The organism is Desulforamulus putei DSM 12395 (assembly GCF_900129195.1).
GTDB classification, from domain to species: domain Bacteria; phylum Bacillota; class Desulfotomaculia; order Desulfotomaculales; family Desulfotomaculaceae; genus Desulfotomaculum; species Desulfotomaculum putei.
The window spans coordinates 1-57,671 of the sequence record NZ_FQUY01000018.1; the positions used below are offsets into that span (position 1 = coordinate 1).

A 57,671-nucleotide genomic window follows, 5' to 3' on the forward strand; every position below is an offset into this window, starting at 1 on the left:
AGTACACCGCAATCTACGAATGTTCAACACGATAATATCACCGGATGGTTTGATCGATTTGCGTAGACGGCTTCCGATTACCCTTAACTCTCTGCCACAACAAGGGCAAGGGACTATTTCCGCACCCCTAACAGAAAACGCCATTTACAGGATTCTCAACCAGCGAAAAATCTGATACAATGATCATACTTGTTAGGTGGACATCTCTAGTGATACTGTTGGCGCAGTACCACGCACTACAGAGATGTCCTTTTCCTTTCTTTAAGTTATGGTCATTATATCCATCTATTTCTGGACAGGCAATACCGTCAGCTTCTGGGCTTTTTAACTCAGCCCCAACAGTAAGATTTTAGCCATATAATATCTTATAGGAAGCATAATAACTTTTTCCCGGAGGTGAAGAGAATGTTTACCAAACACTGGATGCTGCGTGAAGTAGCTCACTGCAAAGAAGGTTGTTCTAGATAGTCCTGGACAAGACGTTAAACTGTCCCCAGATGAGGAATGGTAAAGGGTCCGCCCCGGGTTCGGGAGCGGACCCTTTAAACTTATGCAGAATTAATTTAACAAAGGATTTTTCCAAAACAATGCTCTGCCCGGCGGAATTTACCTTCCCCCTTCGTGTTCCTTTTAATTTTGCCAGCTTCCCCGGAAATCTTCGCCATTTCGCCATTCCCAGAGTCTGTCGGCAGCAAACCCCGACCGGGGTTTCGATTACCGTCAACCAGCGGCGGTGCCGGGAGTACCACTGCAACAAGGGGTATTTTTATGCTTGTCGGGATAAGACAGATTCTGCTCAGGCTGTAATCCTAACAAGCGAATACCGTTGAGGGTGACCAGCAGTGTGGTACCCATATCCGCTAGGATGGCCAGCCAGAGGGTGAGCCAGCCGGGGAATACCAGGAGTACAGCCAGCATTTTGATGCCGATGGAAAAGAAAATATTTTGTTTAATCACCTGTCTGGCCGCTCTGCCCATACGAACAGCAAAGGGTAGCTTGCTTAAATCATCTCCCATCAAAACCACATCTGCGGTTTCCAGGGCGGTATCGTTGCCTGCGCCACCCATGGCAATGCCTGTATTTGCCGCTGCCAGGGCAGGGGCGTCGTTGATACCGTCGCCCACCATGCCAATGAAACCGGTTTTATCCCGCAATTCTTTGACAGCCAAAACTTTGTCCTGGGGCAGCAGGTTTGCCTGAAAGGAATCTATTCCTGTTTGATGAGCAATGGAACGGGCGGTTTCCTGATGATCCCCAGTTAACATAGCCAGTGGTGAAATACCAAGTTTCTTAAGGGCTGCCAGGGTACCGGCGGCTTGCGGACGGACACTGTCCGCCAGTGCAATGCAGCCAGCCACGGTTCCATCTATAGCAACCATAACAACCGTATGGCCTTCTCTTTGCAGGCAGGATAATTTTTCCTGCCAGGGGCCCATGGCAATGCCCTGTTGCTCAAGCAAACGGGGGCTGCCCAGAAAAATTTCATGTCCTTCTACCATTGCTCTGGCGCCAAGACCGGTAAAGGATTTGAAGTTTTCCGCCGGCGGCAGGTACCCGTTCTCTGAGGTGGCCCTGGCCTTGCGAAGTATGGCTTTGGCCAGGGGGTGCTCCGAATGATGCTCTACGGCGGCGGCCAGGGTCAATAACCTGTCTTTGGAGATGCCCGGGGAAGAAAAAATTTGCGTGACCTCCGGTGTCCCGGTGGTCAGGGTGCCGGTTTTATCGAAGGCCAGCGCTTTCAGTTGTCCCAGGGTTTCCAAATGAATGCCTCCCTTGATTAGCACACCGTGCCGGGCGCTGCCGCCGATGGCCGAGACGATGGCCACCGGTGTGGAAACCACCAGAGCGCAGGGGCAGGCTACCACCAGTAATGCCAGGCCCCTGTAGATCCAAGGTTCCCAAGGTTGTGCCAGTACCAAAGGAGGAACGGTGACAAGCAGTGCTGCCAGGACCATGACCACCGGCGTGTAAACCGCTGCAAAGCGGTCCACAAAGGTTTGGGAGGGCGCCCTTTGGGCCTGGGCTTCTTCTACCAGATGAATGATCCGGGACAGGGTGGTGTCCTTCACCGGCCTGGTCACCTTCACCTTCAGGCTGCCTTCGCCGTTCATTGTGCCGGCAAATACTTCATCGCCGGGTTGGCGGTCCACCGGCACCGACTCCCCGGTGATAGCCGACTGATTAATTGACGAAGTACCGGATAAAATGATGCCGTCCAGGGCAATTTTTTCACCGGGTCGGATCACCAAAATGTCACCTGCGGCAATTTCGCCCACGGGCAGTCTCATTTCCTGATTGTCCCGAATGACCACGGCCGATTCCGGCGCCAGCCTCATCAACCGGCGGATGGAGTTGCGGGCTTTATCCATGGTATAGGACTCCAGCGCTTCGCTTACCGAGAACAGGAAAGCCACCGTGGCCCCTTCACTCCATTCCCCGATGAGAATGGCCCCGGTAACCGCCACGCCCATGAGTACATTCATATCCAGGCGAAAGCGACTGAGGGACAAAAGCGCCTTGCGGCCCACCGCAAAACCGCCTGCGGCAATGCAGGCCAGGTACAAGGTCCTGGCCGCCGTTTCCGTTTCCAGGACATAATCCAGGCACCAGCCCAGAGCTAATAATAAACCTGCTATGGCGCTGGTTATGGCCCAGCGGTTTTTCGTCCAAAAGTTTGCTCCGGTCTGTTCTTTATACTCACCGGCCGGGATGGCCTTGACACCGTCCCGTCTGGCCTCGTTAATAACAGCGTCTGCCGACATATCACCGTGAACGGTCAGTTTGGCGGCGGTAAAATTTAATTTGGCTTCCTGTACGCCGGGCAGAGAAGCAATCTGACGCTCCAGTTTTGCCGCGCAGTCGGCGCAGGACAGGCCTTCCAGACGAAATTCCAGAACAGCGCCGTTACCCATTGTGTCTTTCCTCCTTCATATGATCAAAGGCAGCGTTGATGATTTGAGAAACATGGTGGTCATCAATGTTGTAGTAAATGAATTTTCCCTCTTTACGGCTCCTGGCCAGCCCCATAGTTCGCAAAATGCGCAGATGATGAGAAACCGCCGGCAAGGTGCAGCCGGTCAACTCCGCTATATCACATACACATAATTCCTGCCGGGCCAGGGCATAAATAATTTTTACCCTGGTCTCATCTGACAGGGCCTTAAACAACGGCGCCAGTTTAGCAGCTTCTTCCATAACTGGTTTGAGACCGGCAATTTTTTCGTTGTGCACACAATATTCCTGACAGCGTTCATTGTGCATGCCATTCACCACCCATAAACATTTAAGCAAGTGTTTAATTGTAGTATATAACACCGGGTTTCACCTGTCACTACATTTTTTCGAAAAGAAGTGGTCACAATAAGGTTAATGGTTTAATGATGGTCATTGTTTGTCAATTTATTTAAAGATTGACATACGAACAAACTCAGGAATATAATGGACTTAATTAAAAATGAGTAAGACCTTCAGGGATAGGTGTAATTCCTTACCGGCGGTATGGCCTTGGCCGAGCCCGCGAGCCCCTCGGGGCAGATCCGGTGAGAAGCCGGAGCCGACAGTGAAAGTCTGGATGGGAGAAGGTTCATGCAAGCCTGGCAAAAATGTCTTTTTGTTAGGTCTTTGTCCTTTTGCCCTTTTGCCCTTTTGCCCTGGAGTTTTCCGGGGTTTTACTTTTTCTGTTTGGGAGATGACGTTATTGAACCAGGACAGACATTACATGCGGATGGCCCTTGAGCTGGCAGCCAAAGCTAGGGGGCGCACCAGTCCCAACCCCATGGTGGGGGCGGTTGTGGTGAAGGATGGCGAGGTGGTTGGCAAGGGGTTTCATGCCAGGGCAGGCAGCGCCCATGCAGAAGTGGTGGCGCTGGCCGATGCCGGGGAAAAGGCCAGGGGCGCCACCGTCTATGTCACGTTGGAACCCTGCTGCCACCACGGCAGGACCGGTCCCTGCACCGAGGCATTGCTAAAGGCCGGGGTCAAAAGAGTTGTGGCGGCCATGACCGATCCCAATCCCCTGGTGGCCGGTAAGGGTCTGGCTGTTTTAAGAGAAGCAGGGGTGGAAGTTCAATCCGGCCTGCTGCAAGAAGAAGCCCTTCGCCTGAATGAAGTCTTTATTAAATATATCACCACCAAACGGCCCTTTGTGGTACTGAAGGCTGCCACCAGCCTGGATGGAAAAATTGCCACCGCGGCCGGGGAATCCAAATGGATTACCGGCCATGCAGCCAGGGAGTACGGACACCGTTTAAGGGACATTTATGATGCCATCCTGGTGGGCGTTAACACCATTTTGGCGGACGATCCTTCCCTGACGGCTCGGCTGCCGGAGGGCAGGGGAAAGGACCCCGTTCGGATTATCGTCGACAGCGCCGCCCGCACTCCCACCGCGGCGAAGGTACTCACCCAGTTATCCGCCGCCCATACCATCATCGCCACCACCGAAAGGGCGCCGGTGGAACGCAGGGCCAGTTTAATGGCTGCCGGGGCAGAAGTGATGGTGGTCCCCGGAGAAGGCTCCCGGGTCGATTTTGTCAAACTGATGGAAATGCTGGGTGAAAAAGAGATTACCAGCGTGTTAATTGAGGGCGGCGGCCAGGTGAACGGCGCTGCCCTGGCTGCCGGCATCGTGGATAAGGTGGCCTGGTTCCTGGCCCCCAAAATCATCGGCGGGGATGCGGCGCCCGGACCGGTGAGAGGAGAAGGAATTGCGTCTCTTCAGGACGCCATAAAACTATATGATGTGTCCGTGGAAAGGTTGGGAGAGGATATTTTGGTCACAGGATATACCTCGGAAAGGGGTGGCAGACTATCTTTACCGGAATAGTTGAGGAAATCGGCACCATCAAGGGCATCTCCAGGGGCCCGGATTCCGCCAAACTGCACATTCTCGGTTCTAAGGTGCTGGAGGATGTAAAGATTGGCGACAGCATCGCGGTAAACGGCGTCTGCCTCACCGTTACCGCCTTTGGGGACGGGGTCTTTACAGCGGATGTCATGGCGGAAACCCTGGCCAAGACCAATTTGAGGGATCTGCGGCCGGGCAGCAAAGTAAATTTGGAGCGGGCCCTGCGGCTGGGTGACCGGCTGGGCGGCCACCTGGTGTCCGGCCACGTGGACGGGGTCGGAACCATCGCCGGACTGGAGAAGCATGATATCGCCACGCTGGTTACCATTAAAGCGCCACCCCAGGTGATGAAATATATCATAAAAAAGGGGTCGGTGGCCATCGATGGCACCAGCCTGACAGTGGTAGATTTTCATCAGGAAAAGTTTCGGGTTTCCCTGATACCCCATACGGCCCAGGCCACTGTGCTGGGAAGTAAAAAAATCGGGGATACCGTCAATCTGGAAGCCGATATTTTAGGTAAATATATTGAACGCCTGCTGCAAGCCCGGGAGGAGCAGCCCGCCCAAAACAGCAAGCTAAGCCCGGAATTTTTATCCGCCCATGGATTTTTATAAGGAGGGACAGGCTATGACATTCAAGTTTAATACCATAGAAGAGGCCATTGAAGATATTCGGGCCGGCAAGATGATTGTGGTGGTGGACGACGAAGACAGGGAAAACGAGGGCGACCTGGTGATGGCCGCGGAAAAGGTCACCGCCGAAGCCATTAATTTTATGGCCACCTATGGCCGCGGATTAATCTGTATGCCCATTTACGGCGAACGGCTGGATGAATTAAACTTACCGGCCATGGTGACCAACAACACCGATCCCCACGGCACTGCCTTTACCGTCTCGGTGGATGCCAAAGAGTGCACCACCGGTATTTCCGCTGTTGAAAGGGCATTAACCATTCAGAAAATTTTAGATCCCCGTACCAAACCCGAAGATTTGCGCCGCCCGGGACACATCTTCCCCCTGCGGGCCAAAGAGGGCGGGGTCCTGGTAAGGTCCGGCCATACAGAGGCCGCGGTGGACCTGGCCAGACTGGCCGGCCTGAAATCCGCCGGTGTCATTTGTGAGATTATGAAGGACGACGGAACCATGGCCAGGGTGCCGGAGTTGATTGAGTTTTGCAAAACTCATAATTTGAAAATAGTCACCATTGCGGATCTCATTAAATATCGCCGGCATCATGAAAAGTTCGTAAGAAGAGTGGAATCTGCCAAAATGCCCACTAAGTATGGCGATTTTATTGCCATCGGTTATGAAAGCTTAATTGACGGCAAAGGGCATATTGCCCTGGTGAAAGGGGATCTTTCCAGCGTTGAAGCTCCCCTGGTAAGGGTACACTCCGAATGTCTGACAGGCGATGTCTTTGGTTCCTGCCGCTGTGACTGTGGGGATCAGCTGGCCCGGGCCTTGCAGGCCATTGAGAAGGAAGGTGTGGGTGTACTTCTGTACATGAGACAGGAGGGACGGGGCATTGGTCTCATGAACAAGATCAGAGCCTATAAACTGCAGGATATGGGGGCCGATACTGTAGAAGCCAACCTGGCTCTGGGTTTCCCGGCCGACCTCAGGGACTACGGCATCGGCGCTCAGATTTTGGCCGACCTGGGCCTGAAAAAAATCCGTTTACTGACCAATAACCCCCGCAAGATTGCAGGGTTGGAAGGGTACGGGCTGGAAGTGGTGGACCGGGTACCCATTGAAATCCCGGCCGGCAAGGCCAACAAAAAATACCTAAGCACCAAAAAATGCAAACTGGGGCACCTGCTCACCCTGGATGAAAGGGCCCAAAAACCGGTAAACGAATAAAGATGCAATTTAGTAAACATACAGGAGGACGAATTTATGCCGAGAGTTTTTGAAGGACATTTGCTGGGACAGGGGTTAAAATTTGGTATCGTGGTGGGACGTTTTAACGAATTTATCACCAACAAATTGCTAAGCGGTGCACTGGACGCTTTAAAACGCCACGGGGTAGAGGACCAGGATATTGACATCGCCTGGGTTCCCGGCGCCTTTGAAATCCCCCTGGTGGCTAAGAAAATGGCAACACTTGGCCGTTATGACGGGGTGATTTGCCTGGGAGCCATCATCCGGGGCGCCACACCGCACTTCGATTATGTGGCGGCGGAGGTCTCCAAAGGGGTTGCCAAGGTTGGGCTGGATGCCGGTTTACCCGTTATTTTCGGCGTTCTAACTGTGGATACCATTGAACAAGCCATTGAACGGGCCGGTACCAAAGCCGGTAACAAGGGCTGGGAAGCCGCCAACACCGCCATTGAAATGGCCAACCTGATGAAAACATTTCCAAAAGGGGTCTGACCCCTTTTGGAAATGTTTGTTAAAATAAAAAACGGCCCGAGGCCGTTTTAGGAACTGTTTTTTTAGAGAGGGTGCAACTAGATAGCCCGCTGAACTTTTCCGCTCCGGAGACAACGGGTGCAAACCATAATCCGCTTGGGGGAACCGTCTACGATGGCTTTTACCCTTTGTAAGTTGGGGCTCCAGGTCCGCTTGGTCCGGATATGGGAGTGGCTTAACTTAATGCCAACGGTAACACCTTTGTCACAAATCGCGCACTTGGCCATTGTTACACCTCCTTTAACGACAATAACCCTATGTCACAAAGTATACTCCAATAATCTCACTAGGTTAGTATACCACAAATAAAACCAAAATCAAACGAAAATTTATGAATTCTTGCTACCCATGGAAATTGTGCCCATGCTATAATGGAACATATGTTTTGAAACTGGTGATTGTGAATGGCAGACTTGAACAAACCGGTACAATTCCTTAAAGGGGTAGGACCCCGGAGGGCCAAACAACTGGAACGAATGGGCATCTTCACCCTTTGGGATCTGCTTTACCACTTCCCAAGGGAATACCAGGACAGAAGCATCATACGCCCGGTTCATACCTTTGCCCACGGAGATATTGCCACCGTAAAGGGAACGGTGCTAGCCAGTCAGGAAACTAAGCCCCGACGGGGTTTAATCATTACCAAACTGGTCCTTCAGGAAGGCGGCGGTACCTTTTATGCCGTGTGGTTCAATCAGCCCTACATTCGTAAACAGTACCCTCCGGGCAAAAAGCTACTCATTACTGGCAAAGTAGACAGGGGGTTCGGGGTGCCGCAGGTACACGTCACCGATCATGAAGTTCTCGAGGGAGATGAAGGGCTGCACAGCGGCAGGATCGTACCCATTTACCCCTTGTCCGAAAATATCAGTCAGCGTTTCCTGCGGACCCTCTTGAAAACAACCCTGGATCAAATCGGTTCCCAGGTACAAGAATTTTTGCCGGATGGCTTGCTGGACCGCTATAATCTGCCCTGCCTGCCGGAGGCCCTGCAGGAGATTCATTTTCCTCATAATACCTCTTCCTGTGAAAGGGCGAGAAAAAGATTTATTCTGGAAGAATTGTTCCTGTTCCAGTTGGGATTGGGCTTACAAAGGAACCGTAACATTAAAAAAGCCAAAAAACATAAATATATGAAGGAATCCTTAACCGGTATGCTGTTAAAAAACCTCCCGTTCCGCTTAACGCCTGCCCAGCAAAGGGTCTGGCAGGAAATTGAGTCGGACCTTGTCGGTCCCTACCCCATGAACCGCCTGCTGCAGGGGGATGTGGGAGCGGGTAAAACTGTGGTGGCGGCCCTGGCCCTTTGTAAAGCTGCCGGTTCCGGCCTGCAGAGCGCCCTGATGGCTCCTACCGAACTGCTGGCTGAACAACATGCCAAAAGCATCATGGGTCTTCTAACCCCCCTAGGCATTCGGGTGGCCCTGCTGACCGGAAGCACCCGGCGGGGCAGGAAACAACTTCTGGAGGGGGTGGCCGGCGGGGAAATACAGGTGGTGATCGGTACCCATGCCCTCATTCAAGGAGAAGTCGAATTTAAGAACCTGGCCCTGGTGGTGGTGGATGAGCAGCACCGCTTTGGTGTTCGCCAGCGGGCAGCCCTGCAGGACAAAGGAATTACACCGGATGTGCTGGTGATGACCGCCACACCCATTCCCCGGACCCTGGCCCTAACCCTGTACGGCGATCTGGATGTCTCCGTTATTGATCAGATGCCGCCTGGCAGGCAAAGCATCAAAACCCACCTGCTCAGCCTAGCCCAGGCGGGCAAGGCCGTGGGACTGATCAAACAACAGGCGGACCAGGGCCGTCAGGCCTATGTGGTGTGCCCTCTGGTGGAAGAATCGGAGAAAATTGATACCCAGGCTGCCATTGAATTGTATGAAAGGTTGAAAAAAGCGCTGTCGGGGTATACCGTGGGTCTGCTGCACGGCAGAATGAAGTCTACGGACAAGGAAACCGTCATGGATGGCTTTCGCCGGGGGGACATCGATGTGCTGGTTTCCACCACCGTCATTGAGGTGGGGGTGGATGTGCCCAATGCCACGGTCATGGTCATTTGGGACGCCCAGAGATTTGGGCTGGCCCAGTTGCACCAGTTAAGGGGCAGAGTGGGCCGGGGCAGCCACCAGTCTTACTGCATTATGGTAGGGGACCCCGTCACCAGGGAGGCCAAGGAGCGTCTGGCGGCCATGTGCCGTACCCAGGACGGTTTTGCGCTGGCGGAGGAAGACCTGAAACTCCGGGGCCCCGGTGAATTTTTCGGCACCCGCCAGTCCGGGCTGCCCGATTTCAAAATGGCCAATCTGGTGCGGGACAGCCGGGAAATTGAACAAGCCAAAAGGGAAGCGGAACGTTTGCTGAAGGAGGACCCCTATTTACTGCAACCGCAAAACAAGCTGCTTTTTGAGCAGTTTGCCCGGCGTTTCCCCGATTTCATAAAATACAGCGATGTAAGTTAAGGCGTGGCAGAAAAACCACGCCTTTTTTGTTAGAATTTGCTTGTTATGCCGGGAAGTCTTGGACAAACAATAAGTTCGAGGAGTGATGACCGTGCCAAAAAACAAAAATGAGAAGGATCTCCTGTTGAAGCAAAGGGCCAATGATGAAATCCGGTTTGAAGTGGGACAGGAAATCGGTTTTGTGGACGAGGGCAATAAAATTGGCTTGACCCAGCCCACCACCGGCGCGGATTCCCTGACCAAAACGGACCACGGCAATTATGCCGCAATTTAATCCTGGAATTTAGGTATCAGTGCAAATACTGACTGTATTCATCAGCGGCTATGGACGGGTGCAGGGCCAGGGAAATACCCCCGGCAATGATTTTTGCGGTATTCTCAATCAACGTATCAATTTCCTTGGGCGTCACCATCAACTGGGCGGATGTATAGGGCTGCAGGACGGCGTTGACGATGGGTTGAATGGCTTCGGAATTCATAAATTGATAAATTCCTTGTAAATTAGGATTGTTTTTGGTTTGTTCAGCCAGGCGGTCCAGCGTTTCACCGGCAATGATGGCGGCCGGCACAACGGTGGGAACCCCGATGGCAATGACGGGCACACCCATGGACTCTTTATTGATACCGGCCCGCTTGTTTCCCACCCCTGAGCCGGGTGCGATACCCGTATCGGCCAGTTGAATGGTGGTGCCGATCCGTTCCACCGACCGGGAAGCCAGGGCGTCAACTGCGATAATTAGTTCGGGCTTTATTCTGTCCACCACACCTTTAATGATCTCGGCCGTTTCAATGCCGGTCAAGCCTAAAACTCCCGGGGAGAGGGCGCTGACTGAACGCATGCCGCCTCTGATTTCTTCCGGGGCATAATTGTACATATGACGGGTCACCAGGGTCATGCCCACCACTTTGGGGCCCAAGGCATCAGGGGTGGCGTTCCAGTTGCCCAGGCCAACTACCAGCACATTGGCGTGTTCAGGTAGATTAAATAAGGAAGAGAGCTGACGTGCAAAGACTTCTACAATCTCCTGGTGGACATGGCGGTTGTTTTCACGAATTGCAGGGGCTTCAATGGTGATGTAGGTTCCCCGGGGTTTGCCCATTATTTGTTCTGCATACTCCTCTTCTATGTGAACAATGGTAACGGTTGCATTGGAGTATGTTTCTTTGTCCATCCGGCAGCCTGGGATTTCCTGGCCCGTTTGGCCCCGGATCACTTCCCTGGCCTCCACGGCCAGATCCAGACTGATATTGTTGCTTTTATAGAAGTTGAGATCCATACAAAACCTCCTTGACTTTTAAAAAGACATTGCCTATATCCTGTTCTTTCCATGAGCAATTTATGCAAAACCTGTCTCAAATGTAAAAAAATCGATTTTTTTCATACATTATGCTATAATAATGAAAGTTAGCAACCAAGACCAGTTAAGGAAGGGAATCTCAGGATTGCGAATCATTGCCGGTTCTGCCAGGGGAAGAAATTTAAAAAGCCCCAGAGGGATGTCCACCAGACCTACTGCTGACAGGGTCAGGGAGGCCCTTTTTAATATTCTGTCCCCTCTGGTACCGGGCAGCCGTTTTTTGGATTTATTCAGCGGCACCGGCGCTGTGGCCATCGAAGCCCTCAGCCGTGGTGCGGAAAAAGCTGTACTGGTGGAAAAGGACCGCAATACCGCCAGGATTATTTACCACAACCTGAGGCTGTGCGGTATGCTTGATAACGCAGAAATTCTTACTATGGATGTCGGTAAGGGTATCCAGGTTCTGGGCCAAAGAAAAGAAACTTTTGATTTAATTTTTATTGACCCTCCCTATAAAAAAGGGTTTGAGAGACCCACCATGGAAAAGGTTTTACAACAGGAACTCCTCGCCGCCGGTGGCATACTGGTGGTGGAAAGCGATAGGGCAGACCTGCCGCCGGATCAGGTAGAAGGTTTGAAGGCATACCGGCGGGAGCGGTATGGAGATACAGCACTGACATTTTATAGGTTTGACATCTAAGGGGGAAAAGGAATGCGAATTGGTATCTATCCCGGTAGTTTCGACCCTGTCACCAACGGGCATCTGGATATTATCGAGCGGTCTGCCGGGCTCTTTGACCGACTGATTGTAGCAGTGGCCAGGAACCCACAAAAGATTAAACCCCTTTTTACGGTGGACGAGCGGGTTCAAATATTAGAATCTGTGTTAGATAAATACCCCAATATTATTGTGGACTCCTACGACGGTTTGACGGTCAACTATGCTTTGAAACAGGGGGCCAATGCCATTGTACGGGGGCTGCGGGCCATCACTGATTTTGAGAGTGAATTTGTTTTTGCCCTCACCAACAAGAAATTGGCGCCGCAATTAGAAACGGTCTATCTGATGACCCGGGCGGAATACTCTTTCATCAGTTCATCCACAGTGAAGGAAGTGGCCTCTTATAACGGCTGTTTAAGCGCAATGGTGCCGGATCTGGTGGCTGTAAAACTAAAGGAAAAATATGGTTATGGTAAATAATTAAGGAGGGGTAGAATTGTGGAGCTCTTTAATATCCTGAATGAGCTGGAGGAACTCATTGAGGAGAGCCCCAAGGTGCCTATGACCAGGCGGGTCATGGTAGACGAGAATAGGGTTCTGGACTACCTGGACCGCATTCGCACCTCGCTTCCCGAAGAAGTTCGCCAGGCAAAGTGGCTGGTGAAAGAAAGGGATAAGGTACTCTCTGAATCCAAAAAAGAAGCCCAACGGATGTTGGAGGATGTGGCCCGTGAAATTGAACAGCGGGCCGAAGATCACGAAATAGTTAAGAAGGCCGAAAAAATAGCCCAGGAGACCATTAAAAAGGCGGAAGATGTATCTGCCCAGATTCGCCAGGGCGCCCGGGAATACGCAGATGAAATCCTGCAGTCCCTGGAAGAAAAACTAAGTAAAATGCTGCAAGAAATTCAACAGGGCAGAAATGAATTAAGAAAGTAGTTAATTAGTTAACCGGAGAAGCACTCCGGTTTTTGCTTTAAAGGGGTCAGACCCCTAAAGGAAATAAATTCCAAAAGGGGTCTGACCCCGGACTTTATTTCAGGCTGTTTAAAATACCTTGCCAGTCACAATAACGTTCCACATTTTCAACGGCTTTGTTAATGCTTTCTTTATTATTTGGGGTAATCCGGCCGGAAAGTTCACTGAGTTTTTCGATGGCGGTGTAAGTATCGTAATGAACCAGCAGCACCGGCACGCCCTTTTCCATGGCCCGGCTGATGACCTTTACGTCGGGATAAAGACCGCCCGTCAGGACAATGGCGGAAGTGCTGGTTTCCAGGGCTGCCAGGGCCATATCCGCCCGGTCGCCGCCGGTGATAAAGATTTTGTTGTTGGAGCGCCGTAGATAACCCAGTGCGCTTTCGATGGTCATGGCGCCCACCATTATGTCTTCCACCAGCAGGTCCAGGTTTCTCTCGCCGGTTAACAGCTCCCCGCCCAGCAGTTCATGTACCTGGGCAACCGAAGGGGAGGATAATTCCCTTACCCTGGGAACGATGCCCAGGGTGCGAAAACCAAGATTGTCCAGCAAAGGTTTATAGACCCCTTCAATTTTTGCTTGAATGGGCCTGGGAACATGGGTAAAAATGTTTCCCAGCACCGGTACGCCCTTGTATTGGAGGTACTGGTTGAAGAACACAGACTGGTCCAGGCTGTAGTCGTTTTTTACATTTATCAAATACAACACGCCGGCGCCAAGTTCCGACGCCAGGGAAGGTGCATCCAGGCCAATGGTGCCCATAATATGGGGGAAAATGGCACTGTCAATGATCACCAGGTCGGCATGGCGCGCAATTTCCTGGTAAGCCCTTTTGATGGTTGCCAGCATTTCAGCGGAACGGTTGCCCCGGGAGAGGTAAAAGGGACTGGCCATGGTCGGCGCAATGACCTCAAGAGGCGCTGCCATATCTAATAATTCTTTCATTAATACGGCGTCTTCATCGGCTTTGCCGGTTACAGTGGAAGTTCCTACAGGTTTAAAGTAAGACACCCTGAGTCCTTCCTGTTTAAACTTTAATGACAATCCTACTGCCATGGCTGTTTTACCACTGCCTGCGGAACCCATAATATACAGGTTTTTCACTGGTAACACCTCACCTATTGAAATATTTAAAGCGTGCCTACAGTTCGATGGTGATTTTGATATCCAAGGCCGAGTACCCGTCGGGATAAGCGAATACCGGGTTGATGTCCATTTCACTGATCTCTTCAAAGTCTAAAATCAACTTGGCCGCCCGGGCTACCATATCGATGAGGCTCATCATATCCGCCGGTTGTTCACCGCGGTAGCCGCGGAGCAAGGTAGAGGCTTTGGTTTCTGCAATCATGGCGGCGATTTCAGCGTGGGTAATTCCCTTGGCCAGGCGGAAGGATACATCCTTTAACAGGTTTACGTAAATGCCGCCCAAGCCGAAGGCGATCAAGGGGCCAAACTGCATGTCCCGGGTCATACCGACAATCAATTCCGTACCCTTTGGCATCATTTTGCTGACTTCAATGCCGTAGGGAACAACGTTAGGCAAATATCGCTGCACGTTTTCCAAAATCTCAATGAACCCGTTGCGGACATCTTCGGCGTTGTTCAAACCAATCTTAACGCCGCCCACATCGGTTTTGTGCATGATCTTGGGGGAAGCTACCTTCAGTACCACCGGATATCCTATGGATTCAGCCAGGGCAACCGCTTCCTCCGGCGATATAGCAAGCTTTACGGGAGCGGCAGAAATTCCATAGGCTTCCGCCACGGCGGCGGCTTCACTGCCCAGCAGGACACTGCGGCGGTCACGGATTACATCATAGAAAATGGCTTTCACTTTATCGGGGTTGATATCGTCATACCGGATTTCTTCTCCTTCAACCCGGCTTTCCATGCGGCGCACATAATTCACCATACCGGCAATGGAACGGATGGCCGGTTCCGGGAAGGTAAAGACCGGAATCTTAGCCCGGGTTAAAATTTTAACACCTTTGGCTAAAGTCATCCCACCCATATAAGCTGTTAAAAGTGGTTTTTCGGGGTATTTTCGGTGCAGCTCGATAATCCTTTGGGCAATATTTTCCGGGTCGGTGACGGCGGTGGGACAAACCAAAACAACCACACTGTCCACATGGGGGTCCTTTAAGACAGCTTCCAGGGCAAAGGCGTAACGATCGGCCCTGGCGTCCCCGATTACATCCACCGGGTTATATATATTGGCTTCCGCAGGCAGGTTGGCCCGCAGGGCGTCCAACGTTTCCTTGTCAAAGCGCGCCATGGTCAAACGGGCCTCTTCAATGGCATCCGAGGCCACAATGCCAGGTCCTCCGGCATTGGTGACAATGGCCACACGATCTCCCTTGGGCAGGGGCTGGTAAGAAAAGCAGGTGGCCAGGTCAAACAACTCTGTCATGCTACGGGCCCGCAAAATGCCAGCCTGGGTAAAGGCCGTTTCATAGGCCAGGTCGCTGCCGGCCAGGGCGCCGGTATGTGAAGAGGCGGCCAGGGCGCCGGCTTGACTGGTGCCGGACTTCAATACAATGACCGGTTTTTTTCTGGCGGCCCGGCTGGCTGCCTCCAGGAAATACTTGCCGTTATGTACATCTTCGATATAGCAGAGGATCACTTTGGTGAACGGGTCGTCCGCCATGGCATCGATAAAATCCGCTTCGTTCAGGTCTGCCTTGTTTCCCAGGCTGATGACCCGGCTAAAGCCAAGGCCGATGGACTTTGCCCAGTCCATAATGGAAACCAGCATGGCCCCGCTTTGGGAAATAAAGGCGATATCCCCTTGCACAGGAAAACCGGCAGCAAAGGAGGTGTTAATGGGGATATGGGTGTCCATAATTCCTACACAATTGGGACCCACCATGCGAATGCCGTATTTTTTACAAATAAACAGAAGTTTTTTCTCCAATTCCAGTCCTTCCGGACCCACTTCCTTAAAGCCCGCTGTGATTACCACGGCATACTTGATCCCCGTCTTGCCGCACTCTTCCATCACATCGGGGCAGAATTTGGCCGGCACGCAAACAACGGCCAGGTCAATCTTGTCCGGCGCCTGACTGACGCTGCTGTAGCAGGGTAACCCTTCTATTTCTGTTTCTTTGGGGTTAATGGGAAAAATCTTACCGGCAAAACCGCTTTCAATGATATTTTTAACAATCACATTGCCGATTTTACCCGGTTTGTTGGACGCCCCGATAATGGCCACGGACTTCACATTAAACAAGGGTGTTAAGTCTGCCATTGCTTTCACCTTCCCTACACATAAATCCCACATAAACTTCTTCCCAAACAGAACAGGCTGGTTATGTAAATATGATGTAGTTTTTTCCACGGCAGAGCCCCCAATACCTTTTTTCAATAAAAAATTAAATGACTAACGGCAAAAAATTTTACCCAGCCGCCACAAAATCTGCAGGGAAAAGCCAAACAGGGTTAATAACACAATAGAGACAACCATACCCAGGAAAGAAATGGCGACCATGGCAAGGAAAGGGTAAGAATAGAAATCAAACACCGGCGCCAATGCCGGTAAAACCGGCGTGGCACCCGATCCTTCGGGGTTATAAAATAAAAAGGTAAAAAAAGCAGCCAGGGCCCCATGGGCCATGCGTGTTACCACAAACAACCCCATGCGGATATCGGTTTTGGCGATCATGCTGGCCACCTGGGCGTGGATAGAAAGCCCGCTCCACCCCAGGATCATGGCCACCGCCATGAGGCGCTGCAATTCCGGAGCGGCTGCTTCGGAGGCCAGTTTGGTGCCGATGGTCATTTCAAACACCCCGCTGGCCAGGGCCGTTAAGATGTCCGGTGACAACCCCATAGGAATTAACACTGCACCCAGCCAAGAGGCCAGTAAATCAATGACCCCGGCATAACTGAGCAGCCTGATAATGACCGCAAATAAAATGATAAAACCACCGATATGCAAAAGCTTGGTCACCGAGGATGCCACCGCCTCACCCAGCAGTTGGCCGACGGGCTGCCTTTCCTGAGGATTTTGCTGCAGCAGCACCTGGAAAGCTTGCCTGAGGGACCAGGCAGCAGGGGGGAGGCTGTTGGCATGAGGTTCATGGCGCCGGTAAAAGCGTAATAATAAACCCAACAGGATATTAGCCAGGTAATGGGAGCCGGCAATTACCACCCCCAGGTCGGGCCGTCCGAACATGCCCACGGCCACGGCGGTCAGCATGAACAGCGGGCTGGAATTGTTGGTAAAGCTAATTAAACGTTCGGCCTCCACACGGCTACATAAACCCTGCTGCCTGAGTTTGGCGGTAACCATGCTGCCAATGGGAAAGCCGCTGGTAAAACCAATTACCATCACAAAGGCTCCCGCCCCCGGCACATTAAAAAGCGGTCGCATCACGGGTTCCAGCAAAGCACCCATAAATCGCACCAGGCCCAGCTTCATCAAAATTTCAGAGGCAATGAAAAAGGGCAGCAGGGAGGGGAAAACAATGTTCCACCAGGCCTGCAGCCCGTTGATGGAACCGTCGTAAACAATTTTCGGCTGGAGCACCATCCCCAGCACAAAACACAACGCCAGAGCCAACCAGACAAGAGAAAGGGCATCTTGTTTGCGCAGCCCCACGGTAAGCCGGTTTTTTTTCGGCAGCAAAACCATCACCCCATGCATAGGATTAGACAAGTCCCTAACAATATATATAAATGGAAAACCTTGACTTTAGACCAGGTCCGGGGAGTTGCGCGATATACAGGATTTTTCCTTGACAAATAAGGACCTGCTTTATATAATGAATTTTGTTAAATATTGAGGTGACTTTGAACCAGTGAAAATTAACATCCTGAACATGAAGAACGCACCCGGCGACAAACTTTCGTTTAGCTTCAGCAAGGAATTGGAGGCCTTGGAAGTAGGCGGTCAAATATTTACTTTTGTAACGCCGGTGGAAGCCGCCGGAGAGGTGGTTAATCGAAATCAACTTTTTCATGTCAAAGGAGTGACCCGGGCAACGGTCTCCACCAACTGTGCCAACTGCCTGGAACCCTTTGAGTTAAACCTGCGGGGTTCTCTGGAAGAAGTATACACCAGGATGGATGATGATTTTACCAATGATCCTGATTCGGAGATGATTGGGTTCAACGGGGATGTTATTGATGTTGAACCTGAAGTTATCAAATCACTCCTGTTAGAAATTCCCATGCGCTTGGTTTGTTCACCCGACTGCCGGGGTCTGTGTCAGCAGTGCGGCAGCAACTTGAATGTTCAACCATGTAATTGCCAAGTTGAGGACATTGACCCAAGGTTGGCGGTTCTTAAAAATTACAACAATAATAAGTTTTGACTTTTTGAAGGGGGTGTAAGAAAATGGGTGTACCGAAAAGGAAACTTGCAAAGCATCGGGGAAGACAACGCCGGGCTATGAACATGAAGTTGGAAGCCCCCAGCCTGGTAGCTTGTCCGCAGTGCCATGCCTTGATCCAACCGCACCATCTGTGCCCCGAGTGTGGTTATTACAAAAACCGCGAAGTCGTTGCGGCTGCCAATAAGTAATGATAAATACAAGCCCTTTCTCAGTTGACGAGAAAGGGTTTTTACTTTTTTTGGAAAATTCATTTAAAATGGTTTGCATTACAAGGAAATTCCGGGTATAATTAGTACCAGGTACTAATTATTGACGGTGGTAACAAAAATGGCTAGAGGTGGGAAAGCCAAAAATCTGAGACAAAGGGAGCTAATCAGGTACCTTGCCAATAACCCCCTGCTGAAAGATGAGGAACTGGCAGGTTTGTTTGGGGTTAGTATTCAGACCATTCGTTTGGACCGTTCTGAATTACAGATTCCTGAACTTCGGGAGCGTATGAAAACAGCCCTGCAGGCCCGCCATCCGGTGCGTTCCCTGGGCAGTGATGAACTGGTGGGGGAACTGCTGGATATTGAGGTGGGTCAATATGGTGTTTCTATGTTAAAGATAACTCCTGAAATGATCTTTCGCAAAAATTTAGTTGCCAGGGGCCACCACCTGTTTGCACAGGCTAATTCCCTGGCCGTGGCTGTTATTGATGCCGAAGTTGCTTTAACCGGTTCAGCAAGGGTGCTGTTTAAACTTCCCGTTAAAGCTGGTGATCTGGTGCTTGCCAGGGCGGAAATAAGCAGCCGGAAGGGTCATAAAACCATCGTTAAGGTGGTTTCCAGGGTGAAAGAAACCATTGTATTTGAAGGGATCTTCACGGTATTTGCCTTGCAAGAGGAGGAAAATCAATGACCAGAATTGCGTTAGATGCCATGGGGGGCGATTACGCGCCCATAGAGATTGTCCGTGGCGCTAGGGATGCTGCTCATGAATTAGGTGTTCAAATCATTTTGGTTGGTGACCGGGATAAAATACAAAGGGAATTGGACGGAGATGATGTCGGGGGACTGATATCCATTGTTCATGCTTCGGAAGTAGTGGGAATGGACGAACACCCGGTCAGCGCCATCCGCAAAAAGAAAGACTCTTCCATTGTTGTGGCCACTCAATTGGTCAAGGAAGGGGCTGCCGATGCGGTGGTTTCTGCGGGCAGCACCGGGGCTCAAATGGCTTCTTCTTTATTAATCCTGGGTCGCATTGCAGGTGTTGACCGTCCTGCCATCAGCACCCTGCTACCCACAGCCGGTGGCGTGGTGGCTCTTTTGGATGTGGGGGCCAATGTAGATTGCCGTCCCCAGCACCTAAAACAATTTGCAGTGATGGGTTCCCTGTACGCAGAAAAAATTTTGGGACTTCCCAATCCCAAAGTGGGACTGCTGAACATAGGCGCTGAGGAAACCAAGGGTAACGAACTTACCTTGGCGGCCTATAACCTGCTTAAGGAAACCAACATTAATTTTATCGGCAATATCGAAGGAAGGGATCTTTTTCTGGGCACCGGTGATGTGGTGGTTTGCGATGGTTTTGTGGGAAACGTCGTTTTAAAGTCTGCCGAAGGTTTGGCCATGTCCATTTTGGGGATGTTTCAGCAGGAATTGGGCAGACTGGAAGATATCCTTGGACGTGAAAGAATTATGCACATCATGGGCGGCTTTAAACGGCGCATGGATTACGCAGAGTATGGCGGGGCGCCGCTGCTGGGAGTAGACGGGGTCTCCGTGATCAGCCATGGCAGTTCACGGGCTAGGGCCATTAAAAATGCCGTCCGGGTGGCCAAGGAGACAGTTGAACAGGGGTTGGTTCAGGCCATTAAGGTGAGCCTGGAGAAAGAGATTGTTAAGGGGGGAGACTGGTAAATGCCCAACCACCTAATTCAGGCCGGCATCCTAGGTGTGGGGAGTTATGTGCCTGAACGAATACTCACTAATAAAGAGTTGGAACAAATGGTGGATACCAGCGATGAGTGGATCACAACGCGGACCGGTATCCGGGAGCGAAGAATTGCAGATCCGGCCGTATCCACCTCCGATCTGGCTGTCCGGGCCTCTCGTAAAGCGTTGGAACACGCCGGTGTAAAGCCCGAAGAACTGGATTTAATCATTCTTACCACTTGTTCCAAGGACATGCCACTTCCGGCCGGCGCCTGTCTGGTACAAACAGAGTTGGGGGCGCCCCAGGCAGGGGCCTTTGACTTGGAAGCAGGCTGCAGCGGTTTTGTTTATGGGCTCACCATCGCATCCCAGTTTATTGCCACCGGGGCCATGAAACGAATCCTGGTCATTGGTGCGGAGGTATTATCCAGAATTATCAACTGGCAAGACCGCAATACCTGCGTGTTGTTTGGGGACGGAGCCGGCGCTGTGGTTGTCGGCCCGGTGGCTCCCGGGGAAGGCATCCTGGCCAGTAAATTAAGCGCCGAGGGCGCCGGCTGGGAGCATCTGTATATCCCGGCCGGGGGCGCCAAAATGCCGGCCGACCCGGTAACCGTCGAGAAAAAACTTCATTATGTTCATATGAACGGGAAAGAAGTATTCCGTTATGCCACCAGGGTCATGGAGGAGGAGTCCATTCATTTAATTAAGGCGGCCAATCTCCGACTGGAGGATATTGACTTGCTGATACCCCACCAGGCCAATATTCGAATTATTGAACACGCCGCCAGGAAGCTGAAGTTACCCATGGAGAAAGTGGTGGTAAATTTAGACCGTTACGGCAACACTTCGTCGGCTTCCATTCCATTGGCCCTGGATGAGGCAGTAAAATCCGGACGTGTTAAAGCCGGAGACAACATCGTCATGGTGGCCTTCGGAGCGGGCCTCACTTCCGGCGGTATTGTTCTAAAGTGGAGTAAAGGGGAGGGGGAGAGTAATGAAACTTAGAACCAAGTTGTGCGATTTGCTGGAAATTGAATACCCAATTTTACAAGGCGGTATGGCCTGGGTTTCCACAGCTGAACTGGCTGCGGCGGTCTCCGAGGCCGGTGGTCTGGGTATTATCGGTTCGGGGCATGCTCCCACGGAATGGTTGGAGGAACAGATCAAAAAGGCCAAAGTCCTTACCAATAAACCCTTTGGGGTTAACGTCATGCTGATGTCCCCCTTTGTAGAACAAAACATGGAGTTGATTGTTCGTGAGAGAGTACCGGTGGTCACCACCGGCGCCGGCAACCCCGGAAAATTCATTCCCCGGCTGAAGGAAGTGGGTACCAAAGTCATTCCCGTCATCCCATCGGTGGCGCTGGCCCAACGGATGGCCAGGGCTGGGGTGGATGCGGTGATCGCCGAGGGTGGCGAGTCCGGCGGCCACATTGGCGAACTGCATACCATGCCCCTGGTACCCCAGGTGGTGGATGCGGTGGACATCCCCGTCATCGCTGCAGGCGGATTTTTTGACGGCAGGGGGCTGGTGGCAGCCCTAGCCCTAGGGGCCCAGGGTATCCAGATGGGAACCCGCTTCATGTGCGCCACAGAATGTACCATTCATGATAATGTGAAGCAGCTGCTGGTGAAGGCCAAAGACCGTGATACCGTGGTAACTGGCCGTACCACCGGGCATCCTGTGCGCATTATACGTAATAAGTTAGCCAAGCAATTTGAAGAAAAAGAACGCCAGGGGGCGCCGGTGGAGGAGTTGGAAAAATTGGGCGTCGGCCGCCTGCGTATGGCCATGGTGGAAGGCGACATTCAGGAAGGTTCCGTCATGGCCGGCCAGGTCTGCGGCATGATTAAAAGAGTTGAACCGGCAGCGGAGATCATTAAAGACATTGTAACCGGCGCTGAACAAGTCTTGAGCCGACTGAGCAAAGGGGAGTTTTAGGAATTGTTAAAGACTGCCTTTATTTTCCCCGGACAGGGTTCCCAGTATGTGGGAATGGGCCGGGAACTGTATAACAATTTTAAAGTTTGTCGTGAAACCCTGGAAGAAGCAGATGATACTTTGGGGTTTGGCTTGACCAAATTGTGTTTTGAGGGACCGGCGGAGGAATTAAACCGTACCGTCAATACCCAACCGGCCATCCTGGCTGTCAGTATGGCTGCCCTCAGAGTTTTGCAGCAGGAGTGCGGACTAAAGCCTCAGGCGGTGGCCGGGCACAGCCTGGGGGAATATGCTGCTCTGGTGGCTGCCGGTTCCCTCAGGTACTCGGACGCCATCAAGGTGGTTCGCCAAAGGGGTCAATTTATGCAGGAGGCTGCACCGGTGGGATTGGGCGGTATGGCAGCCATCCTGGGACTGGACCGGCAAAAGGTGATTGCCAGTTGCCGCGAGGCAGCCGCCTACGGGGTGGTGGAACCGGTGAATTTTAACTGTCCCGGCCAGGTGGTGATTGCCGGTCAATGGGAGCCGCTGCAAAAAGCCATGGAACTCTGCCGTCAGGCAGGGGCAAAAAGAGCCGTCGAACTGGCGGTCAGCGGCCCCTTCCACTCCAGCTTAATGCGCTCGGCCAGCGAAAGACTGGCAGAGGTCTTGGCACAGATTGAGGTCCAAGATCCGGACATCCCGGTGATAGCCAACATCAGCGCCGACTATGTCCGCAATGCTTCTGAAATAAGAGATTTACTGGCCAGGCAGGTGTGCGGGGCGGTGCTCTGGGAAGACAGCGTGCAAAGGATGGCTGAGGAGGGAATCAGTGCCATGATAGAATTAGGGCCGGGGAAGGTTTTATGCGGCCTGGTAAAAAAAATAAACAAGGAAATAAGGACAAACAACGTAGAAGATTTGGCAAGCCTGGAAAAAGTCCTTGCAGAGTTCAAGGAGGTTGGCTAAAATGTTTCTGAGCGGCAAAGTTGCCATTGTCACCGGCGCTTCCAGGGGAATCGGCAAAGCCATTGCTCTGGCCATGGCCGGGGCCCAGGCCGATATCGTTATTAACTATGCCGGCAGAGCCGATGCTGCGGAAGAAACGGCTGAGGCCGTCCGCAAGATTGGCCGCCGGGCGCTGGTTTATCAAGCCGATGTGTCCGATACCCGCCAGGTGCAACAGATGGTGGATACCGTCATTGCAGAATTCGGCAAAGTGGATATCCTGGTGAATAATGCCGGGATTACCCGGGACAATTTAATCCTGAGAATGAAAGAAGAAGATTGGGACACGGTCATGGCAGTAAACCTTAAGTCCGCCTTTAATACCATTAAAGCGGTGGCCCGTCCCATGGTGAAGGCCCGTTACGGGCGCATTATCAATGTTTCTTCCGTGGTGGGTCTCTATGGTAACCCGGGGCAGGCCAACTATGCCGCTGCCAAAGCCGGTCTCATTGGGCTTACCAAGTCCATGGCCAAGGAACTGGGCCCCAGAAATATTACAGTGAACGCAGTGGCGCCCGGTTTTATCATGACCGATATGACCGAACACCTGACCCCTGAGGCTAAGGAGAGACTGACTTCCTCCATTGCTCTAAATCGCCTGGGTACTCCGGAAGATGTTGCCGGCGTGGTAGCCTTCCTGGCCAGTGATTTTTGCAGCTATATCACCGGGCAGGTCATTGGTGTGGACGGTGGCATTGTAATGTAAAGGTTCGGGGTACAAAACTCTACCTCGAAATTAAATACTTTGTATGAATAGATTGATGAGATCCCGGAAGGGGGTGAACAACTTGGCAACCTTTGACAGGATTAAAGCAATTATTGTAGATCAACTGGGTGTTGATGAAGCAGATGTAACCATGGACGCTTCCTTTGTGGATGATCTGGGCGCTGATTCTCTTGATATTGTTGAGCTGGTCATGGCTTTGGAAGAAGAGTTCGGCCTGGAAATCCCCGATGAAGAGGCCGAAAAAATTCGCACCGTTGGCGATGCCGTTAATTTTATTCAGGACCGCCTGTAATAATGGTAAAAGTCCCGGCATTTATAATCCGGGACTTTTTTCAAATGTAAGGAGGAAATGACTTTGTCAAAACGGGTTGTTATAACCGGCATGGGGGTGATTTCTCCCGTTGGTACCGGGCTGGATAATTTCTGGAACGCCCTTACAGCGGGGGTTTCCGGAATTGCCAGAATAACCAGGTTCGACCCGTCCGAATACAGCACGCAAATTGCGGGTGAGGTTAAGGATTTTGATTATTCCAAGTATATAGATAAAAAAGAAGGCCGCCGCATGGATAAGTTTTCCCAGTATGCAGTGGTGGCAGCGGCCATGGCCATTGAGGATGCCGGCATGGACCTGCAGTCCCTTGATAAAGACCGTACCGGTGTCATTGTGGGGTCGGGGATCGGTGGCATGGAAACCTTTGAGGAACAGTGCCGCGTCCTAGTAAACCGTGGTCCCAGCCGTATCAGTCCCTTCTTAATTCCGATGATGATTGCCAACATGGCGGCCGGCCAGATCGCCATTAAATTTGGATTGCGGGGCCCCAACATTACGGCTATTACCGCCTGTGCTTCCAGCGGTAATGCCATTGGGGATGCTTTTAAATTAATCCAGCGGGGCGGTGCAGAAGTGGTGATCACCGGAGGCACCGAAGCCCCCATAACTCCTCTGTCAGTAGCCGGTTTTTGTGCTATGAAAGCCATGTCCACCAGAAATGAAGAACCGGTACGGGCCAGCAGGCCCTTTGATGCTGACCGGGATGGCTTTGTCATGGGGGAAGGCGCTGCCATGATGGTTCTGGAGACGCTGGAGCACGCCCAAAAACGGGGGGCCAACATTTATGCGGAAATTGTAGGGTATGGCAGTTCCTGCGATGCTTATCATATTACCGCTCCCGACCCGGAAGGTTCCGGGGCTGCCGCAGCTATGAAGATGGCTTTGGCTGACGGGGACTTAAAACCCGAGGATGTGCAGTACATTAACGCCCATGGTACCTCCACCCCGGTGGGAGATGTCGCCGAAGTAGTCGCCATCAAGAAAGTGTTTGGCGATCATGCCTACAAACTGACCGTCAGTTCAACCAAATCCATGACGGGGCATATGCTGGGGGCTGCCGGAGCGGTGGAAGGGATTGCCACTGTACTTGCCATTCGGGATGATCTTGTACCCCCTACCATCAATTTGGAAAACCCCGACCCGGCCTGTGATTTGGATTTTGTTCCCAATCAGGCACGTAAAATGACTGTGCATGTGGCCCTTTCCAATTCCTTCGGATTTGGCGGGCATAACGTTACACTGGCATTTAAAAAGTTCAGACCTTAGATCCGGGTGATGCAATTGTCTAAACTGGACGAGCAAACCGGTCGCCTAAAACAAAGACTTGGTTTTCAATGGCACAATCCATCCCTGCTGCTCCAGGCGCTGACACACAGTTCCTGTGTCCATGAAAGCAGGGGACATGGTTTATACCACAATCAAAGGCTGGAATTTCTGGGCGATGCGGTTTTAGAGTTAATCATCAGTGAAGAACTGTACCGAATGTTTCCGGACCGAACTGAGGGTGAACTGACCAAAATGCGGGCAGCTTCGGTTTGCGAGCCTTCCCTGGCCAAAGCAGCCCGGGAACTGGACCTGGGCCGTTGCCTGCGCATGGGGCGTGGTGAAGAACGCTCCGGCGGCAGGGAGCGGCCATCCATCCTGGCGGATGCCTTTGAGGCATTGTTAGGCGCCGTTTATTTGGACCAGGGTTTGGAAGTGGCCAGGAATTTTGTGTTAAGCTGTTTAAGACCCATCATTGAAGATGTTGTGGCAGGAAGGCTGGACAGGGATTATAAAACAGAACTGCAGGAAACGCTGCAACAGACTTCACCGGAACCCTTAATCTACAGGATTATGGATGAATCGGGGCCGGATCACGATAAAACCTTTACTGCCGGGGTCTTTTACCGGGGCCGGGTGATTGGCCGGGGCAGCGGTCATTCCAAGAAAGAAGCGGAACAGCAAGCAGCCAAGGATGCCTTTAAGAATTTGGATTGGCTGAAAACGCCCGGGCCCAAACCAACCGGAGCCACCCAATAAAGCTTGACAACAGGGGGCAGGAAGCTTTGTGTCTGAAAAGAATCGATATTCAGGGATTTAAGTCCTTTGGCGACCGTGTCAGGTTAGAGCTGCATCCTGGTTTATCCGTCATCGTGGGTCCCAATGGCAGCGGCAAAAGTAATATTTCAGATGCCATCAGCTGGTGTCTGGGAGAACAGCGGGCTTCCCATCTCAGGGGTTCTCGCATGGAAGATGTTATTTTTGCCGGCAGCGACAAGAGAAAACCTGTTAGTTTGGCGGAAGTAACCTTAACCCTGGACAACGGGGCCAAAAACTTCCCCCTGCCCTATGAAGAAGTCGCCATAACGAGACGTCTATACCGTTCCGGAGAAAGTGAATTTTTGATCAACAAGGTGCCCTGCAGGCTAAAGGATATCCAGGCCCTCTTTATGGATACCGGGTTAGGCCGCGGGGCCTACTCTCTTATAGGGCAAGGTAAGGTGGATGAAATTTTAAACAGCAGGCCGGAAGAAAGACGGTCTGTCATTGAAGAAGCGGCGGGTATCGTTAAATACCGCCACCGGAAAGAAGAGGCGCTGCGAAAACTATCTTCTGCTCAGCAGGATTTAAATAGAATTTCCGATATCATCAACGAACTGGCAGGACGCATCGAACCGCTGGCCCGGCAAGCCGACAAGGCCAGACAGTATAAAGAACTGAAAAATAAAGCCTGGCAATTGGAGTTGGCGTTGTTTAAGCGGGACTGGCAGGACCTGACTGCCAAAGCAAAGGAAATTTCCGAGCAGTTGCAACAGGTCAAAAGGGAGTTTCAGGACGAAAGACCGGTTATTGAAGAAAAATTGGAGCATGCCAGGAGAAGGCTCCTTACCATAGAAAAAAACATCGGCGAAGCCAGGGACCGATATTTTAAAATTATATCAAACATTGAAACAACGCAAAATAAATTGACCCTGGTTAACGAACAGATTTCCCACCACACGGCGGAGACGCAGAGGGTAGAAAATGACCTCCGGGAATCCCAAACAGCTTTGCAAAAACTTATTTCTGAATTAAGTGAGGAAAGGGAAAAACTGCTTAAATTAAAACAGGATGCAGCACAAAGGTTTTCCTCTGCCGGCGATAAGGCGCTGCAACAGCTTGAACAGGAAGTTCAGGAAAAACAGGCATTGCTGCAAAACCTGAACACCGATTTAATTGATCAACTGAACAGGGTGGCCCACCAGCGCAACATCCGGAACCAGGCGGCGGACCGCAAAGAGCAGTTAAACCAACGGTTAAATCACATGCGCAAGATGGCCGGAGAGGCTATGGAGAGGGAGAAAACCCTTGGTGTATCCATTGACGCTGCCAGGTACAGGTTGGAGGAAGCAGGCAGAAGAAAACAGGCGCTGTTATCAGAAACCCGGCAAACGGAAGAGGAACTGAAACAATTAAACCAGGAGTTGTCCCGCATCCAAGCAAAACTTTTGGCTGCTAAAGAAGAAATGGTAGCCAAACACTCCCGGTTAAAGGTACTGGAAGAGAACTTGAGTTCTCACAGTGGTTTCATGAAGCCGGTCAGAGAACTGCTAAAGGCTTCCAAGCACCGGCAGGAGGTGTTCTCAGGCATATGTGGGGCGGTGGCAGACTTGATCAAAGTCCCCAAAGGATTGGAAACTGCCATCGAAGCGGCACTGGGCGGCGCCCTGCAAAACCTGGTCACCGAAACCTCCTCCCAGGCCAAAGCGGCCATTGAGTATTTAAAGAAACATAACCTGGGCAGGGCCACTTTTCTTCCTTTGGATTCATTGCGGCCAACCCCGGCCGGCGAATGGGAGAAAAAATCCCTCGGGTTGCCGGGTGTTATCGGTCTGGCAGCCGGTCTGACCGAGACAGAGTCCAAGTACCGTCCGGTGGTGGAATTATTGTTGGGTCGCCTGGTGGTGGTGGATACCCTGGACAATGCCATCAAAGTGGCCAGGCAAATGCAGCAGAGAATCAGAATAGTCACTCTCACCGGCGAGTTGTTTCATCCCGGCGGATCGTTGTCCGGGGGTGGCCCTGTCCGCAATGCCGGTGGCATGCTGCACACCCGCAGGGAGCGGGACGAACTGGCCCGGTATGTGCAGGAATTGCATTTGCAAGTCCATGAACTGACCGGCAGGTTGACGGAGAAACAACTGAAACAGCGGGAACTGTCCGGCCGGCTGCAGTCCTGCCAGCAGGAACTGGTTGCCCTGGGATTGGAGCTGCAGGCGGCGGAAATGGACTTAACCAAGGCCAAAGAAGAGTTAACCAAGGCCCGTGAACGCAGCCAGGAGAGTCAATGGGAAATCGCCAAAACAGAGCAGGAAGTTAAACATTGGTCGGAAACCGAGACGGAGGCAGCGGAGAAACTGGCGGCCCTGGAACAGGAATTGGAACAATTACAAGATCAACTGGTGGTTACACAGGAAGAACTGGCAGCCGCCAGGGACCAAAAGGCCCAATTGGAAAGTGCAGTACACCGGGAAAAAATACGACAGGCGGAGCTGCGCCAGGAAATCTTAGGGTCGCAAAAAATTACGGACCGGCTGACGAAGGAAGTCGAGGAAAAAAGAATGTCGGTTACTGCCGCCGAGGCTTTGCTGGCGCACCTGCATAACAGGGCCCAAGAACTGGAAGAACAGAGGTCTTTATTAGCAACAGAATTACAAAAACTGGAACAGGAGCAAATATTGGCTGATGAAAACCTCAAGTCACAGCAAACAAAATATGAGGCTGAGGCAGCGGTCTTAAAGGAACTGGAGGACCAGTGGCAAAGACTTCAGGAGCAGTGGCACAGGACCCGGGAGCAGATTCATGCTTTGGAGCTGCAGCAGGCCCGGAACCAAACCGAACTGGAACTGTTAACCAACCGGCTGGCGGAATACGGCATTGACGACCCGGCCGGGATTAACGTGGAACCGGCGGCCAGCAAAAGGCAGGCCAGGGCCGATTTGCAGGAGATCAGGGGGCAAATGGCAGCGCTGGGACCGGTAAATGCCGGAGCTGAGGCGGAATATCAGGAAGTGATGGAAAGGTATCATTTTCTTTTAGGCCAAAAACAAGACCTGGAGGAAAGCAGAAGGTCGCTGGAACAGCTGGTAGAGGAATTAAACCGTTTAATGTCCAGTCAATTTGAACATGCCTTTACCGTTATTAACCAAAACTTCAACAGGGTGTTTCAACAGTTGTTTGGCGGCGGGGGCGCCTCCATGTCCCTCACCGGCGGGGATGCCCTCACCTGTGGCATTGAAATCACCGCCCGACCTCCGGGTAAGAAGAATCAAAGTCTGTCTCTTCTCTCCGGGGGAGAAAGGGCATTAACGGCCATCGCCCTGTTATTTGCCATCTTACAATACAAGCCCAGCCCCTTTTGCGTGTTGGATGAAATAGAAGCATCCCTGGATGAAGCCAATGTAAAACGGTTTGCTGATTATTTGTCCCGCACATCCCAGGAAGTGCAGTTTATTGTCATCAGTCACCGTAAAGGCACCATGGAACGGGCCGATGCCCTTTACGGCGTCACCATGGACGAAGCGGGGGTCACCCGGCTGCTTTCCATGTCCCTGGAAGAAATAAAGGGAAATAAACGGTTGGCATAACATAAACCCTGGCTTCCATGATTGACAGGGCCTTTTATTTGGCATTATAGTATGGACAGGCTCTGCCAAATACGAGTATTGTACTGGAGGTATTGTGAAGTGGGCTTTTTCAGCCGTTTGAAAGAGAGCTTAACCAAGACCCGCCAAACCTTTATCGAAAAAATTGACCAGGTGGTTACCGGGCGGAAGGGTATTGATGAAGAATTATACGAGGAACTGGAAGAAGTATTAATCCAGGCAGATGTGGGTGTAAACACCGCCATGAAGCTGGTGGAGCGGGTGCGCAAGGGTGTTAAGGCCAGAAATGTACAGGAGGCTTCACGGCTGAAGGATATTTTCCAGGAAGAGTTGGCATACCTGATGGGTGAGAAGGTTACACCCATTCATGAGAACCCCGACGGACCTACGGTGATTATGGTGGTAGGCGTCAACGGGGTAGGAAAGACCACCACCATCGGTAAAATGGCCCATCAATACAAGGAACAGGGCAAAAAGGTCCTGCTGGCAGCCGGGGATACCTTCCGGGCCGCAGCTATCGACCAGTTGGAAATTTGGGCGCAACGGGTGGGTGTGGATATCATCAAACACCAGGAAGGCTCCGATCCGGGCGCCGTGGCTTATGATGCCGTTCATGCGGCGCGCTCCCGTAAGGTCGATGTCCTGCTGATTGATACCGCTGGACGGCTGCACAACAAAAGCAATTTAATGGACGAATTAAGGAAGGTGCACAAAATTATCGCCCGTGAGATGCCCGGCGCTCCCCACGAGGTGCTGCTGGTCCTGGATGCCACCACCGGTCAAAATGCCCTCAGCCAGGCGAAGATCTTCAGTGAGGCTGTCCATGTTACCGGTATCGCTTTAACCAAACTGGACGGTACCGCCAAGGGCGGCGTAGTTACCGCCATTGTTACTGAAATGGCCATTCCGGTGAAGCTGATCGGCATCGGGGAAAGAATGGATGACTTAAGACAATTCAACCCCAGGGACTTTATCGATGCGCTGTATGATAAAAGAAAAGACGATGAGTAGATAAAATCAGGATACAAGAAGAACTCTCCGGAAAGTCTTGAGTTCTTCTTTTTTATTTGTTTTTGTGAATAAATCTGCAGGAAAAATCAAAAGATATTCCTGACAAATCATTAGGAGGTATAAAAATGCCCGAAGTAGCATGCACCGTAAACAACTGCAAGTACTGGACCCAAAATAACCTTTGCACCGCTAAACAAATCATCGTCCAAAACGATTCTCAGGGTGGCGGTATCAGCCCCAATGCCAGCTTGCAAAACCTGACGGCAACTCCTGCCAACAGTATTGATGACACCTGCTGCCAAACCTTTAAACCTGTTAACGGATAACAGCAAACACCCCTGACGGGGTGTTTTTTTATGATATGAGAAAATCAAACTAAAAATTATTGGTTTTGGAGGAAATCAAACCTGGCAAGGAGAATATTTCAAGTTTGTATAACCCAAGCTATGTTTAGAAATTTGTGGGAAAAGGAGAATCGTTATGACGGTACGCATCGCCATTATTGGGGGGACCGGTGTCTATGACCCCAATATATTGACCAATATTCGGGACGAAAAAGTGAGTACCCCTTACGGTGAAGTCAGTTTAAAAATCGGTGACTATCAGGGGAAATCCGTGGCCTTTTTAAACCGCCACGGCGCCGGGCACTCGGTACCGCCTCACCTGGTGAATTACCGGGCCAATATTGCTGCCCTGAAGGAACTGGGGGTTAAAAGCATCTTTGCCACAGCCGCCGTGGGCTCGCTGAATATGAACATGGCGCCGGGACATTTTGTCTTTGCTGATCAATTTTTAGATTTTACCAAGGTCCGCCAGCATACTTTCTTTGAGGGCGGGGAACAGGGTGTTGTTCATATCGACATGACCGACCCCTACTGCCCGGAGTTGCGCCAGGTTTTAGCCGACGCTGCGGAAGAACTGGGTTTAACCTATCACAAGTACGGCACCTATGTAACCACCGAAGGACCTCGTTTTGAAACGCCGGCCGAAATTAAAATGTATAAACTGCTGGGGGGTGACCTGGTGGGCATGACCAGTGTACCGGAGGTTGTGCTGGCCCGGGAGAAAGAAATGTGCTATGCCAATATTTCCATGGTGACCAACTATGCAGCCGGCATTTCACCGACCAAACTGACCCACCAGGAAGTGTTGGATGTAATGGCTGCCAATGCAGAGAATCTGAGAAAATTGGCTATGAAAGCCATCAGCCTGATTGACCCGGAAAGGGGCTGCCTGTGCCAGGACGCACTGGAGAAGCTGAACAAGGAGTGAACCTCTAATGGATGCAATCATCTGGGAAAATGACAGTCTCCGCCTGCTGGATCAAACCAAGCTGCCCCGTAGCATCGAATATATCGAATGCAACGACTATCGGACGGTGGCGGAAGCCATCAAAAGACTTGCCGTCCGTGGCGCGCCGGCCATTGGCGCCGCCGCTGCCTACGGTTTGGTGGTAGGAGCCAGGCAAATCGAAGCTGCCGACCGCAAAACCTTTTTAGAGAAACTGGAGGCCATCGCCGGTGAATTGGGGGCCACCCGCCCCACCGCAGTCAACCTGCGCTGGGCCCTGGACCGTATGATGATGCGGCTTACCACCGCGCCGGAACAGGATGTTCAGGAACTGCGCAGGATCATGCTGGATGAAGCTCACGCCATCTATAACGAAGACGTCCAGAGCAATCGTAAAATGGGGGAATTTGGCCAGGAACTGCTGCCTGACGGGGCCAGGGTGTTAACCCACTGCAATGCCGGGGCCCTAGCCACCGCCGGTTACGGAACTGCCCTTGGCGTCATTCGGGCAGCCCATGAAAAGGGCAAGCAGATTAGTGTTTATGCCGATGAGACCAGGCCTCTGCTGCAGGGCGCCAGGCTGACCGCCTGGGAAATGGTGCAGGAGGGAATTCCTGTTACCTTAATCACCGACAACATGGCGGGTTATCTAATGGCCAAGAAAATGGTTGACTGCGTCATTGTAGGGGCCGACAGGATCACTGCCAACGGGGATGTGGCCAACAAAATCGGTACCTACGGAGTGGCGGTGCTGGCCAAGTACCACAACATTCCTTTTTACGTGGCAGCTCCCCTGTCCACCATTGACATGGGCCTTTCCTCCGGCGAAGAAATCCCCATCGAAGAAAGGGACCCCCGGGAAGTGACCCACCATGCCGGGCAGGCCATGGCGCCGGACGGTGTGCAGGTATGGAATCCGGCCTTTGATGTCACCCCCAATCATTTGGTGACGGCCATTATCACCGAAATGGGCATCGTTTACCCACCCTATATTGAAAATTTGGCAAAAATCTGCGGTTATAAAAAATAAGGAGGACAAAGATGCCGGATTATATTGTAAGGGACATTAACCTGGCTCCCTCCGGCCGTTTAAAAATCGACTGGGTACGCCAGCACATGCCGGTTTTAAACGTAATTCGGGAGCAGTTTGAAAAGGAACAGCCCTTTAAGGGATACCGGGTGGCGGTATGCATTCACCTGGAGGCAAAAACAGCTTATTTGGCTGAGGTGCTAAAGGCCGGCGGCGCGGATGTCTCCATCGCCGGTTCCAACCCGTTGTCCACCCAGGACGATGTGGCTGCCGCCCTGGCCGCCGCAGGCATCAATGTTTACTCCTGGTACAATGCCACCGATGAAGAATACAAGGCCCATCTTTTACATTTAATTGATGATCAACCGGACATCGTCATTGATGACGGCGGCGACGTGGTACAACTGCTGCACACCGAAAGAACTGATATGGCCGCTAGGGTCCTGGGTGGCTGCGAGGAGACCACCACCGGGGTTTTGCGCCTGCGTTCCCTGGAAAAACAGGGAGCCCTCAAGTTCCCCATGATTGCCGTCAACGATGCCTATTGCAAGTTCCTGTTTGACAACCGCTATGGCACCGGGGAGTCCGTGTGGTCCGGTATTATGCGCACCACCAACTTAATAACCGCCGGGAAGACGGTGGTGGTGGCCGGTTACGGCTGGTGCGGCAAAGGAATTGCCATGCGGGCCAGGGGACTGGGGGCCAGGGTCATTGTCACCGAGGTGGATCCTGTGAAGGCCATCGAAGCCTATATGGACGGCTTCCATCCCATGCACAGCCTGGAGGCTGCCAAACTGGGAGATGTTTTTATCACCGCCACCGGCTGTAAAGATGTCTTTACCGCCCAGCACTACCAGGTCATGAAAGACGGGGCCATTCTCTGCAACGCCGGTCATTTTGATGTGGAAGTCAATAAACCTGATTTGGCGGCCATGGCCACCGCCCGGCGAATTGTTCGCAAGGACATCGAAGAATTTACCCTCAAAGACGGCCGTAAACTCTATTTACTGGCAGAAGGGCGTCTGGTGAACCTGGCAGCGGGGGACGGCCATCCGGCGGAAATCATGGATATGTCCTTTGCCCTGCAGGCCTTAAGTGCCCGTTACGTGCTGGAAAACGCAAAAAGTTTGCAAAACAAGGTTTATGTAGTTCCCAAGGAAATTGATGACCGTGTGGCCAACCTGAAGCTTCAGTCGCTGGGAATCCGCATCGACCGGCTGACTCCCGAGCAGGAAGCTTATATCAATGAATGGAACCACGCCACCTAGGTGGGAGACCAAAGATGAATGCAGCCATTGAAACAGCGAAGGAAAAGGTAACGGAACTGGGAAAAAAGATGCTGACTGCCGGACTGGTGGCAGGCACCTGGGGCAATATCTCTGCCCTGGTCCGGGAGGCAGGGGTGGTGGTGATTACCCCCAGCGGTATGGACTACACCCGTCTCCAGGCAGCGGATATGGTGGTGCTGGACCTGAACGGTCGGGTCATAGACGGACATCGCAGACCCTCCAGCGAGGCGCCTTTGCACCTGGCCATTTATCGTGCCAGGGAGGACGTAGCGGGGATTGTTCACACCCATAGTGAAGTGGCATCGGCCTTTGCGGTGGTTCGGCAACCCATCCAACCGGTGGTGGAAGATGCAGCCATGCTGGTTGGGGGGGCGGTGGAAGTGGCTCTGTATGCCCTGCCAGGCACCGATGAATTGGCACAGAACGTGGTGGCCGCTCTGGGACAGCGATATGCCGTGTTGATGGCCAACCACGGGCTGGTGGGTGTGGGCCGCAGCGTCGAGGAGGCCTTTACGGTTTGCCAGGTGGTTGAGAAATGTGCCAGAATTTATGCCTGGTCCAAAACAATCGGGCAGCCGGTGGTAATACCGGAACAGGATGTGTTATTGCTGGGCAGGGCATACCGTAACGCCTACGGGCAGCCCTCAGAACAGAGAGTACCCTTTCGGGGGAGTGTAGGAGAGATGAATTTTGAATAAGCTACTGATCCGCGGGGCGACAATTCTAACCATGGAAGGTCCGGATGCCATTATCGACACAGGCGAAATCCTGATTGAAGACGGGTGGATTACCCATGTGGGGCTTCCAGGTTCGGCATCCGGCTCCTTTGATATGGACGAGGTCATTGAGGCTGACGGACAGGTAGCCATGCCAGGCTTTATCAACTGTCATACCCATGCGGCCATGACCTTGCTCCGAGGCTATGCAGACGACCTGCCGTTAATGAAATGGCTATCGGAAAAAATTTGGCCCTTTGAGGGAAGAATGACCGGTGAGGACATTTACTGGGGCACCATGCTGGCCTGTCTGGAAATGATCAAATCCGGCACCACCTGTTTTGGGGATATGTATGACCACATGCATGATGTGGCCCGGGCAGTGGAAAATACGGGGATGCGGGCGATGTTGTCCCGGGGCATGATCGGCGTGCTTCCCACCGGCGAGAAGGCCTTGGCTGACGCTGAGGAACTGGCAAAGAACTGGAACGGTAAAGCAGACGGGCGCATCACCGTGATGCTGGGGCCCCATGCCCCCTATACCTGCCCGCCGGAGTACCTGGACAAAGTCATGAATTTGGCCGCCAAGTTTAAGCTGGGTATTAACATCCATGTGGCGGAAACCCTGGCAGAAGTAGAGGAAATCAAAAAGCAGTACGGCAAAACGCCGGTGCAGCACCTGGACAGTTTAGGGTTATTTAAATTCCCCGTTTTAGCCGCCCATTGTGTGCATTTGGACGAGCAAGATATGGAAATCCTTGCCCAAAAGGCCATGGGCATTGCCTACAACCCCCAGAGCAATATGAAGCTGGCCAGCGGGATTGCGCCGGTGGCCAGGTTGTTGGAACTGGGTGCCACCGTGGGAATCGGAACGGACGGCACAGCCAGCAACAACAACCTGGACATGTTGGAAGAACTGAGAACCGGTTCCTACCTGCAAAAGGTCAGCACCATGAATCCGGAAGTCATTCCGGCCTACCGCGCCCTGCAGATGGCTACCATTGACGGCGCCCTGTGCATGGGCCTGGGTGACCGGGTCGGTTTGATTAAAGAAGGCATGCGGGCGGACATTATTTTAATTGATACCACCGAGCCCCACATGTGCCCCCGGCACAACCTGGTGGCCAACATTGCCTACGCAGCCAATGCTTCGGATGTCCGCACCGTCATCATTGACGGCAAAGTGGTGATGCTGGACCGTGTGGTCTTGACCATTGACGAAGAAAGGGTCATGTACGAAGTCCGGGAACGGGCTGAACGGTTGGCCGGCAAGTGAGCTGTGTAATGCGGAACGACGTAAGTGAGAAGCGGGTACTCTCGCTTCTTGTTTTTTGTGTTAACGAGTTTTACTCTGTGGTGTGATACTATTAGGTGACTTAATAGATAATCGGAGGTTTATGCATGGCCAAAGTAATCTTGCACCAGGGCAAACAAAAACGCATCACCGGCGGGCATCCCTGGGTTTATAGGACTGAGATTAAGGAAATCATCGGTGATTTTACGCCGGGGGACATCGTGGAAGTCTATGACTTCCGGGACAGGTTTGTGGGCCGAGGCTATATCAATCCGGCCTCCCAAATTACCGTTCGTATCATGACCCGCCATCCCGAAGAGGAAATCAATGAGGAATTTTTCCGCCGCAGAATCCTGGCCGCCTGGGAATACCGTCAGAAAGTGGTGCGGGACAGCAATGCCTGCCGGGTGGTCTTTGGGGAGGCGGATTTCCTGCCTGCCTTGATTGTTGATAAATTCGGGGATTACCTGTCTGTGCAAACCCTGGCCCTTGGCATCGATGTGCATAAAGAAACCATATTTAAGCTATTGAAAGAGATCATCCAGCCCAGGGGGATGTACGAGCGAAATGATGTGTCCGTCCGCAAACTGGAGGGGCTGCCCTTTATCACGGGCTTTATCGGGGAACCCTTTGATCCCAAGGTGGTCATTCACGAAAACGGCATCCGGTTTGTGGTGGATTTGGCAGGGGGGCAGAAGACCGGTTATTTCCTGGACCAGCGGGAAAACCGTATGGCATTGCAGGGGCTGGTGAAGGGAGGCCGGGTGCTGGACTGCTTCTGCCATACCGGTACCTTCTCCATGTATGCCGCCAAATACGGTGCCGGGGAGGTTGTGGGACTGGACATTGCCGCCCCGGCCCTGGAAGTGGCCCGGGTCAATGCCCGGTTAAACGGTTACGGAGATGTTTGTTCCTTTAAGGAGGCCAACAGTTTTGATGAACTGAGGGCCATGGAGAAGGCCGGAGAGAAATTTGACGTGGTGATCCTGGACCCGCCGGCCTTTACCAAATCCCGCCAGGCTGTGGAGGGAGCCGTCCGGGGCTATAAAGAAATCAACCTCCGGGGCATGAAACTGTTGCCGCCGGGAGGTTACTTAATCACCTGCTCCTGCTCCTACCACATGAAGGAGGACATGTTCCTGGATGTCATCCTGGATGCCGCCCGGGACGCCGGCCGCCAGCTGAGGCTGGTGGAACTGCGCCGCCAGGCCAAGGACCATCCGATGCTGCTGGCCTATCCCGAAAGTCATTATTTGAAATGTGTGGTGCTGCAGGTTTGGTAAGTTTTTGGCTTTCAGCCTTCAGCCGTCAGCTATCAGCTTAAATTTGTTCCTTTCATTGAGTTGAAGGATCACACAAACGTAACTACCTCGCCAATTCTGCCCGGGCGATGGAATGGGTATCCAGGGCCTCAAAGCCGAAGCAGCGGTAGATATAGCGCAGCAGGATATCCGCTACTTGGCGGGGTGTTTCCATGGTTTTGGCTTCCATGGGGCTGAAGCCGTAGGGAAGGATGATGTCGGAATAGCTGCACTGGGGACCGGGGGTGTTTTTGTAAAAGTGAAAGAACTTGGGGTCGTCCAGTCCCTTGCCTGCAATGTTTTCCAGGGCCACTTTGGGCACAAACAAGCCCATGTAGCCGGTAAAGCGGTACACTTCCCGGGCCAGTTTGATGGTGCGCAGCAGGGCCACTTGCAGGGCGCGGTAATCCAGAAAATCCAGTGTAAAGGGTTCGCTCGGCCTTTCGATTTTTTTCACACAGGTGGGGATGGTGCAGAAGTAGCAGACAACCCCGGAACGAAGAATTTCCAACCGGTGGTTTTCCCCATCAAAGGCAAAGCCCTCGGGTTCAAAACGTATGATGTGGGGTAAGGTATCCTTCCAGATGCTGCGGGCCATTTTTTTCAGCCGGGAGATGCGTTCCGGCACAAAGAAAGGGTCAATTAATTTTAAGTTTAAAGGGACAGGGCAGCACATAACCTTGAACATGACTTTGTCCTGGTCGCTTTTTTGCAGCTTGCGGTTGATAAAGGCCTTGACCTCGGTTTTATTAAGCCTGCTTTTTTCAAAGAGACGGTCCAGGATGTGCCGGTCTGTTTCGGGAACCGGGTCGGAACCTTCCATATTCCGACGATAAATGCGACCGTCATTGGTGATATGGGGCGGGTAGGTACTTTCAGGAATTTTGACCACCAGCACACCCCGTTTGGCATCCTCTGCTTTGAGGATCAGTTTGGAGGAAAACAGGGGCACCGGGGTAATGTTCCCCTGGCAGATATTGCGAAAGCGATCCTTGGGGTCGTTGGAGATGTCGATACCCGGAAAGGATGTGGGGACATTCCTAGGGTTCCGCGCATCCGCCCCGATGATGAGCCAGCCCCCGAAGGTATTGGCAAAACTGGCTACAATTTTGGCCAGGTGCCTGGGAAAATCTTCCTTGTATTCCACATAGAGCCCTTCCGGGGTTTCTTCCTCAATTAGTTTATGAAGGTCTGCCTCTTCCAGTTGCTCCAGGGGTTTTCCGAAGGGATTAATCATAGCTTCCACCACGCGAATTTTTTATTATTCTATCATATTTTTGCCAATTTCTTAACAGAAAAGCCATCACCCTGGCCGGGTGGCGGCTTTTCATATTTATTTCCTCATTTTCAGGATGGCATTTTTGGCGCCGGAGCCGACCATGCTTAAAAAACCGGTGTGATTGGCCAGCACTTCCTCCAGGGCGTTCAACACACGGTCTATTTGTTCCCTGGAAACAATGAGGGGCGGTTCCAAGCGGATGACATTGGGGTTGTTCAAGGTGTAGGCGGTTATAATCCGGTGTTTATTGAACAGTTCCCCGGCCACCAAGCTGCCCATGTATTCCTGGGCCAGCTTATTCACCACATTCATGGTAAACTTGAAGGAATATTTTTTGCCGTCGGATGCCGGTTGTTGAAATTCCAGTCCGATCATGAGGCCGCGTCCCCGCACATCTTTCAGCAGGGGGTATTTTTCTTTCAGCTTTCTTAACTGAGCAATTAAGTAGTCGCCCTTTTCCTTTGCCTGTCGGCATAAATCGTGCTTTATTATAATCTCGATGGTTTTGAGAGCCGCGGCACAGGCCGCTGTATTGCCGCCAAAGGTTGAGGTATGGAGGAGGGCTTTCTCCATGGTCCCATAGGCCTTACGCCACAGTTCATCGCTGGTTATATAAGCTCCCGTGGGCATTACACCGCCGCCTAGGGATTTGGCCAAACAGAGAATGTCCGGTACCAGGTCTTCCGCCTCACAGGCGAAAAATGTCCCGGTACGGCCAAAGCCGGTTTGTACCTCGTCGGCGATCAGCAGGGTACCGTACTGGGCACAGAGCTTCTTGGCCCTGGCTAAATAGCCCGCCGGCGGTTCGATGATGCCCCCTTCCCCCTGTACGGGCTCCACGATAAAAGCGGCTGCTTCTCTGGAGGAAAGCTGCTGCTGCAAGGCAGTCAGGTCGCCGTAGGGAACCCCTGCACATTGGCTGATCAGGGGCTTAAAGGGGGCTTGATACTTGTCACGGCCGGTCACCGAGAGGGCCCCGAAGGTTTTGCCATGGAAGGAATTATGACAATAAATAAACTTTTGCCTGCCGGTGGCGATTCTGGCCAGCTTCAGGGCGCCTTCCACCGCTTCCGCCCCGCTGTTGCAGAAAAAGCTCCGCTGCAGGTTGCCCGGGGCCAGGTGAGCCAGGTTATGGGCCAGGGCTGCGGCAACACCGTTCATGGAGGCTTGCAGCAAATTGGGCCAGGACTGAACCCTTTGTAATGCCGTTAAAAGTTCCGGGTGGTTATGTCCTAAATTGAGGGCGCCGTAAGCGCCTAAGAAATCCAGGTATTCGTTGCCCCGGGCATCGTAAACCGACACACCGGAGGCGGCGACAAATTGAGTATCAAAGTTAATCAGACTGAGCAGTGTAACCAGACTGGCATTCAGGTACCGGCTGTGCAGGTCCTTTACCTGATTTTGCTGCAGTTCCAGGGCCTGCTCAAGGTGGATAAGGTTACAGCAGCCACAGGAACAGTGGTGGTGGGACAAGGGCGTACACCTCCCAAAATTTTTTCTTACCAATAAAGTATGTGGACTGGCCCAACAAATGACAGTTTTATTTAACGGGTGGGCGTTTGCTATAAAATCTTTGACCTTGACAGGAAACGGGCTGTTCAGTAAAATAAATATATCTGTAAAGTGAAAGTCCTTTATACCTCAATAAGGGGGACTGCGCTTTGAAGGAGTTCCATAAGATAAATCTTCTCTATGATTTTTACGGCAGCCTGTTGACCGAAAGGCAGCAAAATTTTATTGAGTTATATTACGGGGAAGATTTGTCTCTGGGCGAAATTGCGGAACAGTTTGATGTGACACGCCAGGCTGTACACGATACCCTAAAAAGGGCGGAACAGATCCTGGAGAATTATGAAGAAAAGCTGGGTTTGGTTGGTAAATTCAGCCAGGAGTACAGGTCCATTGAAGAGGCTTTAAACTTCCTACAGCGTTATCAGGCCGGTCAAGAACCCGATGGGTTGGACAAATCCATAGAGATATTACAATCTATCCTAAGAAACCGGCAGGAGTTTTAATGTTTAGCTTTTTTCTCAGGAACCTTTCAACAGACTGAGGAAAGGAGGCGTCTGGTATGTTTAAAGGCTTAGGGGAACGCCTGGATGAAATCTTCAAATCGTTAAAGGGTAAAGGACGCCTTACGGAAGACGATGTTAACCAGGCCATGCGGGAAGTAAAAATGGCCCTTCTGGAAGCGGATGTCAACTTCAAGGTTGTGAAAGAATTTGTTGCCCAGGTCAAGCAACGGGCCGTGGGTCAGGATGTATTGGAAAGCCTCAGCCCGGCCCAGCAGGTTATTAAGATTGTTAAGGACGAGCTGACAGAGCTTTTAGGCGGGACCCAGGCTAAAATCAATTTATCTCCCAAACCGCCCACCGTCATCATGCTGGTGGGTTTGCAGGGGGCCGGTAAAACCACCACCGCCGGTAAGCTGGCCAAGCTTTTAAGCAAGCAGGGCCGCCGCCCGCTGCTGGTGGCAGCCGATATTTACCGCCCCGCAGCCATTAAGCAGTTACAGGTACTGGGGGAACAGCTGAAAATCCCTGTCTTCAGCATGGGACAGGAAAATCCGGTTAAAATTGCCCGGGCAGCGGTGGAACACGCCGACAGTACCGGCAAGGATGTAGTGATTATCGATACCGCCGGCCGTCTTCACATTAATGAGGAATTAATGGGCGAACTGGCCGATATGAAAGCATCCGTCAAGCCCCACGAGATCCTGCTGGTGGTGGATGCCATGACCGGTCAGGAAGCGGTTAATGTGGCGGATACCTTTAACCAAAAGCTGGGCCTGGATGGCATCATCATGACCAAGCTGGACGGTGATGCCAGGGGTGGGGCCGCCCTGTCAGTCCGCAAGGTAACCGGTACACCCATTAAATTTGCCGGTATGGGTGAGAAGCTGGATGCTCTGGAACCCTTCCACCCGGACAGAATGGCGGATCGTATTCTGGGCATGGGCGATGTATTAACGCTGATTGAAAAGGCCCAGGCCAACTTTGACGCCGAACAGGCCGCCAAACTGAACAAGAAAATCCGCCAGGCTGATTTCAACCTGGAAGATTTTCTGGAGCAACTGCAGCAGGTTAAGAAATTAGGCCCCCTGGAGCAGATTCTCAGCATGATTCCCGGCATGAGCAAATTGACCAAGCAGCTGAAGGATCAACAATTGGACGGGAAAGAACTGGCCCAGGTGGAGGCCATCATTTATTCCATGACACCCTGGGAACGCCGGCACCCGGAAAAAATTGACGGCAGCCGCAAAAAACGGATTGCCCGGGGCAGCGGCACCCGGGTGCAGGATGTCAACCAGCTGCTGAAACAGTTCGAACAAACCCGAAAAATGATGAAACAGATCTCCAATATGACCAAAGGTGGCAAGAAAAGCAAAATTAAATTGCCTTTCTTTCAATAATGCTTTTTAAACCTGTCTAAGGAGGTGAAATGCAAAAGTGGCTGTTAAAATCCGCCTGAGACGTATGGGGGCCAAGAAAAACCCCTTTTACCGTATAGTGGTGGCCGATTCCCGTTCCCCGCGTGACGGCCGTTTCATTGAGGAAATCGGGTACTATGATCCCGTCAAGCAACCCGCTGAGGTAAAAATTGACGAGGCCAAAGCCCAGGACTGGCTGAAGAAAGGCGCTCAGCTTTCCGATACCGCCAAGTCCCTGTTTATAAAAGCCGGTATTATCCCGGGCCGGGCCAAAACCAATGAGGCCTAAGGTTCACAGGGGAGGTCCAGAGCTGTGAAAGAACTTGTGGAAATTCTGGCCAAAGCCCTGGTAGACCAACCGGACAAAGTGGAAGTAACCATGGTGGAAAAGGAAAGATCTGTGGTTATCGAGCTCAGAGTGGCCCCTGAGGACATGGGAAAAGTGATTGGCAAACAAGGGCGTATCGCCCGGGCCATCCGTTCGGTGGTTAAGGCTGCGGCAACCAAGCAGCGTAAGAAAGTGGTCGTTGAAATTATTTAAACCGGCACAAAATTCCGGTCAGGCAAAGGGGGCGTAAAGCCTCCTTTGCTATCCTGTAGGGGGTCGGTTGTTTGCTAACCATTACTCGCCCTGTTATGGTGAAAGTCCGTGTGACGGACAACTACAAAAAAAGCCTGGCCATGGAACTCCGGCAAACCGTTGCCAAGCTGGAGTTGGAGCTGCAGCAGATTGAGTACCAAACTCGTAAACTGCAGGAAATAGCGAAGAAAAATCCCGGTGCAGCAGAGGCCGCCCTAGCGCAATGGGAACAGGAGAAACAAAAGCGCCTGGATACCAGGCTGAAGCTACTGGATAAAATAAAAGAAGTAGGTAAACTGGAAAACGGTTCCGAGGTGCTGCAGGGCAAGGTAGAGAGCTTTGTGCAGGTACAAGTGGGCGATGATTGGAACCGCTTGATGAGCGCTGAAATTATTCTGGTAGACGGCAAGGTGGCAGAAATCAGAGGTTCGTAAGCCGGAGGAATAACCGTGACGGAACAATACATTACAGTGGGGGAAATTGTCAACACCCAGGGGGTCCGGGGAGAGGTCAGAGTCCTGCCCACTACGGATTTTCCCGAGCGTTTTGCAAAAAATAAAAAGATAACCCTTTTTCTTAAAAATCAACGCCGTAACTTAACCATTGAAAAGGTTTGGCCCCATAAGCAGTTTATCATTATTAAATTCGCCGAGATCCCGGACATGACCGCCGCGGAGAAACTAAAGGGCGGGCTGCTGCAGGTGACGACTGAAGAATTAACGCCCTTGCCCGAGGATAGTTACTATATTTTCCAGATTGTGGGCTTAACGGTTATTGACGAGAAAGGTCAGGAGCTGGGCAAGGTGGTTCAAGTATTACAGACCGGGGCCAACGACGTTTATGTGGTCAAGAGAGAACAAGGTAAAGATATTTTAATTCCTGCCTTAAAATCTGTGGTAAAGAAAATCGATGTTCCCGGCGGCAAGATGGAAGTGGAACTTCCCGAAGGATTACTCTAAAAAAGGTGAAGCCATGAAAATTGATATCCTGACACTCTTCCCGGAAATGTTTGAGGGTCCCTTCAGTCACAGTATTTTGAAGCGGGCCCGGGAAAAAAAGCTCCTGCAGATCAATACCATTAATATCCGTGACTTTTCCCGCAACAAACACCATACGGTGGACGATACCCCCTATGGCGGCGGCGCGGGCATGGTCATGGGTCCGGAACCCCTGTTTGAGTGTTTTGATCACCTGGAAAAAATCTATGGCGGTAAGCCGGAGCGGGTCATCATGATGTGTCCCCAGGGAGAGCCCTTCAGTCAGGCCTATGCCAGGGAACTGGCCCGGGAAGAACACCTGGTGATCGTGTGTGGTCACTACGAAGGGATTGATGAAAGGGTCCGGGAAGCGCTGGTCACCGATGAGATCTCCATTGGGGATTATGTCCTGACCGGCGGTGAACTGCCGGCCATGGTGGTGGTGGATGCCGTGGCCAGGATGATACCCGGGGTCCTAGGTGAAGCGGCCAGCGCCGAGGAAGATTCCTTTTATCATGGCTTACTGGAATATCCCCACTATACCAAGCCCAGGTCATACCGGGGCTATGAGGTGCCGGAGATTCTGTTGTCTGGCCACCATGAAAACATCCGCAAGTGGCGCAGGCGCCAATCTCTTTTACGGACCCTGGAGCGCCGGCCGGAATTGCTGCAAGAAGTGGAATTAACCAAAGAGGATAAGAAGGTTTTATCAGAATTACTGAATCTTCTGCAGTCACTGGATTTGACTTAGATTTGCCACAAATTCTTGCCAGCTTGGGAAGTATATGATACAATTTTTTATGTGTGTATTACGGGCGGTCCGCTGCCTTCGGGAAAAGGTACGAACGCCTAGGCGAGGAAGGGGGTACAGCAAATGAACCTCATTCAATCTTTGGAACAAGAACAAATTAGGAAGGACATCCCTTCATTCAGACCCGGCGACACCGTTAAAGTGAATTACAAGGTTATTGAAGGTAACCGTGAACGTATTCAGGTGTTTGAAGGTATTGTGATTCGCCGCCGTGGCGGTGGCCTGAGCGAGACCTTTACCGTCCGCCGTGTCTCTTATGGCGTTGGTGTAGAGAGAACTTTCCCCCTACACTCTCCCAAGATTGACAGCATTGAAGTGGTTCGTCGCGGTAAAGTGCGGAGGGCCAGACTTTACTACCTGCGTGCTCTGCGTGGTAAGAAAGCCCGTATTAAAGAACTTACCACTCACTAAACCGGAGGGGACTGGCTTACAGTCCCTTTTCGGCTTTTGGGAGGAATATTCAATGGAGCAGTTGGATTCTCAGCAGGAAATGCAAACTGAAACCAAGCCTAAAAAGTCGGCCCTGCGGGAAATGCTGGAATCGATTGTTATAGCGGTATTGCTGGCCGCTGTCATCCGGCTTTTTATTCTGGAACCCTTTTATATTCCATCTGGCTCCATGGAGCCTACCTTGCTGATCGGTGATAGAATTATTGTAAGTAAAGTTACGTATCACCTGAGAGATCCCCGGCCCGGTGATATTGTGGTATTTAAATTCCCGCTGGACCCCAGCCGCAATTTTGTCAAAAGGCTGATCGCCAGGGGTGGAGATACTGTAGAAATCAAAGACAGTGTTCTCTATATCAACAATAAGCCCGTTCAGGAGCCTTATTTACCAAAGGGGCTGACATTTCAAGATTACGGGCCCAAAACCGTTCCCCCGGGTCACTACTTTATGATGGGTGACAACAGAAACAACAGTGACGACAGCAGGGTTTGGGGCTTCCTGGATGAGGATTTAATTGTAGGTAAGGCGGAAGTGATTTACTGGCCCCTGAACCGCATCGGTTTGGTAAAATAATTTTTTTAGCGCAAGCTTTCGTAGAGGCCGTTTCCGGGTAAACTCTTACGGAAGCTTTTTTCACATGGAGGTACCGTAAGTGGATATTCAAATACAATGGTTTCCCGGGCATATGGCAAAGGCCAGGCGCCAGGTGCAAGGGGTTTTAAAGCTGGTTGACGTGGCCATTGAATTGTTGGATGCCCGTATTCCGGTCAGCAGTGGTAATCCCATGATTAATCAGATCCTGGAAAAAAAACCAAGATTGGTGATACTAAATAAAAGTGACCTAGCAGATCCGGCCTTGACCAAGCAGTGGCTAAAGGTCCTGGAACGCCCCTGGGTGAAGGCTGTAGCGGTGGACACCATCAAAGGGGAGGGGCTTAAAGAAGTTCCCAGGGCGGCAGCGGCGCTGGCGGCCGAGCAAATGGCCAAACTGGCGGCCAGGGGACGGCGCCCTAGGGCCATCCGCTGTATGGTGCTGGGGATTCCCAATGTGGGGAAGTCTTCCTTTATCAACCGCCTGGTGGGCAGGAAGGCAGCCAAAACCGGCGACTTACCGGGGGTCACCAAGGGCCAGCAGTGGATCAGGACCGAAGGGTCCCTGGAATTATTGGATACTCCGGGTATCCTGTGGCCGAAATTTGAAGATCCCGAGGTGGGCTACAAGTTGGCTGTTACCGGGGCCATCAAAGAACAGGTCTTTGATGTTTATGAAGTGGCCTTGAAGCTTCTCCGCTGGTTGGCAGAACATAATCCGGATAAAGTAAAGGAAAGATATAAGCTGCCTGAACTTTCACAGGATATTCCAAAGCTGTTATCCGATATAGGAGCCCGCCGGGGGATGCTGGTGTCCGGCGGGGTGGTGGACGAACAAAAGGCAGCCCAACTGATTTTAAAGGAGTTCAGGGAGGGCACCCTGGGCAGGTATACCCTTGATGTGCCCCCGGCCAATGAATAAAAGAGATTCAAAAAGAAGGAATGATTCCCCTGGAATCGAATATTTCAGGGGGATTTATTTGTTGACTTTTCTGGTTGTCTGTATCAGAAAATGAGAGGTAGTATTTTATGGTTTCTTTGGCATTGGAGCAAAAGTTGTGGGACAGGGGAATTGAACTGGTTGCCTTCTGTGATGAGGTTGGCAGAGGTCCGCTGCTGGGCAGTGTTGTGGCTGCGGCGGTCATTTTGCCTGTGGCCCTGTGTATAGAAGGGGTTGACGATTCAAAGAAACTCTCTGTTAAAAAGAGAGAAGCTTTACATGACATCATTTACGAACATGCCCTGGCGGTAGGCATCGGAGAGGTTGACAACCGGCACATCGATAAAATAAATATCCGGCAGGCCAGCAGGTTGGCCATGAAAAAAGCGGTATTGAACTTGCAGAACAAACAGGGAGCGCCTGTCAGGCCTGATTACCTGCTAATTGACGGACGAGAAACCATTGACTTGGACATACCCCAGGAAGGCATTATCCACGGGGATGCCATTTCCCATGGGATTGCCGCCGCCTCGATTCTGGCCAAGGTCTTCCGGGACCGGAGATGTTTGGAATGGGATAACCGTTATCCTGACTATGGGATTGCCAGCCATAAAGGCTATTGTACCAGGGCTCACGTGGACGCCCTGTTAAAACTGGGTCCCACCCCCATTCACCGGATAACCTTTTTAAAAAAGATAATCGCAAAGGCCACTGTTGAGCAGCAGGTTCTGTTTAAATAAATATTCGAAATGTACAGGTGTGGTAAGAATCCCACCTGTTTTCTTTTTGCAGGTGTGATTTAAATCACACCCTTTTCGTAACCCTCATCACTTACAGTCAAATCTTACTTTTGCAAAGTATGTCTAGGTAATTAAGTTAGTTGAGATAGTTAAAAAATTAAGTTAAGTTAATGTTCAAGATACTAAAAATACAAAAAAATCAGAATTAATAGAATTTAAAGTCGGGTGAGCGACAGAACATATGAAAGTTAATGCTTTAACATCGTTAATAGTTAGGGCTTGCTGTGTAAACGGACTGGTGTTCTTTAATGGAACAGATAAAAGACCACCTGTTTTTGTAACCTGTTACAACTTGGAACGACCAGATTTTTTGGAATAAATATTGGGTATCTTATCCTATAGGTAAAATCAAAAAAATTCGTAAGAGTGATGTTGGCGAAGTAATTGCATCTTAAGTTAAAAGTTATTATCTTGTCATTTCTTTTCGATACAATTACTCATCATAGAAGTATTTGATTATTTTTATTATTCATCATTTTAATAAACACGAAAGGAGAGGATACTTTGTCAGAGTGGGTAGGCGTTGCCCTGTTTATGGTGGTGGGTATTGTTTTTGGCGCAGGAGGACTTTTAACCAGCTTTTTGATTCACCCCCGGAGCAAAAACAGGTTTAAGTTAGAAACTTACGAGTGCGGTTTGCCAACGCAAGGAGCCTCCTGGGTGCAGTTTAAGACTCAATATTTTACCTATGCCTTAATGTTTGTCATCTTCGACGTGGAAGTGATTTACCTGTATCCATGGGCAGTGAGTTTTGAAAACCTGGGATTTGCCGGTCTTATTAAAATGTTTATCTTTATTTTTATTCTTGTTTTAGGTCTCTGGTACGCCTGGAAGGAAGGTGCCCTTGAATGGAGATAAAAGATCAAGACAAAACGGTAGACGTTCCTGTTAAGGATGAGATGTACGAGGAAACGGTAAAACGGTTAAAAAAATTAGGCGCCGAACCCGCAGTCATCGGAGAGGTTACCAAAGTGGTTTCCGTGGGTCCCCTGGAAAAACTGCTCAACCTGGCCAGGGCCAACTCCCTCTGGCCCATGGGATTCGGTTTGGCCTGCTGCGCCATTGAAGGTTTGATGGCTGCCAATATGGCCCGGTTTGATTTATCCAGATTCGGCTATGAGGTGATGCGGGCATCCCCGCGCCAGGCCGATGTGATGCTGGTTTGCGGTACCGTAACCAAGAAGGCCGCCCCTTTTGTGGTCCGACTGTACGAACAGATGGCCGAACCCAAGTATGTGATTGCCATGGGCAGCTGCGCCATTTCCGGCGGCCCCTTTGTGGATTCCTACCATGTGGTCCCCGGTGTGGATAAATTGATTCCGGTGGATGTATACCTGCCCGGCTGTCCCCCCAGGCCCGATGCGGTCATTCATGCCTTCATGAAATTAAAGGAGAAAATTATTAATCCTGAGGTGGTGAATCGCCAATGACCCGCCAACCACTTGCGGATGTGATCGGGGAACTTGCTTCAAAATATCCGGGGATCGAGGTTTCCGAACAGGGTTACCTGACAGTACCGCTGGAAACCCTGGTGGAGTTTATGCGGGACCTGAAAGAAAACTATGGTTTTAACTTTCTTACCAATGTTACCGCAGTGGACTACCTCGAATATTTTGAGATGGTTTATGACGTAAGCGTCGTGGGGGAACCGGACATGATCCATATTAAATGCAGAGTGGACCGGCATCATCCCGTGGTCCCCTCCATGGTTCCCATCTGGGGCGGGGCCATCTGGCAGGAACGGGAGGTTTATGACTTGCTGGGCATTACCTTTCAGGATCATCCTGATCTTAGGAGGATTTTACTGGACGATAACTGGGAAGGTCACCCGCTGCGCAAGGACTACCGGTATGAAGGCGGCAGGGAATAAACGGTGGGAGAGAGGTGATGGGCTTTGACCATTAAGACCGAAGAATTTCTGTTAAACCTGGGTCCCCAGCACCCCAGTACCCACGGGGTGTTCAGGATTGTCTTAACCCTGGACGGCGAAACTGTGGTAAAGGCGGTGCCGGTGCCGGGTTATTTGCACAGGGGCATTGAAAAGATCGCCGAGTCCCGGACCTATACTCAGGTAATTCCTTACACTGACCGCCTGGATTACCTGGCCGGCATGCTGATGAACTGGGGCTATGTTATCGCGGTGGAAAAGTTAATGGGCGTGGAAGTGCCGGAGCGGGCCGAATATATCCGGGTCATCGTCGGAGAGCTGGCCAGGATCGCCAGTCACCTGGTGGCCACCGGCGCCTATGCCGCCGATATCGGGGGACTGACCGGATTTATTTATACCTTCCGGGACCGGGAAGAGATCATGGACCTGTTCGAAATGATCAGCGGCGCCCGGTTGACCCCCAGCTACATGCGCATCGGCGGCGTGGCCTATGATATTCCGGAGGGTTTTATCGAGAAATGCCGCAAGTTTCTTGATGATTTTCCTAAGGCCATTGAGGAATATAACGGGTTAATTACCGGCAACGAGATCTTTCAGGCCAGAACTAAGAACGTAGCCATTTTACCGGCAGAGAAGGCCATTGATATGAGTCTGTCCGGTCCGGTCCTGCGGGCTTCGGGGGTCAACTACGATCTCCGCAAGGCCAGACCCTACAGTGTGTACGACCGTTTTGAGTTTGAAGTCCCCATGGGCGCCAAAGGTGACTGTTTTGATCGTTATTACGTCCGCATTTTAGAGATGGAGCAGTCGGCTAAAATCATTCGTCAAGCCCTGGACCAATTGCCCGAGGGACCCATTAAGGGAAAGGTCCCCAAGGTGATTAAACCGCCTAGGGGTGAGGCCTATGCGGAGATTGAAAGTTCCAAGGGGATTATGGGAACCTATGTGGTCAGCGACGGCAGCACCCAACCCTACCGGGTGCACTTCCGCCGCCCGTCCTTTGTAAATTTAGGCTACTTGGATGAAATGCTCAAGGGATGGAAAATTGCCGATGTGATCGCCATCCTGGGCAGCATTGACATCGTTTTGGGTGAAGTAGACGCGTAGAAAGTGGGGAGTGAGGCAGCGTGGAGAACCTCTTTGTGAATATGGCCAGCGGGATGCGTTCCCTGCTGGCATCCGCCGGCCTACCCGATACGGCAACGGATTTTATCCTGATGTTTTTAAAACTGGGTGCCATTCTGGTATACATTTTGATCAGCGCCCTCTGGCTGGTGTATATGGAAAGAAAGGTATCCGCTTACATGCAGTGCCGCATCGGTCCCAACCGGGTGGGCCCGCTGGGATTGTTACAGACCACGGCGGATATAGGAAAATTAATCAGTAAGGAGATCATTATACCCCGGTGTGCGGATAAAAAACTGTTTTTATTGGGTCCCATTTTAATTTTTATGCCGCCCCTGGCGGTCTTTGCGGTGGCTCCCTTTGGCAAAGACATGGTGGCCATCGATATGAATATCGGTGTTTACTATTTCCTGGCCGTAGCCTCCCTGTCCACCGTTATTGTGTGGATGTCCGGTTGGGCCTCCAACAATAAATACTCCCTCATCGGCGGTATGCGGGTGGTGGCCCAGATGGTCAGTTATGAAATGCCTTTGATTCTATCCATCGTAGGGGTTATCATCCTTACCGGGACCTTGAACATGAGTGAAATCATCCGGGCCCAGGAAAACGTCTGGTTTATCTTCTTGCAACCCTTGGGATTTTTAATTTATTTAATTGCCGGTGTAGCAGAAACCAACCGGGCCCCCTTTGACCTGGTGGAAGGGGAGTCGGAAATCATTTGCGGCCCCTTTACCGAGTACAGCGGGATGGGGTTTGCCATGTTTTTCCTGGCGGAATATGCCAACGTGGTTCTGGTATCCGTCATGGCCACCACGCTGTTTTTGGGCGGCTGGCACGCACCCTTTGGTCTTACCTTTATTCCCTCCTGGATCTGGTTCCTGCTCAAGGTCTACGTCATGATTTTCCTGTTCATGTGGTTCCGCTGGACCTACCCCCGTGTCCGGGTAGACCAGTTGATGGAATTTGGCTGGAAGGTACTGGTGCCCCTCTCCATCGCCAATATTTTTGTAACCGGCATCGGTAAATACCTGTACCAGACCATAAGGTGGTGATCTAGCACATGGCAAAAGGACTTATTAAAGGACTGGGAATCACGTTAAACCGCTTTTTCAAACCCAAGGTGACGGTGCAGTACCCGGAGGAACGTCTGCCCCTGCCGGACCGCTTCTACGGCAGGCCGGAATTCTATTACGACAAATGTATTGCCTGCAACATGTGCGTAAATGCCTGCCCCAACCGGGTGATAAAGCTGGAAACCGAGACGGTGGATAAGAAGAAAGTGGTCACCAAATACGATTTTGACCAGCAGTACTGCCTGTTTTGCGGGCTCTGTCAGGAGGCCTGCCCCAAAGACGCCATCAAATTTTCCAAAGACTTTGAGCTAACCCGGTATCACCGCCCTGATATTAAAATTGAGTTCGTGAAGCCAGAAATGGTAGAGAGAAAGAAAGCGGAAATTAAAAAGGCCGCCGCTGAAAAGGCCGCTGCCGAGGCGGCCAAAGCCAGGGAACAAGAGGAGCAAAACCCGGCAGCAGGCAAGGAGGGGAGTTAAGGTGGAAAATATCTATAGTTATATTGCCTTTGTACTGCTCAGCGGCATGATTTTGGGTTCCGCTCTGCTGGTGGTCACCTTGAAGAACCTGGTTCACAGCGTGCTCTGGCTGATTGTTGCCTTTATTGGGGTGGCGGGGATCTTTCTCCTGCTCAATGCGGATTTTGTGGCGGCGGTTCAGGTGCTGGTTTATGCCGGTGCCGTTTGTATTATGATTGTCTTTGGCGTTATGCTGGTACAGCGAATCGACATGGCGAACTCCAACCCGGTAAACCGGCGTTTTAAAATTGCCGCTCCTGTGGTAGGGGGACTGTTTATCGTCATAGGACTGCTTACCGCCAGGGCCCAGTGGGTGGCGGCCGGTAAGGAAGTACCGACGCAAACGGTGCAGAACCTGGCCCCCATTTTATTGCAGGATTTTGTCATTCCCTTTGAAGTGGCGGCTATTTTACTGACCGTGGCTCTAACAGGCGCCCTGGTGCTGGTGAAGGAGGTAAAATCAAATGGCGACAGGTCTTAATCCCTCTTATTTTGTCGCCCTCAGTGCGGCGCTCTTTTGCATTGGTTTGTACGGCGCCATTTCCCGTAAAAATGCCATTGCAGTGCTCGTCTCTATAGAATTGATGCTCACAGCGGTCAATATTAACCTGGTGGCCTTTAATAAGTTTCTTACCCCGGAGGCTTTCATCGGACAAATTTTCGCCATCTTTGTCATTACCGTGGCAGCGGCGGAAGTGGGGTTGGGATTGGCCATTGTCATCGCCATTTACCGCAACCGTAAATCGGTTGACCTTGACGATTTTGACTGGATGAAGTGGTAGGGGTGGAAGGTAGGTGTTAACGGAATGGTTCAATTTGCTTTAAATCATGCCTGGTTGGTGCCCCTGTTGCCGGCTCTGGCCTTTGTGATCATCGTATTTCTGACAAGGCCCTGGCCAAAGGTCAGTTCAACGGTATCCATTGCTGCAATTTTATCGTCCTTTGTCCTGTCTTCTTCCATTGCCTACGGGGTGTTTACCAATCCAGGGTTTATTGAAAAGCCGCTGGTTTATTCCCTGCGCTGGTTTGGTATGGAAGGGTTTACGGTGCATGTGGGAGTCATGCTGGACCCCACCTCCACTATGATGCTCTTTATGGTATCCATGGTAGCAACCCTGATTCAAATCTACTCCACCGGTTACATGGAGGGAGACCCGCAGTACTCGGTATTTTTCTCTTATCTCTCCCTGTTTGCCGCTTCCATGCTGGGATTGGTCATTTCCAGCAACCTGCTGCAGATGTTTGTCATGTGGGAACTGGTGGGGCTCTGTTCTTTCCTCTTAATTGGGTTTTACACCTTCAAGATATCTGCCCGGGAAGCAGCCAAAAAAGCCTTTATCACCACTCGCATCGGTGATTTTGGCATGCTGCTGGGCCTGCTGTTTTTACAAATTGTTTTTGGCACCCTGGATTTAACGGAACTGGCTCAAAGGGTGCCGGCCTTCGAGCAGTTTGGTATTTCCCTGGGACTGCTGACCCTCATTGCCATCCTGTTGTTTATCGGTCCCATCGGTAAGTCCGGTCAGTTTCCGCTGCATGTCTGGCTGCCTGACGCCATGGAAGGCCCCACCCCGGTTTCCGCTTTAATCCACGCTGCCACCATGGTGGTTGCGGGTGTTTACCTGGTGGGCAGGACCCTGTTCCTGTTTGCCGAAGTCCCCGGCGCCATGGAAGTGGTGGCCTTTACCGGTGCCTTCACGGCGTTGTTTGCGGCCACCATTGCCGTTACTCAGAGGGAAATTAAGCGTATTCTGGCCTATTCCACCGTGTCTCAACTGGGCTACATGATGCTGGCCCTGGGGGTGGGCAGCCTGTCCGCCAGTATGTTCCACCTCTGGACCCACGCCTTCTTCAAAGCGCTGATGTTCCTGGGGGCCGGTTCGGTGCTGCATGCCCTGCATCACAAGGCAGACGTCTGGGACATGGGCGGCCTGATTAAAAAGATGCCCATCACAGGCTGGACCTTTGTGGTGGGGGGGCTGGCCATTGCAGGGATTCCGCCCTTTGCCGGCTTTTGGTCCAAGGATGAAATTCTGGCGGTAACCCTGGAATATGCCAAACATGGCCATACACTGGGGTATGTTTTATTCCTGATGGCAACCTTCACTGCTTTTCTCACCGCTTTCTACATGTGGCGGATGATTTTCCTGGCCTTCTTCGGCAAGGAAAAACCGGAGAACCACCCCCACGAATCCCCCTGGAACATGACCTTCCCCCTGATTGTGCTGGCCGTGCTGGCCGCAGTGGGGGGGCTTATCGGTACACCATGGGCCAATTGGTGGTCCCGGTGGATCCATTTCGGCCAACCCCATCATGGGGAACCTGCCATCGGGTTGATGCTCCTCTCGGTGGTTCTGGCATTGGCCGGCATCGGGCTGGCGTATCTTCTGTATTACAAGGATGAAGAAAAAAGAACAGCACAGGAACTGGCCAAGCGTTACCCGACTCTCTACCGAATCTCCTTTAACAAGTATTACGTGGATGAATTATACCAGTGGTTTACCCGAACCGTGGTGGATGCCGGCGCCAACGTGCTGTACTGGTTTGACATCCATGTGGTGGACGGTATTGTGAACGGCCTGGCCGGTATTACAAAAACGTCCGGGAAGGGTCTCCGTTACTTGCAAACAGGCAAACTGCAAACCTATGCGCTGGTGTTCTTCGTGGCCGTACTGGTCATCACTGTGGTGCTGGCCTTTGGCGACCCCACTTCGGCCGGTATCATGGGAGGTGGTAAATAGATGAATATCCCGGTATTAACTTTAACCCTGCTGGCCCCTGTTATCGCTGCCCTGTTCATTGTGTTTATCCCGAAAGAGGAAGAAAAACTCTGCAAGTGGGTGGCGGCCCTGGGGACAGGGGTTGCCCTGGTCCTCAGCCTTTATGTGTATTTTGGTTATGACCGGTCTGTGGGTGGTTTGCAGTGGGTGGACTTCGGCGGGCCTGTTCCCTGGATTGGCGATTTAGGCGTTTCCTACTACATGGCAGTGGACGGTTTAAGTTTACCCATGCTGCTGCTGACCAATTTGATCGGTTTTTCCGCGGTCTTTGCCTCCTGGAACGTCACCCACCGGGCCAAGGAGCTCATGATTTATCTGCTCATCCTCATTGCAGGCGTCATGGGGACCTTCATCGCCCAAGATTTATTTATTTTCCTGTTGTTCTACGAGGTTGTGGTGATTCCCATTTACATTATGGTGATTATCTGGGGGAGTTCCAAGCGGGTCACCAAGGAATACGCCGGTATGAAGCTGACCATCTACCTGCTGATTGGTTCGGCCTTCCTGCTGGTGGGAGTCATTGCTACCTTTGTCCAGTCGGTGGCCATTACAGGTACGCCCGACATGAGCTTTGAAGGGTTGGCCAGGGTGGCCTTTCCGGAAGAGTTCCAGATCTATATGTTTGGTTTAATGCTGCTGGGCTTTGGTTCGCTGCTATCCATGTGGCCCTTCCATTCCTGGTCCCCGGACGGTTATGCCGGCGCTCCCACCGCCGTGTCTATGATCCACGCGGGGGTGCTGAAAAAGATCGGGGGCTACGGCTTAATCCGCATTGCTATTTTTGTTTTACCCATGGGCGCCAAGTTCTGGGCTCCCTGGATTGCCGTACTGGGGGTCATTGGGGTAGCCTATGCCGCCATGGGCGCGCTGGCCCAAAGAGACCTGAAATATGTGGTGGGTTACTCATCGGTTTCCCACATGGGCTATGTTTTACTGGGTGTCGCTTCCCTGGGGGTGATCGGGGTCAACGGGGCGGTGGCCAATATGTTTGCCCACGGGGTGATGGCGGCACTGTTCTTCTCCATGATCGGGTTCATCTATGAGAAAACCCATACCCGCTGGATTCCGGACCTGGGCGGCTTGTCCCACCAGGCGCCCCGGCTGTCGGTGGGATTTATGATGGCGGCCATGGCTTCCCTGGGACTGCCCGGTTTAATCAGTTTTATTCCGGAGTTTACCATTTTCGTGGAATCCTTCAGGGTCTTTGGCTGGTTGGCAGTTCTGGCCATCGCCGGTATCATTATCACCGCTTTGTACGTGCTGCGTGCCGGGGCCAATACCCTGTTTGGCCCGGCCAGAGAGGAATACAACCATATTAAAGATATAAGGGGTCCCGAACTGGTGCCGCTGGTGGTGCTGGGCGGTGTCCTGGTGATCGGCGGGATTCTTCCCTCGTTGCTGTTTGATATGGTGAACAGCGGGGTGGCGCCCATTTTAGCGCACATTCAGGAAGCCCTGCAGATAGGGGGGAGATAAATGAGCTTTGACTTTTCCCTGCTGACAACCGAACTGGCGATGTTTGTATTGGGTTTAACCACCTTTGTGCTGGGTCTGGTGGTTCCTTCCGGCTCCCGCAGGGGATTGGGGAGCTTCGCTGTGCTGGGACTGCTGCTGGTGCTGGGCATCACCGTTGTCAACCGGTCTCACCAGGGGGAACTGCTGAACGGCATGTACCTGGTGGACGGTTACGCTGCTTTCTTCAAGATATTATTCTTAATGGCAGCCATTTTGGTGATTTTTGGCTCTTTCCGCTATGTAGACCAGCACGTGGGCAATCACTTTGAGTATTACTCCACGGTGATCTTTGCTACCCTGGGCATGATTGTCATGGCCTCCGCAGGCGACTTTATTACCCTCTACCTGGGCATGGAACTGATGACCATCTCCTTCATTATATTGGTGGCCTTTCGTTTCATTGAGGGGAAATCCCTGGAGGCCGGTATAAAATACCTGCTGCTGGCTGCCATGTCCTCGGCGGTTACTCTTTATGGTTTGAGTCTGGTTTACGGGGCAACCGGCACCATCATCATTGGACAGGTTGCTCAGGCCGTTGCCGGAGGAGGAGCATCTCCGCTCCTGATTGTGGGGCTTACCATGCTGGTGGCGGGCCTTGGCTTTAAGGTAGCGGCTGTGCCTTTCCATATGTGGTCCCCGGATGTTTACGAGGGTGCGCCGACACCTGTGACATCTTTCCTGGCAGTGGGTTCCAAGGCAGCTTCCTTCGCGGTGTTACTCCGGTTATTTATAGGAGGATTGGCGGAACTCCATGGACAGTGGGCCATGCTGGTGGCCGTCCTGGCTGCCTTGAGTATGCTGATTGGCAACCTGGTGGCCATTCCCCAAACCAATATTAAAAGGATGCTGGCTTACTCCAGTATTGCCCAGGCTGGCTATATCCTGGTGGGATTGGTGGCTGCCACGGAAGCAGGGATCAAGGGTGTTATGTTCTATGCTTTCCTTTATGTCTTTGCCACCGTGGGGGCCTTTACGGTGGTAGCGGCGGTCTATAATAAAATTCACAGTGACGAAATTGCTGACTATGCCGGTTTGGTTCAAAGGGCCCCGCTGGCGGCCACCGTTATGCTGGTCTGCCTGCTTTCCATGGCCGGTATACCGCCCCTGGCGGGTTTTGTGGGCAAGTTCTACCTGTTTAAAACCGTGGTGGAAGGGTATATGTGGCTGGTTTACCTGGGATTAATCATGAGCATGGTGTCGGTATACTACTACCTGCGGGTGGTTTTGGTGATGTTCCGGGACGATCCCAAAGACCCGTCGCCCATTGAACTGGGCAGCGCCACAACCCTGACCCTGTTTATTGCTCTGGTAACAACCATTGTTCTGGGTATTTATCCTGGTCCTCTGGCAGAGGTGGCCAACATGGCGGCCCAATCCTTCTTCCTGCATTA

61 protein-coding genes and 1 riboswitch (1 of these 62 running past the window's edge) are annotated in these 57,671 nt (G+C 51.8%); of the genes, 51 read left to right on the forward strand and 10 right to left on the reverse strand.

The features are described from left to right. The 3 genes from BUB67_RS16945 to BUB67_RS11290 form a co-directional block, all read right to left on the reverse strand. A partial coding sequence (locus tag BUB67_RS16945; protein ID WP_238457037.1) for a DUF6431 domain-containing protein occupies positions 1 to 144 on the reverse strand: 144 nt, incomplete at its 3' end. A gap of 576 nt (positions 145 to 720) precedes the next feature. Then, positions 721 to 2,913, reverse strand: coding sequence for a heavy metal translocating P-type ATPase (locus tag BUB67_RS11285; protein ID WP_073239533.1), 2,193 nt, complete (start codon positions 2,911 to 2,913; stop codon positions 721 to 723). Next, entirely contained in the window at positions 2,906 to 3,262 is a 357-nt protein-coding gene (locus BUB67_RS11290; RefSeq protein ID WP_073239534.1) for an ArsR/SmtB family transcription factor, read from the reverse strand. The genes BUB67_RS11285 and BUB67_RS11290 overlap by 8 nt, the downstream gene beginning before the upstream one ends. A 198-nt stretch (positions 3,263 to 3,460) precedes the next feature. Further along, a riboswitch (FMN riboswitch) is annotated at positions 3,461 to 3,588 on the forward strand. A gap of 110 nt (positions 3,589 to 3,698) precedes the next feature. On the opposite strand from BUB67_RS11290, the gene ribD reads away from it, so the two are divergent. Genes ribD through ribH form a run of 4 tightly spaced genes read left to right on the forward strand, consistent with a single transcriptional unit; the run spans position 3,699 to position 7,223 of the window. Next, positions 3,699 to 4,826 (forward strand): bifunctional diaminohydroxyphosphoribosylaminopyrimidine deaminase/5-amino-6-(5-phosphoribosylamino)uracil reductase RibD, encoded by a 1,128-nt coding sequence (ribD, locus tag BUB67_RS11295; protein ID WP_073239535.1) that lies wholly within the window; start codon positions 3,699 to 3,701, stop codon positions 4,824 to 4,826. Further along, positions 4,811 to 5,464: a riboflavin synthase gene (locus BUB67_RS11300; RefSeq protein WP_073239536.1), complete on the forward strand. Its 654-nt coding sequence runs from the start codon at positions 4,811 to 4,813 to the stop codon at positions 5,462 to 5,464. The genes ribD and BUB67_RS11300 overlap by 16 nt, the downstream gene beginning before the upstream one ends. Before the next feature lie 13 nt (positions 5,465 to 5,477). After that, positions 5,478 to 6,710: a bifunctional 3,4-dihydroxy-2-butanone-4-phosphate synthase/GTP cyclohydrolase II gene (locus BUB67_RS11305; protein WP_073239537.1), complete on the forward strand. Its 1,233-nt coding sequence runs from the start codon at positions 5,478 to 5,480 to the stop codon at positions 6,708 to 6,710. Positions 6,711 to 6,746: 36 nt separating this feature from the next. After that, positions 6,747 to 7,223 (forward strand): 6,7-dimethyl-8-ribityllumazine synthase, encoded by a 477-nt coding sequence (gene ribH / locus BUB67_RS11310; protein ID WP_073239538.1) that lies wholly within the window; start codon positions 6,747 to 6,749, stop codon positions 7,221 to 7,223. 77 nt (positions 7,224 to 7,300) lie between these two features. Here the strand turns inward: ribH and rpmB are convergent, their stop codons facing one another. Continuing rightward, positions 7,301 to 7,489: a 50S ribosomal protein L28 gene (gene rpmB, locus BUB67_RS11315; protein WP_073239539.1), complete on the reverse strand. Its 189-nt coding sequence runs from the start codon at positions 7,487 to 7,489 to the stop codon at positions 7,301 to 7,303. Between the two features lie 177 nt (positions 7,490 to 7,666). Between rpmB and recG the strand changes: the two genes are divergently transcribed. Next, positions 7,667 to 9,724, forward strand: coding sequence for an ATP-dependent DNA helicase RecG (gene recG / locus BUB67_RS11320; RefSeq protein WP_073239540.1), 2,058 nt, complete (start codon positions 7,667 to 7,669; stop codon positions 9,722 to 9,724). A gap of 91 nt (positions 9,725 to 9,815) precedes the next feature. After that, complete coding sequence (locus BUB67_RS11325; RefSeq protein WP_238457036.1) at positions 9,816 to 9,998, forward strand: hypothetical protein; 183 nt, start codon at positions 9,816 to 9,818, stop codon at positions 9,996 to 9,998. A gap of 16 nt (positions 9,999 to 10,014) precedes the next feature. Here the strand turns inward: BUB67_RS11325 and gpr are convergent, their stop codons facing one another. Continuing rightward, positions 10,015 to 11,001 carry a GPR endopeptidase gene (gene gpr / locus BUB67_RS11330; RefSeq protein ID WP_073239542.1) on the reverse strand — a complete coding sequence of 329 codons (987 nt, stop codon included), beginning with the start codon at positions 10,999 to 11,001 and terminating at the stop codon, positions 10,015 to 10,017. Positions 11,002 to 11,122: 121 nt separating this feature from the next. Between gpr and rsmD the strand changes: the two genes are divergently transcribed. Genes rsmD through BUB67_RS11345 form a run of 3 tightly spaced genes read left to right on the forward strand, consistent with a single transcriptional unit; the run spans position 11,123 to position 12,682 of the window. After that, on the forward strand, positions 11,123 to 11,722 hold the full coding sequence (gene rsmD / locus BUB67_RS11335) for a 16S rRNA (guanine(966)-N(2))-methyltransferase RsmD (RefSeq protein WP_274377241.1): 600 nt from the start codon (positions 11,123 to 11,125) through the stop codon (positions 11,720 to 11,722). 12 nt (positions 11,723 to 11,734) lie between these two features. Beyond that, on the forward strand, positions 11,735 to 12,223 hold the full coding sequence (gene coaD / locus BUB67_RS11340; RefSeq protein ID WP_073239544.1) for a pantetheine-phosphate adenylyltransferase: 489 nt from the start codon (positions 11,735 to 11,737) through the stop codon (positions 12,221 to 12,223). Between the two features lie 18 nt (positions 12,224 to 12,241). Beyond that, entirely contained in the window at positions 12,242 to 12,682 is a 441-nt protein-coding gene (locus BUB67_RS11345; protein ID WP_073239545.1) for an ATPase, read from the forward strand. 94 nt (positions 12,683 to 12,776) lie between these two features. Here BUB67_RS11345 and BUB67_RS11350 read toward each other — a convergent pair whose 3' ends face one another. From BUB67_RS11350 to ylbJ, 3 genes are all read right to left on the reverse strand, one after another. Then, positions 12,777 to 13,826, reverse strand: coding sequence for a phosphotransacetylase family protein (locus BUB67_RS11350; protein WP_073239546.1), 1,050 nt, complete (start codon positions 13,824 to 13,826; stop codon positions 12,777 to 12,779). 37 nt (positions 13,827 to 13,863) lie between these two features. Continuing rightward, positions 13,864 to 15,969: an acetate--CoA ligase alpha subunit gene (acs, locus tag BUB67_RS11355; protein ID WP_073239596.1), complete on the reverse strand. Its 2,106-nt coding sequence runs from the start codon at positions 15,967 to 15,969 to the stop codon at positions 13,864 to 13,866. Between the two features lie 132 nt (positions 15,970 to 16,101). Continuing rightward, the gene (ylbJ, locus tag BUB67_RS11360; protein WP_073239547.1) at positions 16,102 to 17,355 is read right to left on the reverse strand and encodes a sporulation integral membrane protein YlbJ; all 1,254 of its coding nucleotides are present in this window, start codon (positions 17,353 to 17,355) and stop codon (positions 16,102 to 16,104) included. 166 nt (positions 17,356 to 17,521) lie between these two features. Here ylbJ and BUB67_RS11365 point away from each other — a divergent pair, with 166 nt between their 5' ends. The 20 genes from BUB67_RS11365 (at position 17,522) to BUB67_RS11460 (ending at position 37,507) form a co-directional block, all read left to right on the forward strand. Continuing rightward, on the forward strand, positions 17,522 to 18,037 hold the full coding sequence (locus BUB67_RS11365) for a YceD family protein (RefSeq protein WP_073239548.1): 516 nt from the start codon (positions 17,522 to 17,524) through the stop codon (positions 18,035 to 18,037). A 23-nt stretch (positions 18,038 to 18,060) separates the two neighbouring features. Continuing rightward, on the forward strand, positions 18,061 to 18,246 hold the full coding sequence (gene rpmF, locus BUB67_RS11370; protein WP_073239549.1) for a 50S ribosomal protein L32: 186 nt from the start codon (positions 18,061 to 18,063) through the stop codon (positions 18,244 to 18,246). A gap of 139 nt (positions 18,247 to 18,385) precedes the next feature. Further along, positions 18,386 to 18,958, forward strand: coding sequence for a transcription factor FapR (gene fapR / locus BUB67_RS11375; RefSeq protein ID WP_073239550.1), 573 nt, complete (start codon positions 18,386 to 18,388; stop codon positions 18,956 to 18,958). Continuing rightward, positions 18,955 to 19,962 (forward strand): phosphate acyltransferase PlsX, encoded by a 1,008-nt coding sequence (gene plsX, locus BUB67_RS11380; RefSeq protein ID WP_073239551.1) that lies wholly within the window; start codon positions 18,955 to 18,957, stop codon positions 19,960 to 19,962. The genes fapR and plsX overlap by 4 nt, the downstream gene beginning before the upstream one ends. Next, positions 19,963 to 20,985: a beta-ketoacyl-ACP synthase III gene (locus BUB67_RS11385; RefSeq protein WP_073239552.1), complete on the forward strand. Its 1,023-nt coding sequence runs from the start codon at positions 19,963 to 19,965 to the stop codon at positions 20,983 to 20,985. Next, on the forward strand, positions 20,975 to 21,922 hold the full coding sequence (gene fabK / locus BUB67_RS11390) for an enoyl-[acyl-carrier-protein] reductase FabK (RefSeq protein ID WP_073239553.1): 948 nt from the start codon (positions 20,975 to 20,977) through the stop codon (positions 21,920 to 21,922). The genes BUB67_RS11385 and fabK overlap by 11 nt, the downstream gene beginning before the upstream one ends. Positions 21,923 to 21,925: 3 nt before the next feature. Then, positions 21,926 to 22,870, forward strand: a complete 945-nt coding sequence (fabD, locus tag BUB67_RS11395; RefSeq protein WP_073239554.1) for an ACP S-malonyltransferase — start codon at positions 21,926 to 21,928, stop codon at positions 22,868 to 22,870. Position 22,871: 1 nt separating this feature from the next. Continuing rightward, positions 22,872 to 23,615, forward strand: coding sequence for a 3-oxoacyl-[acyl-carrier-protein] reductase (gene fabG / locus BUB67_RS11400; RefSeq protein ID WP_073239555.1), 744 nt, complete (start codon positions 22,872 to 22,874; stop codon positions 23,613 to 23,615). Positions 23,616 to 23,670: 55 nt separating this feature from the next. Next, complete coding sequence (gene acpP / locus BUB67_RS11405) at positions 23,671 to 23,928, forward strand: acyl carrier protein (protein ID WP_200798165.1); 258 nt, start codon at positions 23,671 to 23,673, stop codon at positions 23,926 to 23,928. A 63-nt stretch (positions 23,929 to 23,991) separates the two neighbouring features. Further along, positions 23,992 to 25,233 carry a beta-ketoacyl-ACP synthase II gene (gene fabF / locus BUB67_RS11410; RefSeq protein WP_073239557.1) on the forward strand — a complete coding sequence of 414 codons (1,242 nt, stop codon included), beginning with the start codon at positions 23,992 to 23,994 and terminating at the stop codon, positions 25,231 to 25,233. Between the two features lie 15 nt (positions 25,234 to 25,248). Further along, positions 25,249 to 25,989, forward strand: a complete 741-nt coding sequence (gene rnc, locus BUB67_RS11415) for a ribonuclease III (protein ID WP_084127720.1) — start codon at positions 25,249 to 25,251, stop codon at positions 25,987 to 25,989. A 26-nt stretch (positions 25,990 to 26,015) separates the two neighbouring features. Beyond that, entirely contained in the window at positions 26,016 to 29,576 is a 3,561-nt protein-coding gene (gene smc, locus BUB67_RS11420) for a chromosome segregation protein SMC (protein ID WP_073239559.1), read from the forward strand. Between the two features lie 99 nt (positions 29,577 to 29,675). Then, complete coding sequence (gene ftsY / locus BUB67_RS11425; RefSeq protein WP_073239560.1) at positions 29,676 to 30,605, forward strand: signal recognition particle-docking protein FtsY; 930 nt, start codon at positions 29,676 to 29,678, stop codon at positions 30,603 to 30,605. 125 nt (positions 30,606 to 30,730) lie between these two features. Continuing rightward, positions 30,731 to 30,931 carry a DUF1540 domain-containing protein gene (locus BUB67_RS11430; protein ID WP_073239561.1) on the forward strand — a complete coding sequence of 67 codons (201 nt, stop codon included), beginning with the start codon at positions 30,731 to 30,733 and terminating at the stop codon, positions 30,929 to 30,931. Positions 30,932 to 31,085: 154 nt separating this feature from the next. Next, positions 31,086 to 31,877, forward strand: coding sequence for an S-methyl-5'-thioadenosine phosphorylase (gene mtnP / locus BUB67_RS11435; RefSeq protein WP_073239562.1), 792 nt, complete (start codon positions 31,086 to 31,088; stop codon positions 31,875 to 31,877). A gap of 7 nt (positions 31,878 to 31,884) precedes the next feature. After that, a complete protein-coding gene (mtnA, locus tag BUB67_RS11440) occupies positions 31,885 to 32,925 on the forward strand; it encodes an S-methyl-5-thioribose-1-phosphate isomerase (RefSeq protein WP_073239563.1) in 1,041 nt (346 codons plus the stop codon). A gap of 11 nt (positions 32,926 to 32,936) precedes the next feature. Beyond that, positions 32,937 to 34,193: an adenosylhomocysteinase gene (locus BUB67_RS11445; protein WP_073239564.1), complete on the forward strand. Its 1,257-nt coding sequence runs from the start codon at positions 32,937 to 32,939 to the stop codon at positions 34,191 to 34,193. Positions 34,194 to 34,207: 14 nt separating this feature from the next. Beyond that, entirely contained in the window at positions 34,208 to 34,912 is a 705-nt protein-coding gene (locus BUB67_RS11450; protein ID WP_073239565.1) for a class II aldolase/adducin family protein, read from the forward strand. Continuing rightward, on the forward strand, positions 34,905 to 36,206 hold the full coding sequence (locus tag BUB67_RS11455; RefSeq protein ID WP_073239566.1) for an amidohydrolase: 1,302 nt from the start codon (positions 34,905 to 34,907) through the stop codon (positions 36,204 to 36,206). The genes BUB67_RS11450 and BUB67_RS11455 overlap by 8 nt, the downstream gene beginning before the upstream one ends. A 125-nt stretch (positions 36,207 to 36,331) precedes the next feature. Further along, a complete protein-coding gene (locus BUB67_RS11460; protein ID WP_073239567.1) occupies positions 36,332 to 37,507 on the forward strand; it encodes a class I SAM-dependent rRNA methyltransferase in 1,176 nt (391 codons plus the stop codon). A gap of 82 nt (positions 37,508 to 37,589) precedes the next feature. Here the strand turns inward: BUB67_RS11460 and BUB67_RS11465 are convergent, their stop codons facing one another. Together BUB67_RS11465 and BUB67_RS11470 are read right to left on the reverse strand one after the other, a co-directional pair. Continuing rightward, complete coding sequence (locus BUB67_RS11465; protein WP_073239568.1) at positions 37,590 to 38,762, reverse strand: AlbA family DNA-binding domain-containing protein; 1,173 nt, start codon at positions 38,760 to 38,762, stop codon at positions 37,590 to 37,592. 96 nt (positions 38,763 to 38,858) lie between these two features. Then, positions 38,859 to 40,277: an aspartate aminotransferase family protein gene (locus tag BUB67_RS11470; RefSeq protein ID WP_073239569.1), complete on the reverse strand. Its 1,419-nt coding sequence runs from the start codon at positions 40,275 to 40,277 to the stop codon at positions 38,859 to 38,861. Positions 40,278 to 40,465: 188 nt separating this feature from the next. On the opposite strand from BUB67_RS11470, the gene ylxM reads away from it, so the two are divergent. The 22 genes from ylxM to BUB67_RS11580 all read left to right on the forward strand — a co-directional run. Continuing rightward, the gene (ylxM, locus tag BUB67_RS11475; RefSeq protein ID WP_073239570.1) at positions 40,466 to 40,819 is read left to right on the forward strand and encodes a YlxM family DNA-binding protein; all 354 of its coding nucleotides are present in this window, start codon (positions 40,466 to 40,468) and stop codon (positions 40,817 to 40,819) included. Positions 40,820 to 40,875: 56 nt separating this feature from the next. After that, positions 40,876 to 42,216, forward strand: coding sequence for a signal recognition particle protein (gene ffh / locus BUB67_RS11480; protein ID WP_073239571.1), 1,341 nt, complete (start codon positions 40,876 to 40,878; stop codon positions 42,214 to 42,216). Positions 42,217 to 42,253: 37 nt separating this feature from the next. Beyond that, the gene (rpsP, locus tag BUB67_RS11485) at positions 42,254 to 42,523 is read left to right on the forward strand and encodes a 30S ribosomal protein S16 (protein ID WP_073239572.1); all 270 of its coding nucleotides are present in this window, start codon (positions 42,254 to 42,256) and stop codon (positions 42,521 to 42,523) included. Positions 42,524 to 42,547: 24 nt separating this feature from the next. Then, positions 42,548 to 42,775 (forward strand): KH domain-containing protein, encoded by a 228-nt coding sequence (locus BUB67_RS11490; protein ID WP_073239573.1) that lies wholly within the window; start codon positions 42,548 to 42,550, stop codon positions 42,773 to 42,775. A gap of 71 nt (positions 42,776 to 42,846) precedes the next feature. Further along, positions 42,847 to 43,248: a YlqD family protein gene (locus BUB67_RS11495; protein ID WP_073239574.1), complete on the forward strand. Its 402-nt coding sequence runs from the start codon at positions 42,847 to 42,849 to the stop codon at positions 43,246 to 43,248. Positions 43,249 to 43,263: 15 nt separating this feature from the next. Beyond that, complete coding sequence (rimM, locus tag BUB67_RS11500; protein WP_073239575.1) at positions 43,264 to 43,773, forward strand: ribosome maturation factor RimM; 510 nt, start codon at positions 43,264 to 43,266, stop codon at positions 43,771 to 43,773. 13 nt (positions 43,774 to 43,786) lie between these two features. After that, positions 43,787 to 44,542: a tRNA (guanosine(37)-N1)-methyltransferase TrmD gene (gene trmD, locus BUB67_RS11505; RefSeq protein WP_073239576.1), complete on the forward strand. Its 756-nt coding sequence runs from the start codon at positions 43,787 to 43,789 to the stop codon at positions 44,540 to 44,542. Between the two features lie 123 nt (positions 44,543 to 44,665). Further along, positions 44,666 to 45,013 carry a 50S ribosomal protein L19 gene (gene rplS, locus BUB67_RS11510; protein ID WP_073239577.1) on the forward strand — a complete coding sequence of 116 codons (348 nt, stop codon included), beginning with the start codon at positions 44,666 to 44,668 and terminating at the stop codon, positions 45,011 to 45,013. 52 nt (positions 45,014 to 45,065) lie between these two features. Then, positions 45,066 to 45,623, forward strand: coding sequence for a signal peptidase I (gene lepB / locus BUB67_RS11515; protein WP_073239578.1), 558 nt, complete (start codon positions 45,066 to 45,068; stop codon positions 45,621 to 45,623). 79 nt (positions 45,624 to 45,702) lie between these two features. Further along, positions 45,703 to 46,563, forward strand: a complete 861-nt coding sequence (ylqF, locus tag BUB67_RS11520) for a ribosome biogenesis GTPase YlqF (protein ID WP_073239579.1) — start codon at positions 45,703 to 45,705, stop codon at positions 46,561 to 46,563. 107 nt (positions 46,564 to 46,670) lie between these two features. Further along, positions 46,671 to 47,321 carry a ribonuclease HII gene (locus tag BUB67_RS11525; protein WP_073239580.1) on the forward strand — a complete coding sequence of 217 codons (651 nt, stop codon included), beginning with the start codon at positions 46,671 to 46,673 and terminating at the stop codon, positions 47,319 to 47,321. A gap of 564 nt (positions 47,322 to 47,885) precedes the next feature. Then, entirely contained in the window at positions 47,886 to 48,239 is a 354-nt protein-coding gene (locus BUB67_RS11530; protein ID WP_084127721.1) for an NADH-quinone oxidoreductase subunit A, read from the forward strand. Then, positions 48,230 to 48,811 (forward strand): NADH-quinone oxidoreductase subunit B, encoded by a 582-nt coding sequence (locus BUB67_RS11535; RefSeq protein ID WP_073239581.1) that lies wholly within the window; start codon positions 48,230 to 48,232, stop codon positions 48,809 to 48,811. The genes BUB67_RS11530 and BUB67_RS11535 overlap by 10 nt, the downstream gene beginning before the upstream one ends. Further along, positions 48,808 to 49,251 (forward strand): NADH-quinone oxidoreductase subunit C, encoded by a 444-nt coding sequence (locus tag BUB67_RS11540; RefSeq protein WP_073239582.1) that lies wholly within the window; start codon positions 48,808 to 48,810, stop codon positions 49,249 to 49,251. The genes BUB67_RS11535 and BUB67_RS11540 overlap by 4 nt, the downstream gene beginning before the upstream one ends. A gap of 24 nt (positions 49,252 to 49,275) precedes the next feature. Then, entirely contained in the window at positions 49,276 to 50,376 is a 1,101-nt protein-coding gene (locus BUB67_RS11545; RefSeq protein WP_073239583.1) for an NADH-quinone oxidoreductase subunit D, read from the forward strand. Between the two features lie 20 nt (positions 50,377 to 50,396). After that, a complete protein-coding gene (nuoH, locus tag BUB67_RS11550) occupies positions 50,397 to 51,446 on the forward strand; it encodes an NADH-quinone oxidoreductase subunit NuoH (RefSeq protein ID WP_073239584.1) in 1,050 nt (349 codons plus the stop codon). An 8-nt stretch (positions 51,447 to 51,454) separates the two neighbouring features. Continuing rightward, a complete protein-coding gene (locus BUB67_RS11555; protein ID WP_073239585.1) occupies positions 51,455 to 51,946 on the forward strand; it encodes a NuoI/complex I 23 kDa subunit family protein in 492 nt (163 codons plus the stop codon). 1 nt (position 51,947) lies between these two features. After that, a complete protein-coding gene (locus BUB67_RS11560) occupies positions 51,948 to 52,466 on the forward strand; it encodes an NADH-quinone oxidoreductase subunit J family protein (RefSeq protein ID WP_073239586.1) in 519 nt (172 codons plus the stop codon). After that, positions 52,450 to 52,767, forward strand: coding sequence for an NADH-quinone oxidoreductase subunit NuoK (nuoK, locus tag BUB67_RS11565; protein ID WP_073239587.1), 318 nt, complete (start codon positions 52,450 to 52,452; stop codon positions 52,765 to 52,767). Before BUB67_RS11560 ends, nuoK begins: the two co-directional genes overlap by 17 nt. 24 nt (positions 52,768 to 52,791) lie before the next feature. Next, on the forward strand, positions 52,792 to 54,726 hold the full coding sequence (gene nuoL / locus BUB67_RS11570; protein ID WP_073239588.1) for an NADH-quinone oxidoreductase subunit L: 1,935 nt from the start codon (positions 52,792 to 52,794) through the stop codon (positions 54,724 to 54,726). Further along, the gene (locus BUB67_RS11575; RefSeq protein ID WP_073239589.1) at positions 54,727 to 56,241 is read left to right on the forward strand and encodes a complex I subunit 4 family protein; all 1,515 of its coding nucleotides are present in this window, start codon (positions 54,727 to 54,729) and stop codon (positions 56,239 to 56,241) included. Then, on the forward strand, positions 56,242 to 57,671 hold the 5' portion of the coding sequence (locus tag BUB67_RS11580) for an NADH-quinone oxidoreductase subunit N (protein WP_073239590.1). The gene runs 1 nt beyond the window's last position; 1,430 of the gene's 1,431 nt are visible here — the first part of the coding sequence; its start codon is at positions 56,242 to 56,244; its stop codon straddles the right edge of the window (only 2 of its three bases are visible, at positions 57,670 to 57,671). It begins immediately after the preceding gene.

Bases quoted from the DNA above. Each gene is read 5' to 3' on its own strand.
- BUB67_RS11285 (WP_073239533.1), bottom strand. From the start codon at position 2,913: ATGGGTAACGGCGCTGTTCTGGAATTTCGTCTGGAAGGCCTGTCCTGC.
- BUB67_RS11290 (WP_073239534.1), bottom strand. From the start codon at position 3,262: ATGCACAATGAACGCTGTCAGGAATATTGTGTGCACAACGAAAAAATT.
- BUB67_RS11305 (WP_073239537.1), top strand. From the start codon at position 5,478: ATGACATTCAAGTTTAATACCATAGAAGAGGCCATTGAAGATATTCGG.
- ribH (WP_073239538.1), top strand. From the start codon at position 6,747: ATGCCGAGAGTTTTTGAAGGACATTTGCTGGGACAGGGGTTAAAATTT.
- rpmB (WP_073239539.1), bottom strand. From the start codon at position 7,489: ATGGCCAAGTGCGCGATTTGTGACAAAGGTGTTACCGTTGGCATTAAG.
- recG (WP_073239540.1), top strand. From the start codon at position 7,667: ATGGCAGACTTGAACAAACCGGTACAATTCCTTAAAGGGGTAGGACCC.
- gpr (WP_073239542.1), bottom strand. From the start codon at position 11,001: ATGGATCTCAACTTCTATAAAAGCAACAATATCAGTCTGGATCTGGCC.
- rsmD (WP_274377241.1), top strand. From the start codon at position 11,123: ATGAAAGTTAGCAACCAAGACCAGTTAAGGAAGGGAATCTCAGGATTG.
- coaD (WP_073239544.1), top strand. From the start codon at position 11,735: ATGCGAATTGGTATCTATCCCGGTAGTTTCGACCCTGTCACCAACGGG.
- acs (WP_073239596.1), bottom strand. From the start codon at position 15,969: ATGGCAGACTTAACACCCTTGTTTAATGTGAAGTCCGTGGCCATTATC.
- ylbJ (WP_073239547.1), bottom strand. From the start codon at position 17,355: ATGGTTTTGCTGCCGAAAAAAAACCGGCTTACCGTGGGGCTGCGCAAA.
- rpmF (WP_073239549.1), top strand. From the start codon at position 18,061: ATGGGTGTACCGAAAAGGAAACTTGCAAAGCATCGGGGAAGACAACGC.
- fapR (WP_073239550.1), top strand. From the start codon at position 18,386: ATGGCTAGAGGTGGGAAAGCCAAAAATCTGAGACAAAGGGAGCTAATC.
- plsX (WP_073239551.1), top strand. From the start codon at position 18,955: ATGACCAGAATTGCGTTAGATGCCATGGGGGGCGATTACGCGCCCATA.
- BUB67_RS11385 (WP_073239552.1), top strand. From the start codon at position 19,963: ATGCCCAACCACCTAATTCAGGCCGGCATCCTAGGTGTGGGGAGTTAT.
- fabK (WP_073239553.1), top strand. From the start codon at position 20,975: ATGAAACTTAGAACCAAGTTGTGCGATTTGCTGGAAATTGAATACCCA.
- fabG (WP_073239555.1), top strand. From the start codon at position 22,872: ATGTTTCTGAGCGGCAAAGTTGCCATTGTCACCGGCGCTTCCAGGGGA.
- acpP (WP_200798165.1), top strand. From the start codon at position 23,671: ATGAGATCCCGGAAGGGGGTGAACAACTTGGCAACCTTTGACAGGATT.
- BUB67_RS11430 (WP_073239561.1), top strand. From the start codon at position 30,731: ATGCCCGAAGTAGCATGCACCGTAAACAACTGCAAGTACTGGACCCAA.
- mtnP (WP_073239562.1), top strand. From the start codon at position 31,086: ATGACGGTACGCATCGCCATTATTGGGGGGACCGGTGTCTATGACCCC.
- mtnA (WP_073239563.1), top strand. From the start codon at position 31,885: ATGGATGCAATCATCTGGGAAAATGACAGTCTCCGCCTGCTGGATCAA.
- BUB67_RS11445 (WP_073239564.1), top strand. From the start codon at position 32,937: ATGCCGGATTATATTGTAAGGGACATTAACCTGGCTCCCTCCGGCCGT.
- BUB67_RS11450 (WP_073239565.1), top strand. From the start codon at position 34,208: ATGAATGCAGCCATTGAAACAGCGAAGGAAAAGGTAACGGAACTGGGA.
- BUB67_RS11460 (WP_073239567.1), top strand. From the start codon at position 36,332: ATGGCCAAAGTAATCTTGCACCAGGGCAAACAAAAACGCATCACCGGC.
- BUB67_RS11465 (WP_073239568.1), bottom strand. From the start codon at position 38,762: ATGATTAATCCCTTCGGAAAACCCCTGGAGCAACTGGAAGAGGCAGAC.
- ffh (WP_073239571.1), top strand. From the start codon at position 40,876: ATGTTTAAAGGCTTAGGGGAACGCCTGGATGAAATCTTCAAATCGTTA.
- trmD (WP_073239576.1), top strand. From the start codon at position 43,787: ATGAAAATTGATATCCTGACACTCTTCCCGGAAATGTTTGAGGGTCCC.
- rplS (WP_073239577.1), top strand. From the start codon at position 44,666: ATGAACCTCATTCAATCTTTGGAACAAGAACAAATTAGGAAGGACATC.
- lepB (WP_073239578.1), top strand. From the start codon at position 45,066: ATGGAGCAGTTGGATTCTCAGCAGGAAATGCAAACTGAAACCAAGCCT.
- BUB67_RS11525 (WP_073239580.1), top strand. From the start codon at position 46,671: ATGGTTTCTTTGGCATTGGAGCAAAAGTTGTGGGACAGGGGAATTGAA.
- BUB67_RS11535 (WP_073239581.1), top strand. From the start codon at position 48,230: ATGGAGATAAAAGATCAAGACAAAACGGTAGACGTTCCTGTTAAGGAT.
- BUB67_RS11540 (WP_073239582.1), top strand. From the start codon at position 48,808: ATGACCCGCCAACCACTTGCGGATGTGATCGGGGAACTTGCTTCAAAA.
- BUB67_RS11555 (WP_073239585.1), top strand. From the start codon at position 51,455: ATGGCAAAAGGACTTATTAAAGGACTGGGAATCACGTTAAACCGCTTT.
- nuoK (WP_073239587.1), top strand. From the start codon at position 52,450: ATGGCGACAGGTCTTAATCCCTCTTATTTTGTCGCCCTCAGTGCGGCG.
- nuoL (WP_073239588.1), top strand. From the start codon at position 52,792: ATGGTTCAATTTGCTTTAAATCATGCCTGGTTGGTGCCCCTGTTGCCG.
- BUB67_RS11575 (WP_073239589.1), top strand. From the start codon at position 54,727: ATGAATATCCCGGTATTAACTTTAACCCTGCTGGCCCCTGTTATCGCT.